The following is a 57,671-nucleotide window of genomic DNA, read 5'->3' on the forward strand; positions in this document are numbered from 1 at the left end:
TCGTTTTCCCCACCCCGCCCACACCCCCGGGGGTGGGGGGGGGGGCGGCCCCCGCGCGGGGGGCCCTACCCGGGGGGGGTCGGGCCCCACGGCGTTGGTCGGGCGGTCGAACTGCTCAGCGCACAAGAAGCTCGAAAGGCACCGCGGACTCGAGTCCGGCACGGGCACCGGTCGCGGTGAGATATCCGGTGAGCGGCCCCCGTACGTCGGCGAACCGCGGTCCCAGCGCCGCCAGATAGGCGGCGTGCGCCTCCACCGAGGCCACCGCGCTGTCGAGATGGCCACCGACATCCGCCGCGTGGGTCGGAACGGGCGACGAGGCGATGGCCACATAACGGACCCCCGCCCACGGTTCGAGGTCGAGGTCCGGGAAGATCCAGCGGTTCCCCGCGTCCCCCACGGCATCCAGAACCGCTCGCCCGGTGTTGCGGTGATCGGCCATGTTCCAGCCACCGCCGATGGCCCGGTCGTGGTGGTTGCAGGTGATCACCAGGTCCGGCCGGTGACGACGGATCGCGGCGGCGATGTCGCGGCGCAGTGGCAGCCCGTGCTCGACGGACCCGTCGGGGTGGTCGAGGAACTCCACCGGTGCCGCGCCGACGATCCGCGCACTGGCCAGTTGTTCGTCGGACCGCACCTTCGCGGACTCGGCGGGGCTCATGCTGTCGATGCCGGCCTCTCCGTGGGTGACGAGTACATACGCCACGCTCTTTCCGGAGGCGGTCCAGGCAGCGACGGCGCCCGAGGAGCCGAACTCCATGTCGTCCGGGTGGGCGACCACCGCGAGCGCCCTGCTCCAGTCGTCGGGCATCGGTTCGAGAGTGTCGGCCATGGTGTTCTCCATCCCTGGGTGTGGGTGGTGCGACGGTCCATGTAATCGACCCGCCGGTCGCGCTCTCTGCTCAGATTTGGGCAGGCGGTACGGATCGCCGTCGTTACTGTCGGGCCCTGGAGGTGGCCGATGAAGCCGACGGAACTGACCACCCTGGTCCGTGACCGGCTCGCCGATGTGATCGGAGTGCCGGCGGGGGACATCGCCGATGGCGCGCCGTTCGACGACCTCGGTGTCGATTCCATCCTGCGGATGGAGCTGGTCCGCTCGCTCAGCCAGGACCTCGGGGTCGAGTTGCAGGCGGCCGAGGCGTACGACCACGACACCGTCACGCTGCTGGCGAAGCTGTTCGCGGAAACGGTGGCGGCGCGGGATGCCGTGACCGGTGGGCCGAGCGCACCGGAGACCGGCCCGCCGGACCCGTCGCCGGACGCATCGCCGGACGGACCGGTGGCGGCAACGGTGGCCGAGCCCGGGCCCCGCCCCGGCCATCGCGCCGAGGAGCCGACCGATGCCGGATCCGGCGCCGCGGACGGGGATCTCGCGGAGGAACTGGCGGCGTTGGCCGCCGAGGTCACCGGCCGGGCGTTCGACCGGGACGCCGCCTTCGCCGACAACGGATTCACCTCGTTCGACATGCTCCGGATGATCAGCGTCCTGGAGAAACGCCTCGGCTCGCTGCCCAAGACGCTGCTGTTCGATCAGCCGTCGGTGGGCGGGCTCGCGGATCACCTGGCCGACGGGTACGGTCTGGTCACCCTCGGCGCGGCCGACGGCGCCGGTGGCGGACCGGCGGGCAGGTCACCGCAGCCGCTGGACGAGGTCCGACCGGCGGCCGACGGCGAGCCGGCCGTCCTCGTCAAACGCGAACTCGGGGACCAGCCCGCCCTGGCCGCCGTCCTGGAGGATCTCCACACACGGCATGCGGTGGAGAGCGGTCTCGCCGGACGGGACATCGCCCCCCTGGCCTTCCTCGGCTCCCGCAGGTCGGCCTACTTCAACTTCTCCGAACGGGACGGAAACCTCTTCGCCTGGAGCTACGTCGGCAGCGACGAGAACTTCGCCCCGCTCGCGGCCGAATATGTGGCCTACGCGCGGAAGAACGGGCTGAAGGCCAACTTCCTCGCGCTGATTCCGCTCGCCGAAGCGGGCGGTGTCCCGCTCACCGCCACGCCGTTCGGAGCGGTCCAACGGCTGGAGAACCTCGGTTCGTTCAGCCTGGACGGCGGGCCCATGTCCCGCCTGCGCTATCTCGTCCGGCGCGCCGAACGGCTGGGGGAGTGGCGCACGGTCGAATACCGCAGCGGCAGCGATCCCGCCACCGACGGCCGGATCGCATCGATGATCGACTCCTGGACCGGCAACAAACAGATGACCAATCCGTATGTCTCCGTGGTCAAGGAGGAGATCCGGTCCGGACAACTGGCGCCGCGCTACCGCCCGTTCCTGACCTATCTCGATGACGAGCTGGTCAATGTCGTGATCGTCACCGATCTGCCCGCCGCCAACGGATACCTGCTCGACCTGGAGTTCTATCCGCCCGGGATGCCGCTCGGCGGACTCGACCTGGCGATCGTACGGATCATCGGGCAGCTGGTCGAGGAGGGCTGCGACACCTTCAGCTTCGGTGCCAGCTTCGGAGTGAGCATCACCGATTCGGCGACCAGCGAGCCGGAGGTCGAGCAGGGCCTCAGCGAGCTCCGGTCCGCCGGGATCTTCGGTGAGGGGAACTTCCAGTTCAAGAACAAGTTCCGGCCGCTCAACACGCCCATCTACCTGTGCCGTCCGGCCGATGAGGAACCCACATCCGTGTCGGATGTGATCCTGATGATCGCCGACCCCCGGCTCACTCCCGCCGCCACCGGGACCACGGCCCCCGCCCAGCGGACGGACCCGGATCCGCAGCGCCGTCCGCGGAGCATACCTGCCGAGGATCCCGTGCCCGGCCCGGTGGCCGAACGCGAACGACTGCTCGCCGCACACCATCACAACACCGCACTGCTCCCGGCGGGCTTCCCGGGCCTCGATCTCGCGGCCGGTGCCTGGTGGTACGACGGCGACGGCGGGGACGCTCAGCGGATGACCGAGCTCGCGGCGCGCGCCGTCGATGAGACGCCCCCGGACTGGATTCCGCAGCCCCACATCGCCCTGTTCGCCTCGCGCTCGGCCGCCCTCGCCGCGCTGGGCCGCTGCCTGCCCGGACCCCGGCCGTACATACGCGTGTCGCCCGCACCCGGGGACGGCCCGGAACAGCTGCGGGCCGCGCTCGCCGCGGCGCCGCCGGACAGGGTGGCGGTGCTCGACGCCACCCGGCTGCTGGAGTGCTCCGCCGGAGCCGAGGACGTGCCCGCGAGCCTCACCGCTCTGGTCGGCACCGCCGATGTCGTCGTGCTGTCCCTGCCCGCGGAACACGGAGTTCCCTACGGTGCCCTGCTGGCCTGCCGCGACGCCGCCCTGGCCGGACGGATCGACGAACAGGTCCTGTTGTACGGCGAAGGGCTGAGCCTCGGCGCCCGCCGGATCGTGTGCGCGGCGCTCGCGGACCTCGGGGCGTCCGCCGCGCGGGTGGCACGGCGGACCGCTGCGGTGGCCCGGCTCGGCGCTCGGCTGTCCGACGCCGGGCTGCCCGTCCTCGACCCGGGCCACGGCCACCAAGTCCTTCTCGACCTGGGGAAACTGGCCCAGCTGAGCAACCATGGCAACCGGGTCGTCTCCGCTCTCGTCTGGATCTACCGGGAGGCGGGCGTCAGGGCCGGACCCGTACCCGGCGACGACGGTGACCGGTTCGTGCGTTTGGCGGTGCCCCCGGAGCTGCCGGCGGACCGGCTCGACGCCGCTGCCGACGCCCTCGTCGCCCTGGCCACCTCGACCACGCCTGTGCCGGAGCTGATGGCGGTGGACGGCGAGGGCGGCTTCCACCCGCGCGAAGCCGTTCCCGAGGACATCCAGCAGGAGCTGGAAGAGGGGTACGCGCCCGGGGACGACAACGGCGCCGTGCTCCGTGAGCGGCAGCCGCACGTCCGACGTGAGCTGCTGCGGATCGGGGACGCCGATGTCGAGGTGTTCATCGCCGGCTCGGGCCCCGCACTCCTGCTGATGACACCGTTCAACATCGGTGCCGGGGTGTTCGCGGAACAGTTCGCCGCGCTGGCCGACCGGTACACCGTGATATGCGTCCACCACCCCGGTGTCGGGGCGTCGACCGTGGGCTCCGAACTGAGCCTGCCCGGCATGGCCAGGGCGGACCTGTCCGCCGTCCGCCGGCTCGGTGTCACCGGACCGGTGCACGTGGCCGGGTCCTCGTTCGGCGGGCTGGTGGCCCTCACCTTCGCACTCGAACTCCCCGACGACACCGCGTCACTGACCCTGATCGGCAGCTCGGCCACCCTCAACAACCGCGAGGGCGAGATCAACCGGCTCGACGTGGTCGCCGACCGGGACCTCTCGTACGCGGCCGAGGGCAGTGGTTCACGCCGGCTGCGCCGCGAACGCGAGGCGCACCGCGCCCACCTGTTGCGCTCCGAGAGCATGGACCCCTACAGCGGGCTGCGCTACCTCGACGTGTTCGCGGCAACGCCCGACCTCGGGCCCCGACTGGCCGACATCGCCGCGCCGGTCCAGATCGTGCACGGACACTGGGACACCGTCGTCCCGATCGCGACCGGCCGCCGGCTCCATGCGGCGATCCCCGGCTCCCGCTTCCACGAAATCCGTGACGCGGGCCACTTCCCGGCGGTGACCTGTGCCGCGGCACTCAACGCCGTACTGCACGGGTTCCTCACCGTCGCCGGACGCAAAGGCAGCGCAGATGAAGGATGAGACGGGCACGCCGGGACTTCCGGGCTGGGCGTCGCCGCGCATTCTGGACCGCAGCACGGTCAGCCGGGATGTCACCGTGGCCCCGGGCATGTGCGGCACCGGTCTGTTCGTGGGGCAACTGGGGGACTGGACCTGGGAGGCGGTGAGCGCCCTGTGCGGAGTCGATGTGTTCGCCGCCAGGAACCGGCAGGGTGAGCCCGCCTATCTGTCGTTCTACTACTTCCGGATCCGGGCCGGGCGCCGCTTCCATGTGGGCGCCCTGAACTTCGGCGACCGGCTGCGGGTGACCTCCGGCCTGTTCAACTACGGAAGTGAATCGGTGCTCGCCCTGCACACCGTGCGCAGGCAGGACAGCGACACCCCGGTGGACGAGGGCCCGTTCGACCCCGAGGCGTTCTACGCCGGCAAGGACGAGGACTGCCTGTACGTCGAGAACTTCAACCGCTGGATCAGCCGGGGGCGCACCGGCAGCAACGAGGACCTGGTGCGCTCCTCGCCCCCCGACTTCCACTACGCCGAACTGCCCCGGCTGCCCGCCCCCCACTCACCGCGAGCCGACTACCGCAACGCCCGGACGAACCGGACCTTCCTCGACGGAGAGCCCCCCGGGCGGCTGCCGACCGGGCCCACCCGGCTGACGTACGCCGTCGACGCCACCCGTGACATCAACGGAGTCGGGCTGCTGTACTTCGCCTCCTATTTCTCCATCACCGACTGGGCCCTGCTGCGCCACTGGCGCGGGCTCGGCCGGGACGTCCACGACTTCATGGGGCGCACGGTCCTGGACCAGCGGATGTGCTACCTCGGCAACGCGGACCCCGAGGCCGAACTGACCATCGAGGTCACCGGCTGGGTCCGGCCGGGCACACCCCACGACGAGATCGTGACCGTGGTGCTGGAGAACACGGGGACCGGCCAGGTCATCGCCGTCAGCACCCTGCATGTCACGGCGGAGGGAACACAGTGACCAGGGACGAGATGCGGAGCCTCGTCCATGAGGCGATCACGGACATCCTGCCGAGCGTCGCCCCCGAGCGGATCACCGACGCGGCGCATCTGCGGGACCTGGGGGCCGACTCGGTCGACCGTGTGGAGATCATCATCTCCCTCCAGGACCGGCTGGGCATCGACCGGCCGATGGCGGAGTTCAGTGACATCCCGGACATCGGCGCGCTCGTCGGATTTCTCTGGAAGGTGAGGCAGCAGTGATCGGCATCGAGGCACTCAATGTGTACTGCGGACCCGCCCGGATCCCGGTCCCCGTCCTGTTCGAGGGGCGGGGTCTCGACCCCAAGCGGCTCGGGAACCTGCTGATGGACGAACGGGCGGTGAACCTGCCGATCGAGGACACGGTGACCAATGCGGTCAACGCCGCCGCGCCGCTGGTGAGGGCCCTCGGCGACGAGGCGAGATCACGCATCGAGATACTGATCGTCTCCACCGAATCGGGCGTGGACTACAGCAAGTCGGTGAGCTCCTATGTGCACGAGCAACTGGGGCTCAGCCGCAACTGCCGCATGGTGGAGGTCAAGCAGGCCTGCTACGCGGCCACCGCCGCGCTCCAGCTCTGCGCCGGCTATCTCGCCTCCGCCGCCTCGCCCGGCGGCAAGGCTCTCGTCATCGGCAGCGACGTGGCACTGGTGGACGCCCGCGCGGAGTACGCCGAACCCGCCACCGGCGCGGGCGCGGCCGCTGTACTGATCAGTGACGAACCGCGAATACTCCGGCTGGACCTCGGCGCCTTCGGGACCTACGGCTACGAGACGCTCGACTCGGCCCGTCCCGGGCCGGAGTTCGACATCGCCGACTCCGACCGCTCCCTGTTCGCCTATCTCGACTGTCTGACGAACTCCTACCGCGATTACACCGCCAAGGTGGAGTCGGTCGATCTGCGCAAGACCTTCGGTCAGCTTGCCATGCACACCCCGTTCGCCGGCATGGTCAGGGCCGCCCACCGCAAGCTGATGCGTGACAACACCGACGCGGCGCAGCCCGAGATCGCCGAGGACTTCGAGCGCCGGGTGATCCCGTCGCTCGTCTACCCTCGCCAGGTCGGCAACCTCTGCTCCGCCTCGGTCTATCTGGCCCTGTGCAGCCTCATCGACTGTGCCGTGGACACGGCGGACATGCGGGTCGGGCTGTTCTCGTACGGCTCGGGCTGCGCCTCGGAATTCTTCAGCGGAGTCCTCGCACCGGGCGCCGCGGCCGAACTGGCCGCGCTGCACATCGGTCAACGGCTTTCCGAACGCGTGGAGTTGACCTTCGGGGAGTACGAGGCGCTGCTCGCCGAGAACTCCCGGTGCCTGACACCCGTCGCCCACCGCACCACGGACCTGGACCGTTACGGCCCGCTGGCCCGCAGGGCGATGGGTGACCGGAACATGCTCGTCCTCACGGGTGTCGAGGACTACCACCGCACCTACGCCTGGCTGCCGGACGACTGAGACCGAGGCCCGTCGGCCCCATCCGTTCCGTCCTGCCCGGCCGTCTCGTCCAGATCGATGGCACGGGCGGGGCACATCGTGACGGCCTCGTAGACCCGGTCAGCCAGTTCCGTCGGCGGGCCGGGGTCGAGGAGTACCACGAAGCCGTCCTCGTCCTGGTCGAACACTTCCGGGGCCGCCCATGCGCAGCGGCCTGCTCCGACGCAGCTCTCCTGATCCACCTGTATACGCATGCGGCCAGGCTAGGCATCCTGTCGAGCCTCCGCTGAACAGGATTGAGCAGGTTTTCGAGACCCGAACAAAGTGCTCAATCTTGAGTGGCTGCCGGGTTTCCACCCGGGTCAGGCTGCGCACTGTCTCAGATACGCCTGGGAGAGGTGACAACGGTCGTGCCGGATTCCTACCCGATGAACCGAACGTGCCCCTTCGACCCCGCACCAGAGCTCGCCGAACTACGCCGCCGGCCGTCCATCTCGCGGGTGCGGCTGGACTTCGACGACAGCATGGTCTGGCTGATCACCAAGTACGAAGATGCCTGCACCGTACTGCGCGACACCCGGTTCAGCTCCGACTTCACCCGGCCGGGATTCCCGGCCCGGCTGACGTCCCGCCCGCCGGGGCCCGGGACGTTCATCAGGATGGACCCGCCGGACCAGACCAGGCTGCGCGGCCTGCTGGTGCCGGAGTTCAGGCTGAAGCGGGTCCAGGAGCTGCGCCCGATGATCCAGCGGATCGTCGACCGGCTGCTCGACGAGATGATCGCCAAGGGCTCGCCGGCCGACCTGATCGAATCCTTCGCGCTGCCGCTGCCGTTCGTGATCATCACGGAACTGCTCGGCGTCCCCGACGAGCACCGGGAGTTCTTCTACGAGACCACCAACATGATCGGCGACCAGAGCATCAGCACAGCCGAGCGGATGACGGTGCGCACCAAGCTCAGGTCGTTCCTGGAAGAGCTCGTCAGCAGCAAGGAGGCACACCCCACGGGCGATCTGCTCAGCCGGATCCTGGAACGCCGCGAGGGGGCCGAGGTCAGCCGCGAGGAGGTCATCGGCATCGCCACCCTGCTGATGGTCGCCGGGTACGAGACGGTGGCCAGCCAGATCGGTGTGAGCACGCTGGTGCTGCTCCAGCACCCGGAGCAGCTCGCCGAGTTGAAGGCCGACCCGTCCCTGATGGACGACGCCATCGAGGAGCTCGTACGCCACCAGACCGTCACCGATTACGGTGCCCGGCGGGTGGCGACCGAGGACGTGCGGGTAGGTGGAGAACTGATCAGGGCGGGCGAGGGTGTGCTGGTGGTCCTCGGCTCGGCCAACCGTGACGAGTCGGTGTTCGCCGACCCCGACCGGTGGGACATGCACCGAGGGGCGAGGGAGCACCTCGGCTTCGGTTTCGGGCCGCATCAGTGCCCGGGGCAACTGCTCGCACGCGCACAACTGGAGATCGCGCTCAACACCTTGTTCCGGAGGCTGCCCGATCTGAAGGTGGCCACATCGATCGAGGAGGTTCCGTTCCGTGGAGACATGTTCGTCTACGGCGTCCACCGCCTGCCCGTTACCTGGTAACGGGCAGGCCGGTCCGGTTCGTGCCGCATCTGTCCCGCAGTACAACGACGTACGGAAGGAGTCGGAAAAGTGTCGATAGCCCCGAACACCCAGGACTCGGGCGACCGCACCGCCCTGCACCAGGCGGCTGCCGCAGGCGATGACGTACTTCAGTCCGCGAACGCCGGAGTCGTCGTCGAGCGCACCGCGGTGATCGCTGCCGGGCTCGCCACCGAAGCCCACCTGTTCGCCCGCCAGCTCACGGAGGCGATCAACAAGGGCAACCCCGGGACGGCGACCGCGTTCGTGTACGACGAGACGTTCGGTGTGCAGGGGCGCCTGCACTGGATGATCCACCTCCGTTCGATGGGCGATTACGAGCGGATCATGCGGACCGCGGCGACCGGACCCGAGCCGTGGAGCCGTCTCTTCGTGCCCGGCAGTGTCAAGGACCGCGTCATGCTGCCCCAGTTCTGGGGCATGTACAACACCAGCGCGGAAGGCGACCTGGCCAAGCAGACCGCCGTCTTCCAGGGCACCGAGCGCATCACCGGTCTGCCCCCCGCCTACCAGCAGACCACGATCCCGCTCGACCGGCTGCTGAACTCCGCCAACTGCGGTGTACTGATCCACCGCACCGGAGTGCTCGACTACGACCTGCGCTCCGAGGGAAGGCAGTTCGCCCGCGAGGTCGCCGAATCGATCAACAGTCATGTCGGTGACGACGTGTCGGTATTCGTGTACGAGGGTGCTTTCGGGCCCGCCGACCACCTGCACTGGCTGATTCACATGCGGTCCATGGACTCGTACTTCCGACTGCTGGAAATGCACGTACGGAACGAGGACGTGCGTGATCTGTACTTCCGTGAACTGATTTCCGCCGAAAAGGGTGGTGGCACCTGGGCTCGGATGTTCCTCCCGGGCACTCTCGTGGACACCGCGATGACGCCACAGCAGTGGCATCCTGAATTCTGACCCGTGTCGGCCGATGGATGGGGGAGTACGGGGGAGTAATGGCCCTGAGCGTCGCGGAACACAAGTGTCTTACCGACCAGATCGGCGCGATCTGTCGCCGTGAATGCATTGGTGCCACGCCGATCAGGGTGCGGCGTAGATCGAACATCTACAACAGCGGGCAGGCCGATTCCCATGTGTACTTCGTGGAAAGCGGCCGGGTGAACCAGATGATGTTCTCCCCGGACGGAAAGGTCTGCCTGCTGTCCGTGCACGGCCCCGACGAGATATTCGGTGAGGGCTGCCTGCTCGAACCGGAGCAGCAGGCCACCGCGAGCGCGATGAAGGACACGGTGCTCCGAAGAGTGCCGGCCGGCAGATTCCTCGCCGCCCTGGGCGAGGAGGGACTTCTGGAGGCCTTCATCCGATACCTGGTCAATCAGATGGCCGAACAGCAGCAGGTGATCCTCGGTTTCGCGACCATGGACAGCAAGCTGCGACTGGCTACCGCACTGCTGCAGCTCGGCCGCAAGTTCGGCAGGCGGCACCCGCAGGGCCTGTGCATCTCCGAACGGCTCACCCAGGAAGAACTGTCCGAGATGGTGGGGACGACCCGGTCCAGGGTCGGATTCTTCCTGAAGGGATTCGGCGCGGTCGGCTTACTCAACTTCGACCGCAATGGATTCATCGTCGTCGACGAGAAGCGACTGGCGAACTATGTGGGCATCTCGGCCTGATGAAGGGAAATTCGGTGCCACACGTACGGATATCCGCCGGTGAGGAAACGTCGGCCGGAACAACGGCCGGAATCATCGGAATGCTGGAGGAGCTGACGGGCCGGTCCGGGATCGAGGAGACCGATGTGCTGGAGAGCATCGGCCTGAGTTCCATCATGGCCGCCCGGCTGCTTCTGGAGATCCATGACCGGTACGGGGTCGATCTGCCCCTCGACCGGCTCGACCGGTCATCCACCGTGGCCGCGCTGGCCGGGGCGGTCGCCGGCGGGCCGGGGGCACCACCGGGCCGCGCCGGCGGGATCAGACAGCTGGACGTCCCGGTCCGCCCACCGGGCAGACCGGGCGGGGCCGAGGAGTTCCCGCTCACCTCGGTCCAGCAGTCGTACGTGGTCGGCAAGCACCCGCAGCTGAGCCCCGACACCGTCGGCTGCCACCACTACCGCGAGTTCGCGCTCGCGGACACCGATGTGGACCGGCTGCGGAACGCTTGGCGCAGGGTCCTCGGCCATCACGCAATGCTGCGTGTCGTGGTGGCCGGGACCCGTCAGCGCATCGGTGACGGCGGGACATGGGACATCACGGCGCACGACCGGCGCTCCGGCTCCCGCGCGGACTTCGACGCCCATGTGGCGTCGGTGCGGAACCGGATGTCCCACCACTGCTACCCGCCCGACAGAGCGCCCCTGTTCGCGATCGAGGTGTCCCACGGACCGGATGGCCTGGATGTCGTCCACCTGAGCATCGACGGTCTGGTGACCGACGGCTACGGCCTGGAACTCCTGCTCGATCACTGGGGGCAGTGCTACCACGACCCCGGCACGGAACTGCCCGTTGCCGGGATCAGCGCCCAGGACTGTGCATGGGCCCTGGAGGAACACCGCGGGACAGCGGAGTTCGCCGCAGATGTCGACTACTGGACCACCCGGCTGCGCGAGATCCCCGCGGCCCCGGACGTACTGGCGGCGGACCGGCCGCCCTCCGGCGGGGAACTGTCCTGCCACCGCCGCGAACCGCTCGGGGCCACCCTCGCCCCCGAGCAGTGGCAGGCCCTGCGCAAAAAGGCAGCGGCCTGGGAGGTGTCGCCCACCTCGCTGGTCCTCACCGTCTTCGCCGAGGCGCTGCAACGGGCGGGCGGCGGGCCGGAGTTCCTGCTCGTACTGACCACCAGCGACCGGGTCCGTCTCCCCGCGGCCACCGCGGAGCTGGTGGCACCGCTCACCTCGACCATGCTCCTGCCGGTGCGGCCCGACCCCGCCCGGCCGCTCGCGGAGTCGGCGGCAGCGACGCACCGCGGCCTCTGGGAGGGGTTCGGGCACTCGTCCGCCTCGGGCATCGAGGTGATCAGGGCGGTCGGGACCGGCCGTGGCGGCAGCGCGGCCCCGCGGCTCCCGGTCGTTTTCACCAGCATGCTCGATCTGCGGCCGAAGCGGCACGACGAGGGATTCGGCCGGCAGGTGTCGTACGCGGTCGGCCAGACCTCCGGCGTCGCCCTCGACCACCAGATGTGGGAGGAGGACGGCTCGCTCCGAGTGCGCTGGGACCTGGTGCCCGAGCTGTTCGCGCCCGGCGCGGGCCGGACACTGTTCGCGGACTTCATCGGCGCGCTGATGGCGCTGGCCGATCCCGAGGAGGCCGAGGAGCGAGCCCTCAACGAGCTGCAACAGGGCTATCTCGTCGACCGGCTCGCGGGAGCCCGGGAGGGCTGCCAGGTCTACCAGAGCTTCCGCCTCGACAGCTTCGACCCGGAACGGCTGGAGACGGCCTGGTCACGGCTGGTGGCTTCCACGGATGTGCTCCGTACGGACGTGACACCCGGCGGGAAGCTGCGCATACGCGCCCACACCCCCCGGAGCCTGCACATCCCCGTGCTGCCGGCCGAAGCGGCACAGCGGCTGCCGCACGAGATGACCGCCCGTCCCTTCCAGCCCGGCCGGTGGCCGCTGTGGGACCTGCGGATCACCGGTGGGGAGGACGGCGGCCCCGCCGTGCTGCACCTCGCCGTCGACCTGCTCACCGCCGACGGGCTGAGTATCCAGCTCATCGGACGCCGGCTGATGCGTCTGCTGCACGGCGTGGAACCTCCGGATCCCGGCACACCCGCTGCCCCGCCGCCGCCCCCGACCCGCGACACCCGGGCCGAGGAGCACTGGCGGGCCCGCGCCGCCGCACTCCCGCCGGGACCCGCACCGCGGGACACCAGTGGGCCTCGGACCCGTCTGGAAGGGGTCCGTACCGGCTGGCGCGCCGCCACGGCGACCCTGCGGGGCGAAGGGCTACGGGGCGACCCGGTCCTGCTCGGCGCGCTCACCGAGGCGCTCACCGGAATCCTCCCCGACCCGTACCCGCTGGAAGTGGTCCGCTGGCCGCAGGCACCGAGGCCCGCCGAACACACGGCCCTGAGCCTGCTGACGGCCGAACCGCGCCTCCCGTCGCACGAGCGGGCCGCGCACTACCAGCGGATCCTCGACGAGGACACCGCGTCGGACACCGCCTCTGCGCTGACCGGCCTGCGCGGCGTCCGTACCCGGCCCGCGCCCACCCTCCCCGTCGTCCTCACCAGCGCCTACGACGTGACCGGAACGCCCCTGCCCGCGGGTGTCACCCCCGGTCCCGGACTGACCAGCACTCCCGGGGTGGCACTCGACTGCATCGTGACCGTGGACGGCGACCGGCTGCACTACTGCTGGGACGTGGCCCCCTCGGCCTTCGACCCGCAGGCGCTCGCCGAGGCCTTCGCCGCCTTCGGTGACCTGGTCGCCCGCATCGGTGACGTCCCGGACCGCACACAGGCGCTCCACCCCGTCGTACGCGAGGCGAACGACACCGCCGTCGACTTCCCCGCCGCGCACCCGGTCCACCGCCTCTTCGAGGACCAGGCCCGCAGGCGGCCCGACGCGGAAGCGGTCCGCCGGCGCACGGGGCCACCCATGACGTACGGGGAGCTGAATCGGCGGGCGAACCGGATCGCCTGGCGGCTGCGGGACCTCGGAGTCGGCCCGGGGACGGCCGTGGGCATCGCCCTGCCCAGAACCCCCGACCTGGTGGCCGCGGTGTTCGGCGTACTCAAAGCAGGCGGCACCTACGTGCCGATCGAGCCCCAACTGCCGCCCGAACGGGCCGAATCCATACGGGCCGACGCCGCCGTCGCGATCGTGCTCGTGGCCGGCCCGGAACAGCGCCGGTGGCCCGCGGAGAGCGCGGTCACCACCGTCGACGTGACCGCGCTCGCCGAGGACATCCGCGAACGCACCGACCCACCGGCCCACGCCACACCGTCCGACACGGCCTATGTCATCTTCACCTCGGGCAGCAGCGGCCGCCCCAAAGGTGTCGCGGTGACCCACCGGGCCGTGCTCAACCTCCTCAACTGGTGCTACCGGACCTGGGAGTTCACCCCCGGCGACCTCGGCATGTGCGTGACCTCGCTCGGCTTCGACCTGTCCGTCTTCGACATCCTCGGACTGCTCGGCCGGGGCGCCGCGCTCTACCTCGCCGACGAGGCACAGCAGCACGACCCCGATCTGCTGCTCCGCGCCCTGGTCGAGGAACCCGTGACCTTCTGGAACTCGGCGCCCACCACCCTGGCCCAACTCGCGCCGAGAATGGCCGCCCACGCGGACCACCCCGGCACCGGCACGCTCAGGCTGGTCTTCCTCAGCGGCGACTACACCCCGCTGTCCCTGCCCGACGAGGTGCGCGCGGTGTTCCCCGGTGCGCGGATCGTGAGCCTGGGCGGGGCGACCGAGGCGACCGTCTGGTCGAACTTCTTCCCGGTCGACGAGGTCGACCCCCAGTGGCGGAGCATCCCCTACGGCAAACCCATCGACAACGCCCGCTACTACGTCCTCGACGAGGAGCTGCGGCCCTGCGAACCGGGCACCGAAGGAGATCTGTTCATCGCCGGGGAGTGCCTGAGCCAGGGCTACTACCGGCGGCCCGAGCTGACCGCCGAGCGATTCGTCGACGACCCGTTCGCCGCCCGTGCGGGAGAGCGGATGTACCGGACGGGCGACCGCGCCCTGCACCGGCCGGACGGTCACCTGGTCTTCCTCGGACGCTCCGACGGACAGGTCAAGATCCGGGGCTTCCGGGTGGAACTGGAGGAGATCGAGCACCGGCTCCGGCTGCACCCGGACGTACGCGACGCGGTCGTCGTCGTACGCAGCCAGAACGGCGACAGCAAGCTGGTCGCGCATGTGATCCCCGCGAACGGCACGATGCCCGCGGTGCGGGACCTGCGCGCCTTCGCCGCACGCACACTGCCGGACTACATGGTGCCCAACTACGTGGAGCAGCTCACCGAGTTCCCGGCGACCGCCAACGGCAAGCTCGACCGCGCGGCGCTCGCCCGGCCGCCCGCCGCGCCACAGACAACGCCGACGGTCCCCGCCGCCGCGGCAGGGGTGCGCGCCGAGGACATCGCCGAGGTCTTCGCCGGACTCCTCGGGCTGGACACGCTGGACCCGGCCGCCGACCTGTGGGACAGCGGTGCCTCGTCGTTCACCATGGTGCAGGCATCCGCTCTCATCGAGGAGCGGTACGGCCGGCGGACCGAGGTCGCGGTGCTGCTCGCCGAGGCCACCTGCATATCGATCGCCCGGCATCTGTCCGCCACACCCGGGGCCGCCGACACCGTCGCGCCGCCGGCCGTGCAGGACGAACCGGCCCCGCCCCCTGCACCGAACGCACCGGACGAACCCGCCGTGGCTCGGGCGGAGCCCGGAACCGTACCGCAGGACATCCCCGAAGCCCTCGAGCGGCCCACCGCCGTGGACTTCTTCTCGCCCGAGGACCGGCAGCTCTTCAAATCCGCCGGTCATGCCACCCGGCACGCGCCCGCGCGCAGCGTGCTCCCCCTCGCCGACGTCGGATTCGCCGAGGAGGTCTACGCCGCGCGGTCCACCCAGCGCGACTTCGACTCCGCGCCCCTGCCCGCGGAATCGCTGGCCCGGTTGCTCGGACTGCTGCGCCGCACGACGACGGGCGGACGGCCCCGGTACCTCTACCCGTCGGCCGGCGAAACCTACGCCGTCCAGGCCTATGTGCGGGTGCGGCCCGGCCGTGTCACCGGCGTCGAAGCGGGCGTCCACTACTACCGGCCGGACCGGCACGAGCTGGAACTGATCACACCGGCACCGGACTTCGACCGCACCGCGCATGTCTTCTACAACCGGCCGGTCTTCGACAAGGCGGCCTTCGAGCTGTTCCTGATCGGCCAGCGGGACGGCATCACCCCCCTGTACGGGCAGGACGCGGACCTGTACCTGGCGTTGGAGGCCGGATACATCGGCCAGTTGCTCACCGGGGCCCAGGCCGCCTGCGGCATCGGGCTCTGCCCGGTCGGCTCGCTGAACTTCGGCGCCATCCGGGCCGAGTTCGGGCTCGACGAGGGGCACCGGCTGCTGCACACCTTCATCGGCGGCACCCGCATCGGCCACGAATCCCACGGCGTGGCGCCGCAGTACCCCGCCACGGTCCCGGACCGCGGGGCGGACCGGGCCACCCGGTCCGGGCGGGCCACCACGCGGTCGCGCACGGAACCCCTCCCCGCCGGCGTACCGCGCGCGGTGGACGACATCGCCGTGCTCGGAGCCGCCGGACGCTTTCCCGGCGCCGACGACCTCGACACCTACTGGCGCAACCTGGCCGCCGGGCACATCGCGATCGGGCCGCCGCCCGCGTCCCGCCGCGCGGCCCTGGGACAGCACGCACCCGACGCGGGCTATCTGCGGGACACCGAGGCCTTCGACAGCCTGCTGTTCCACATCTCGCCGACCGAGGCCCGCACACTCGACCCGCAGACCAGGCTCACCCTCCAGGCCGTATGGGAATGCCTGGAGGACGCGGGGCTGACCGCGGCGTCGCTGCGCGCCACGGCGCCCCGAATCGGTGTGTTCACCGGGGCGATGTGGCAGGACCACCAGCACATCGGCGCCGACGCGTGGCGGCGTGGCGAACAGGCGGAGATCTTCGGCGGCGCGTCCGAGATCCCGAACCGGATCTCGCACCACTTCGGTCTCACCGGGCCGAGCATCGCCGTCGACACCTCCTGCTCCTCCTCGCTGACCGCACTGCACCTCGCCGTACGCAGTCTGCGCTCGGGCGAGTGCGACGCGGCGGTCGTCACCGGCGCCAGCCTCGTCTCGCACCCCTACCACCTGGCACTGCTGGAGGACGGCGGCCTGCTCCGGTCCGCCGGAGTGCCGGGGGCGTTCTCGGCAGACTCCTCCGGGTGGATACCGGGCGAGGGCATCGGTGCGCTCCTGCTGCGGCCCCGGCCGGCCGACGGTGCCGAATCCGGCGGCGTTCCACTGCGCGGGATCATCGAGACCACCTGGACCGGGCACATCGGCGGGGCGGGCCGCTACGGCTCGGCGAACGCGGAGGCCCTGACCGCCTCGATCGGCCAGACCCTGCATGGAGCCGGACTCGAGCCCGGTGACATCGGCTACGTCGAGTGCGCCGCTGCGGGTGCGAGTATCGCCGACGCCGCCGAGATCACCGCACTCGGCGAGATCTTCCGCACCGGTGGCCGCCCGCTCGTCGGCACGGTCAAACCGGGCATCGGGCACCTGGAGGCCGCGGCAGGGCTCTCCCAGCTCATCAAGGTGCTGCTCCAGTTCGAGCACCGCCGGATCGCCCCGACGGTCCGGGCCGCCTCGCTCAGCCCGCTGATCGGCTTCGAACGAGTACAGCTCGCCGACACTCTGCGGGACTGGGAGCCGCCCGCCCCCGGCGCACCGCTGCGCGCCCTGGTCAATGTGACGGGAGCATCCGGCACCCTCGGTCATGCGGTGCTCAGGTCTGTTCCGGGGCAGTCATGAACGCCGGTGTCTGGGCGTCCACCGGCCCGGGTTTCGAGGAGGCGCCGATCCGGCTGCTGTGCTTCGCGCACGCAGGCGGCGGCCCGCTGTTCTACCGCCCCTGGCGGGCCCCCCTGCTCCCGGAGATCGGGGTGCTCGCCGCGGTCCTCCCCGGCAGGGAGACCCGGGTCAGGGAACGGCCCTGCGAACGGCTCGACGAGCTGCTGCCGCCCCTGTTCGACGCCCTGCGGCCCTACGCAGACCGGCCGTTCGCGCTGTTCGGGCACAGCCTCGGCGCGATAGTCGCCTACGAGATGGCGCGGCTGTTCAGCGAGAGCGGGACCGGCCCGCCGCTGCGCCTGTTCGTCTCCGGCCGCCGTGCACCGCACCTGCCCGCACGGCACGCCCCCCGCCACACCCTCACCGACGGCGACTTCCTCGGCCTCCTGACCCAGCTCGGCGGCACCCCGCCCGAAATCCTGCGACAACCAGGGATGGCCGAGCTGTTCCTGCCGTCGCTGCGGGCCGACTTCCGGATGAATGAGACCTACGATCCGGCGCCTGAGCGCCCGCCGTTGTTCTGCCCCGTCACGGCACTGACCGGCGACGCGGATCCCGAGGTCACCCGGGACGACATCGCCGCCTGGTCCGCCGTGACCTGCCGGGACTTCAGGATGCGCACCTTCGACGGGGACCACTTCTACCTCAAGTCGGCTCCGCCACCGGTGGTCTCGGCGATCCGCACCGATCTCGGACTGCTCGCCCCAGCCCCGGTGGGCGGCGCACCGTGATGGACGGGCTGCGGCTGCCGCCCCTGGTCGCCGCGCAACGCCAGCGCCGCCACATGCCACGGGGTCGGGCGCCACTGCTGGAACCGCCACGGCTGCGGGGCGTCGGGCAGCTCGGCGCGTAACGGGCCGGGCCCGAGCAGGAATCCGCAGGCGTCGAACGGCAGCCGCAGCCCGAGACCGCGCGCTTTGGCATACGCCTCCTTCAGCACCCAGTGCTGAAGGAAGCGGTGCGCCCTGACCCCGTCGGGCAGCCCGGCGAACCCGGCGTACTCCCCGGAGCTGAGCACCCGCCGGGCGAGCGCGTCGGTGTCGGTGCTCCGCCGGATCGTCTCCACATCGATCCCGCAGTCCGTACCGGCGGCCAGCACACAGGCCACCAGCCCTCCCGTGTGCGAGATGTTGAAGCGCAGCCAGCGGTACGCGCGAGGCTCGGCGATCTCCGGGCGCCCGAGCGGCGACCTGACGAACGCCCAGGCGTGCGGCGGAACCTGCGGCACCCACCAGCTCAGAGCCGTGCGCAGCAGCACATGGGCCGCCACGTACTCGGCGCGGTCGCCGACCCGGCGCTCAGCGACATCCAGCTCGTCGGCGGACAGCACCCGGAGGTATCCGTCCGGTGACCCGGCCACCGCACAGGTCCAGACATGCACGGGGTGCTCGGGCCACCCGCTCGGCGAAGTCACCGTCCCATCGTGACCACCGCGCTCCCGGCCGCCTGCTCAATGCTGCGCAGACCCGGGCCGGGCCGCCCGCTAGAAAAGTCGCGTGGGTACTGGCAGCGCAATCGGCATCGAAGCGATCCATTCGTACATCGGGCCGGCCTCCGTCGACGTACGGGAACTCTTCGTCGCCCGGGGCCTCGACCTGAGCAGATTCGACAACCTCATGATGCGGCGAAAATCCGTGAACCTGCCGTGCGAGGACCCGGTCACCAACGCGGTCAACGCGGCCCGGCCGCTCCTCGCCGAACTGGACGAGGACGCACGCGCACGGATCGAACTCCTGGTGGTGGCCACCGAATCCGGCCTCGACCTGGGCAAGCCCATCAGCACCTATGTGCATCACCACCTGGGGCTCGGCAACGCCTGCCGGTCCTTCGAGGTGAAACACGCCTGCTACGGGGGGACCGCCGCCCTGCAGACCGCCGCTGCGATGATCGCCGCCAGTCCGGTACCGGGCGCGCTGGCCCTGGTCATCGCCACCGACGCCCCGGGCACCGCCGCCCGCGGCACCACCTGGGAGCCCGCCGAGGGTGCCGGTGCGGTCGCGATGCTCGTCGGCGCACCGGGCCGGATCCTGCGGCTCGACCCGGGCGGCAGCGGCTTCCACACCTTCGAGGTCCTGGACACCGCCCGCCCGCGCGCCGATGTGGACGTGGTCAACGCGGACGCCTCCCTGCTCGCGTACATGACCTGTCTGGAGAAGAGCTTCGAGCACTACTGCCAACGGGTCGCGGGCGCCGATCTGCGCAAGACCTTCGGCCACCTCGTCATGCACACCCCATTTCCCGGCATGGTCAGGGGCGGACACCGGCTCCTGATGCGCAAGAAGGCGGCGGCGGGCGCGGCAGAGATCGACCGGGACTTCACCGAACGGGTCGCCCCCTCCCTGGAGTACTGCGCCGACACGGGCAATCTGTTCTCCGGCGCCCTCTATCTCGCCGTCTGCTCGCTCCTTGACCACACCCGTCTCGACGGCCCCGAACGGGTCGGGCTGTTCTCCTACGGCTCCGGCTGCGCCTCGGAGTTCTTCAGCGGAGTCGTGGGTCACGAACCGCCCGTCCGACGGGGCATCGACCGGCAGCTGGCCGACCGTCACCCGCTGACCGTGGCCGAGTACGACCGGATCACCGGCATGGCCGACGACCGCGGATTCGGCACCAGGGACGCCGTGTTCGACACCGGACCGTACGCGGCTGCCTACGAGCGCCGGATGGCGGGGCGCGGGCTGCTGGTCCTCGACCGGATCGACGCCTACCGCCGCACCTATCGGTGGAGCTGATGGAGCCGGCCATGGACCCGAGAATCACCGTTCGCGAGGACGGCGCACTGCTGCGGATCACCCTGGACCGTCCGGACCGCCGCAACGCCATGGACGCGGCTCTGGTCGACGCGCTGGACGCCGCGCTCGACCGGGCCGAGCGCAGCCCCGATTGCCGGATCGTGGTCCTGCAGGGCCGGGACGGCATCTTCTGCACCGGCATGGACATCGCGGGGGCGGCCCGGGACACTCCCGCGGACGACGAGCACACGGCCCGCCGATTCTTCGCCCTGATGACCAGACTGGCCACCGTCCCGCGGATCGTGGTCGCCCTGGTGGACGGACAGACCACGGGCGGCGGCGTCGGCCTCGCGGCGGCCTGCGACCTGATGTTCGCGGCCCCCCGCTCGTCGTTCGGCCTGCCGGAAGGACTGTGGGGACTGCTGCCCTGTTGCGTACTGCCTTTCCTGATCCGACGGGCCGGCCGGCAGACCGCGTACACCATGTCACTGACCACCCTGCCGCTGTCCGCGGCCGACGCGGAACGCCGCGGGCTCGTGGACGCCGTGGACGACGATCCCGAGACCCTGCTCCGGCGGGTGGCGTTCCGGGCGGGCAAGGTCGCGCCCGATGTGGTGGGCGACCTGAAGACCTATCTGACCCGGCTGCAGCCGATGCCCCGGGAGACGGAGGACATCGCCGTGGCCGAACTGATGCGGCTGACCTCGTCGGACCGGGTACGCCGGAACTTCGACGCCTTCGCCGCCGACGGCACCTTTCCGTGGCAGAGCAGCACCGCCCCGACCACGAGGAGTTCGGATTGACTACCGCATGGGTGTTCCCGGGCCAGGGTTCGCAGCGCAAGGGCATGGGAAAGGACGTCCTCGACCGCTATCCGGAACTGTGCGCGATCGCCGACGCGGTCATCGGACACCGGGTACGGGCGCTGTGCCTGGAGGACGACGAACTGCTGCACCATGTGCGCTACGCGCAGCCCGCGATGTTCGTCGTGAACGCACTGAGTTTCCTGGCCGCCCGTGACGACGGCGACCCGCTGCCCGATTTCGTCGCCGGGCACAGCCTCGGCGAGTACGCGGCACTGTTCGCCGCCGGGTGCTTCGACTTCGAGACCGGGCTCCGGCTGGTGCGCCGCCGGGGCGAGGTGATGGACGGTGTCACCGGCGGCGGCATGCTCGCCGTGCTGGGACTGGACTCGGAGCGGGTCGGCCGCACACTGGCGGCCCGCGGCTTCGACGACGTCGACCTCGTCAACCTCAACGGGCCCGAGCAGCTGGTGTTGTCCGGGCCCGCCGCGCGGGTGCGGGAACTGCGCCCCGTGCTGCGGGAGGCGGGGGCGACGAAGTGCGTCCTGCTCAATGTCGACGTGCCCGCCCACTCCCGGTACATGGAGGCGGCGGCCGACGAGTTCGCGACGGACCTGCACGCGGTACGGTTCGCGTCTCCCGCGCTCCCCGTCATCGCCAACCTGACGGCCGCGCCCTACCCGGCCGAGGGGATCGCCGACATGCTGCGGCGTCATCTGTACCGTCCGGTGCGCTGGCTGGACAGCATGAACCTTCTGCTGGACGAAGGAGTCGCCGAGATACGCGAGATCGGGCCCGGGCAGGTGCTGGGCAAGTTCTGGGCCGCGGCGAAGGCCGCGCGGACGGACGCAGGGACCGGGCCGGCCACGGACGGCGCTTCGCCCGCCGCCGCGGAGGCGGCCCCGCCACCCGCCGTCACCGTGCCGGGCGCCGACCGGCTGGTACTGATCTCGGCCGCGGGCGCCGAGCAGCTGCGCGAGGTCGCCCGCAGACTGCGCGACCATGTGCGCGAGCACCGCGGTCTGCGGACCGCCGATGTCGCGTACACCACCCAGACCGGCCGGACGGCGATGGCACACCGGGCGCTGATCGACGCGCCCACACCCGACGGACTCGTCGACGCCCTCACCTCGTTCATCGACGGGCACCCGGGGGCGGGCCTGCGGCACGCGGTCGTCGGGCCGCGGACCGTCGCCCGCACCGAGGCCGTACCGGCACCCCGCACGTTCGACGAGGCGCAGACCGCGTGGCTCGCCGGGGCGGAAGTCGACTGGGCCCCGTACTGGGACCGGCCGGGCACCCGGGTACGGCTGCCCGCCTATCCGTTCGCGACCCGCCTGCCGGACACACCGGCGCCGCCGCCCGTCGCCGACGACCCCATGGAGGCGTACCTCATCAAGCTCTACGCCGAGGTCTCCGGGATCCCGGGAACGGAACTGCACCCCCGGGTCCCGCTGGAGAGCTACGGGCTCAGCTCACTGATCGTCAACCGGCTCAACGCCCGCATCGAGGCGGACCTCGGATACACCTCCCGCACACTGTTCTTCACCCATACCGACCTGGCGGGCGTCGCGGCGGCGCTCACCGAGCACACCGGCACGCCGCGCGACACCGCACGCCCGCTGTCCGGAGTCGGCCCGCAGGACGCCGTGGACGACACCGCCCACGTCGTCGGCCCCGAGGACGTGGACGAGCGTGCCATCGCCATCGTCGGTCTGGCAGGCCGCTACCCGCAGGCGGCGGGTCTCGGGGAGTTCTGGGCCAATCTGGCGGCCGGACGCGACTGCGTGGGGCCGATCCCCGAGCCGCGTCGCCGCCCCGGCTGGCCGGTCGACATCATGTGGGGCGGCTTCCTGGACGGCGTCGACACCTTCGACCCACTGCTGTTCGGCATCACGCCCCGGGACGCGGCCCTGATGGACCCCCAGGAACGCCAGTTCCTGCAGACCACCTGGGAGGCGTTCGAGGATGCCGGCTACAGCCGGGAGCGGCTGCGCACCCGGCACGGCTCACGCGTCGCCGTCTACGCGGGCTCGATGTACAACGAGTACCCGTTCTTCGGGGTCGAGCGCTCCGCCGCGGGGGATCCGACCGACACGGGTTCGGCGATCGGAGGCATCGCCAACCGGGTCTCGTACTTCTACGACCTGCACGGGCCCAGCATGACCGTCGACACGATGTGCTCCTCCTCGCTCACCGCGATCAACCTCGCGATCCGCGATCTGCGCCAGGGCGACTGCGAGATGGCCGTGGCCGGAGGCGTCAATCTGTCGCTCCACCCGAACAAGTTCATCCAGCAGCGCCGGATGAAACTCACCGCCTCCGGCCTGCGCTCCCGCAGCTTCGGCGAGGGGGGCGACGGCTTCGTCCCCTCCGAGGGCGTCGGCGTCGTCGTCCTCAAACCCCTGCGAGCCGCACTCGCCGACGGTGACCGGGTACGCGCGGTCATCCGCGGCTCCGCGGTGGTGCACGCGGGCCGTACCAACGGCTACATCGTGCCGAGCCCGGTCGCGCAGGGTGATCTCGTACGACGGGCGCTCGACGACGCCCGCGTGGACCCGACGACCATCGGCTACGTCGAGGCGCACGGCGCGGGCACCGCGCTGGGCGATCCGGTGGAAATCGACGGGCTGGTACGCGGCTTCGCCGAGGCCGGGCCGGAACCCGGCAGTGTCCGCATCGGGGCGGTCAAGTCCAACATCGGGCATGTGGAGGCGGCGGCGGGCATTGCCGGGCTGACCAAGGTGGTTCTGCAGCTCGAACACCGCACGCTGGTGCCGTCGTTGCACGCCGAGCGGCTCAACCCGAACGTCGCCTGGGACGAGGTCCCCTTCGCCGTACAGCGGGAACGGGCCGACTGGCCGGCGCCGGCGGACGGCGGGCCGCGGCGTGCCGGGCTCAGTTCGTTCGGCGCGGGCGGCACCATCGCCCACGCGGTCCTGGAGGAGGCCCCCGCGCCCGTCCGGCGTCCGCACCGCCCGGGCCCGCGTCTGGTGGTGCTCTCCGGCTACGACGAGGACCGGCTGCGCGAAGTCGCCGGACGCCTCGCCGACTTCGTGGCCGCCGAGGGCCCGGAGCTGATGGACGTGGCGCACACCACCCAGACCGGCCGCGAGCATCTTCGCGAACGACTTGCCGTGGTCGCCCTCGACACGGCCGATCTGGCCGCACAGCTCCGCCGGTTCCTCGCCGGTGAGCCGGGCGACACCCTTCGTGGCCGGGCCCCGGCCGGGGCCCGAACGACCGGCCCCGTTCTGCCGGAGCCGGGCGACACCGCGCCCGATCCGCACCGCCTGGCACAGCACTGGGCACAGGGCGGCACGGTGGACTGGGCAGCCCTGTACGTGGCCGACCGGGCGGCGGGCGCCGCCCCGCGCACCGTCACCCTGCCGACCTACCCGTTCGCCCGGACCCGCTGCTGGGTCGCCGAACCGCCGGGTGTTCCCGGGTACGTCGCGGCGACCGGCAGTGCGTCGATCACCGCGAAGGACACGGCCCCGCAGGAGCCCGTTCGGACGGTCCCCCTCTGCACCAAGGTCTGGGAACCCGCCGTCACCGGCGGCCCCGCGACGGCCGCGGTGCCGCCGGACCCCGCGTCCGGCGGAATCGTCGTCTGCCTCACCGACCGGCGGTCGGGACGGACGGCCGAGGCGCTCGCCGCGACGCTGGGCGGCGACATCCGGATCGTGCACCCGGACGGGACCGGTACCCTCCCGGCAGCGGAGCGGGTGACCGGCTGGATCGACCTGTGCGATCTCGAAGCCGAAGCCGAAGCCGAAGCCGAAGCCGAAGCCGAAGCCGAAGCCGAAGCCGACGGGGACTGGCACACCCGCCTCGCCCTGCTGCAACAGCTCCTCGCCGGACGGGCGGGCCGGCCGCTGCGGATCGTGCATCTGACGCGGGGACTGGTCGACCTTCCCGGCGGCGCCCCGAGCCTCGCCGGAGCCCGTACAGCTGCCTTCGTACGCGTGCTCGGGGCGGAATACCGCTCGGTCATCGCCACCACGGTGGACGTCGGCGACGCGGCCCCCGACGACATCGCCCGGTATGTGGCCGACGAATGGCGCAGGCCCAAGGGCATCGGCGAAGTCAGCTACCGCAAGTCCGTGCGATATGAGCCGAAACTGCGTCCGGTCACCGTCCCGGGCACCCCGCTGCGGCCCGACCCCACCAGGACCTATCTCGTCACCGGCGGCACCCGGGGGATCGGGGCGCGCGTCGCCCGGCACCTCGTGGACCGCGGGGCCACCCACATCGCGCTGCTCGGCACCCGGCGGCACGCGGAGGCGGACGCCACCGTGCGCGAACTCGAACGTGCCGGGGCGCGGGTGTCGCTGCACACCGGAGCGCTCACGGACCGGGCCGCGCTGCGCGCGTTCCTCGACCGGGCGCGCGCCGCAGGCGGACCCCTGGGCGGCGTCGTGCACTGTGCCGGAACGGTCGGCGGGGGCAGGCCCGCGTTCGTCCACAGGACCCGGGACGAGATCTCGGCCGTGCTCGAACCGAAGACCGACGGCCTGCAGATGCTCGAGGAGCTGTGCCGCGACGAGCCGCTGGACTTCTTCGTCACCTTCTCCTCGATCTGCGCCTTTGTGCCCAGACTCGCCTCCGGGATGCTCGACTACGCGGCCGCCAACGGCTTCATGGACTATTACGCCGGCTACCGCCGGAGGCTGGGACCGACGCCCCTGCGTTCGGTCGGCTGGACCATGTGGCAGGACAGCGGTTCCGGACGCGGCGGACCGAACGTGTGCGCATCCGTCGGACTCGCCGCGCTCGACGACGAATCGGCTCTGCATGTGCTCGATCAGGTCCTCGCGCTTCCCGGCGGAACGGTCGCCGTCCCCTGCCCGCCGCTGCACGACACCGTCGACAGGGACGCCCTGTTGCGCGTCGACACCGAACTGGAACCGGCCGCCGGACCGGCGCCCGCTTCCATGCCCGTGCCGGGGCCCGCGCCTGCCGCTGGGGTGCCGCGCTGGCTGTCCGGACTGTTCTCGGCCACCCTCGGTGTCCCCCTCGACGACCTCGACCCGACGACGGAGTTCGGCGACCTGGGCGTGGAATCGGTGATGCTGGGGGAGCTCCTCGAAGGCATCGAGGAGCGGGCCGGCCGTCAGCTGGAACCGGCCATGCTGCTCGACCACCCCACCCTGGAACGCCTCTCCCGCCGGCTCGCGGAACTCGGCATCACCGGACCAACAGCCACGGAGCAGGAACCGGCGCCGGAGCAGGTCACCCCACCGGCACCGGTGTCGGCGCCCCTGCCGTCACCGGAACGGATCCCGACCGCGGTACAGCGCCCCGTACCGCAGGACTCACCGGTCGGTTCCGGCGGCGCCGGGTCTCCCGGACCCGATGAACGGGTCGCCGTCATCGGCATGGCATGCCGCTTCCCCGGGGCACCGGACGTGGGGGCGTTCTGGGAGAACCTCACCGCAGGACGCGACTCCATCACCGAAGTGCCCCGGTCCCGCTGGGACCCGGACCGCCATTACCGGGCGACGCCGCAACCGGGCACGAGTCTGAGCCGGTGGGGCGGATTCCTCGACGGAGTGGAGAATTTCGACGCCGGCTACTTCGGCATGAGCGACGCCGAGGGCGCCGCGCTCGATCCCGCCATCCGGCTCTTCCTGGAGGCGGTCGCCACCGGTCTGAGCGACGCCGGGTACGAACCGCACGAACTGCGGGGCGACGACATAGGGGTGTTCGTCGGCGGCCGTACCTCCGACTATGCGACACGTGCCGGTCTGCACCAGCAGATCCTCCAGTCCGACCAGCACTTCATCGCCGCCCATGTCGCCCACCATTTCGACTGGCACGGCCCCAACCTCGTGGTGGACAGCGCCTGTTCGTCCTCACTGGTCGCTGTGCGCCTGGCGATGCAGTCACTGCTGGCCGGCGACTGCACGACCGCGGTGGTCGGAGGGGTCGAGCTGCTGCTCGACGAGCGCCCGTACCTTGAGTTCAGCGCGGCCCGCGCGGTCTCCCCGACCGGCAGATGTCACGCCTTCGACGAGAGCGCGGACGGCTTCGTCCCCGGCGAGGGCTGTGGGGTCGTGGTACTCAAACCGCTGAGCGCCGCCCTGGCCGACGGCGACCGCATCCATGCGGTCATCGAGTCCACCGCGGTCAACAACGACGGTCAGACCATGGGCAGGACCACGCCCAACCCCGCAGCTCAGGCAGCCGTGGTCCGGCGCGCGCTGGCCAGGGCAGGGAGGACGGCCGGGGAGATCGGCCTGATCGAGGCGCACGGCACCGGCACCCTCATCGGTGACCCGCTGGAACTGCGCGCCCTCACCGATGTGTTCAGGGAGAGCACCGACGCCACCGGGTTCTGCGCGATCGGCAGCGTCAAGTCCAACCTGGGGCATCTGCTGGCCGCCGCGGGTCTGGCCGGGCTGCTGAAGGCGGTGCTCTCCGTCGAACACGGGGTCCTGCCGGCCACGCTGTTCTGCGAGAACCCCAACCCGCGCTTCGATTTCGCCCGTTCGCCGTTCTATCCGAACACATCGGCACGGGACTGGCCGGCCGGACGTCCACCGGTCGCGGGAGTGAGCTCCTTCGGGCTCGGCGGCACCAACGTACATCTGATCGTCGCCGCTCTGGACCCGGACCGGCACGGCACCTCGCCCGCCACCGTACGGGCGCCACTCCCACCCCCGCCGCTGCGCCCGAAGCGCCTGTGGCTGGACCGGCATCCGGTGGCCGAGGAGACGGGCCCCACGCCTGTCTCCGGATCGCTGACGCCGACGGCGCCGGACACCGACGCACCGCTCGTACCGTCGCTGCTCCAACTGGACTTCATATGAGCGGCAACGGCCGGCGCGCCTGGCTGTTCACCGGTCAGGGTTCCCAGCGCAAGGGCATGGGCGCCCCCTACGCCGACCTGCTGCCCGGCCACTGGGAACTGGCCGACCGGCTGCTGGGATTCTCGGTGCGGGAGGCCTGCGCGGCCGACTCCGCCGGGCGGCTGCGCGACACCCGCCATCTCCAGCCGGTCATGTTCGTCCTGAACGCTGTCGCCGGGCTGGTCCGGCTGGAGCGGGAGCCCGCGCCGGACTTCCTGGCCGGGCACAGCCTTGGCGAGCTCAACGCCCTGTTCGCCGCGGGCTGCTTCGACTTCGAGACCGGTGTACGGCTGGTGCGCCGCCGGGGCGAGCTGATGGCGCGGGCCTCGGGCGGCTCCATGGTGGCGGTGGTGGGTCTGGCACCGGAGCAGATCGACGCGCTGACCCGGGCCGACCCGGGCGACGCCGTGGAGGTGTCCAACTACAACTCGCTGGACCAGACCGTGCTGTCCTGCCCGCGCGCGGCCGTCGCCGGGCTGGTGGACCGGGTCGCCGAAGCCGGTGGCCGCGCGGTCCCGCTGAATGTGAGCGCGTCGTTCCACTCCCGCGACATGGCGGCCGCGGAGGAGGAGTTCCGCGAGTACCTCACCGGAGTCCCATTGGACGATCCACGGATTCCGGTGCTGTCCAACGTCACCGCGCGTCCGCATCGGCCCGGCACGGTCGCCGCACAGCTCAGCAGACAGATACGCCGACCGGTGCGGTGGCGCGAGTCGATGCTCCATCTGGCCGCCGAGGGCGTCCGGGAGATCACCGAGATCGGGCCCGGGAGGGTGCTGACCGGATTCTGGGAGTCCGCGCGCGCCGAACCGATCCAGGTGAAGCCGCAGAGCCCACCGGAGCCGGCCCCGCCACGCGTACCCGTACCGCCCCCACCGACCCCATCGGTCGCTTCCGCCTCAGCCGCTCCCGCCGCTTCCCCTGCGGCCGGCCCGGCACGCGCCCTCGATCTCGCCCCGCAGGACCTGGGTTCGGCAGAGTTCCGGGAGGACCACGGGGTCCGCTGGGCCTACGCGTCCGGATCGATGTTCCGTGCCATCGCCTCCACCGCCCTGGTCGCGAGGATGGCCAGAGCCGGGCTGCTCGGCTTTTACGGTGCCGGAGGTGTCACTCTGCCCGAACTCGCCGACGCGATCGGGACGATCCGCGCCGACGCCGGGCCCGACGCCCGGTTCGGAGTGAATCTGCTGCACGACCCGGAGGACCCCGCACACGAGGCCGCGACGGTGGATCTCTGTCTCCGGCACGACATCCGCAGCGTCGAGGCAGCCGCTTATCTGCGCGTCACCGAGCCCCTCGTGCACTTCCGGTTCAGCGGCGCACACCGGGACCCCGACGGCACGCCGGTGGCGGTACGGCACGTCGTTGCGAAGGTGTCACGCCCCGAGGTCGCCGAAGCGTTCGCCCGCCCCGCACCCGCCGCTCTGGTCGCCCGACTGGTCGCGGACGGCCGACTGACCCGCGAGGAGGCCGAGGTCGCCGCGCTGCTTCCGGTCGCCGGTGACATCTGTGCCGAGGCGGACTCGGCCGGTCATACCGACGGGGCCGCCGCCATGACCCTGATGCCTGCCATGACCCGGCTCCGGGACGATGCCATGCGGCAGCACCGCTATCCCCGGCGCATCCGCATCGGCGCGTCCGGCGGCCTCGGCACCCCCGAGGCGCTCGCCGCCGCGTTCGTGCTCGGCGCCGACTTCGTGGTCACCGGTTCGGTCAATCAGTGCACGGTGGAGGCCGGAACGTCCGACACGGTGAAGGACATGCTCGCCGGCCTCGATGTGCAGGACACCGCGTACGCACCGGCCGGCGACATGTTCGAGTACGGCTCCCGGGTACAGGTGGTGCGCAAGGGCACGCTGTTCGCGGCCCGCGGCAACAAGCTCTATCAGCTCTACCGTCAGCTCGACGGCCTCGAAGCGCTGGACGCGGGCACGCGCCGCTCCCTGGAGGAGACCTGCTTCCGGCGCCCGCTGGAAGAGGTGTGGAACCTCGTCAGGCAGCGTTACGTGACGACCGGCCGCACCGACCTGGCCGCCGCCGTCGAGCGCGATGCCAAACGGCGCATGAGTGCCGTGTTCCGCTGGTACTTCGGGTACTCCACCCGGGCGGCGATGGCCGGTGACCCGTCGGAGCGGGCGAACTTCCAGGTCCACTGCGGGCCCGCCATGGGCGCGTTCAACCGGTTCGTGGTGGGGAGCGCGCTGGAGGACTGGCGACGCCGCCACGTGGACGGCGTCGCCGAAGAGCTCATGACCGGGGCCGCCGGCGTGCTGGAACGCGCGTCGTGGCATCCAGCAGGAAGTCCCCGATCAGCTCGCTGACCTCCTGGGCCCGCTCGTGCAGCAGATAGTGGGTGGCGCCCGGCAGCCGCACATGCCGGGCGTCGGGGAAGGTCCGTACGGCGTCCCTCAACCGCTCCGGGGAGGCGATGTCGTCGTACTCGCCCCCCAACGACAGCACCGGCACCCGCAGTTCGGCGGCGCCGGCCAGTGGATCGTGCGACCACAGATCGAGGAGCTGAGAGGCGTACCGCAGCAGGGTGGAACCCGTCGCGAACGGCGCGCGCACCTCCCCGCGCAGAGCTGGGTCCACCTGGCGCAGCACGGTGTCCGGATCGATTCCGTCCTCGTCCGCCGGTGCCGCCCCGAACAGACTCATCAGCCTCTCCACCAGATAGGGCTGGGCGGCCAGCGTCGTGCACAGGAATTCGAGATCGCGTTCGTAGGGCGTGTCCAGGCCGTCATTGCGGCCCAGCTGTTTGAACGAACCATTGAGGAAGACCATCGCCCCGATCGCGCCCGGCCTGCGCCGGTACAGCTCCAGGGCGACCCGTGGACCCGTGCACCAGGCGGCGACATGACACGACTCGATCCCCTCGTGATCCATGATCGCTTCGGCGTCGTCGGCCTGGCCCGACACGGCGGACGGCACCGGACCGGTGTCGTGGACGCCCCGCGGATCCCAGGTGATCACCCGTCGGGGCGCGAGGTGGCCGATCAGGCGGTGCCACCAACGGGTGCGGTAGCCCAGGGCGTTGAGCAGCAGCAGCGGTGGGCCGACGGTTCCCGCGGTCAGATAGCTCAGCGGTGCGCCGTCCCGTGCGGTGATCACGGTGGGGGCCCGTTCGCGCAGCTCCTTGCCGCGGGCCCGCACGGTGTCCCCGCGCATCCGCCGGCCCGCCCGCACGGAGCCGATGAGACCGGTGAGCGCGGTTCCGTCCAGGGGCGCGCCGTCCACTGCCGACGCGAGCGGGTGATCCCGGCGCCGTTCGACGGCGGGCCCGCCGAGCTGGTCCATGGTCGCGCCGAGCCGGTCGGCGAGCTGCCGGTCCACCGGATTCAGCTGGGCGGGGTCGTCGACCGCGGTGACGGTGATGCCGTACCCCGTGCTCAGCCGCCGGCACAGCTCGGGCACCGGCACGGGTTCGGCGGCCACCAGATTGACGTACCGGCAGTCCGGCCCGGTCCGTTCCGGGAGGGAAACCAGGGCGTCGGCGACACGGTCCACGGGCAGCGCGCCGAACGCCGCCCCGGGGTGCGCGTGCAGGTGCAGCGGCCGGTCGCGCAGATATCCGGGTGCGCGCTCGTCGAGTTCTTCGCGCACCGCTTCCAGGGTCGTCAGCAGGTGCAGCAGACCGCCGTCGCGGTCGTCGGGCGGGGCGCCCGGCCGGTCGGCCGTCGGATCGGTACGCACGATGTGGGCGACTATCCCCAACTCGGCACACCGGGCGGCCACTTCGTCCTCCCTCGGTTGTCCCGGCCAAGGCCCCTCGGGCAGCGGCCGCGGATGGTTCCCGGCCGGTACCGGCCGGGCCGGACCGACATGGCCGAAGCTGCGGGCATCGAGGTCCGGCAGGAGCGACAGCAGCGTGCGGGTGAGCGCGGCGTCCTGCGCGTCCCCTCGCTCACGGTCGGGGTCGCAGCCGGTCGCCAGACACCAGACCTCGTCCGCGGACACATCCGTGCCGCCGTCGTGCGGCTCCGGCACGAGCATTCCGTCCGGGTCCTTCACCAGCGGCACATGGATCAACCGGGGCCTTGCGTCCCTCCGTTCGTGCGGCGGAAGCCGGGCCAGCACCCGGTCGACCAGATGGCATTCGGCGCTGAGCAGAATCACCTTCGCCGTGGTCGCCGAGAGATAGCGGGCGGCGAGAGCAGTGGCCAGCGACCGCGGGCGGCCGGCGATGAGAACAGGTCCGCGCATAGGCGTCTCACTTGTCGTCCGGGCGGGTGGGACGCCCATCGTGCGCGGCGGTCTCCGCAGCGCACCGCACACATTTGAGCACCGTACGTACCGGCGGTCCGCTTAGCATCGCCCCACTCGCAGGGCGACCACGGGAGAGCGACGTGTGGGACGTGACATTCGAGAAGGTGCTCAGGGCCTCGCTGCGCGGACTGCCCGATCAGGTGGACCTGGAGGCGGACGCGCTGCTGACGCGATTCGGACTCGACTCCCTCGCGACGGTCGGGCTGATCGCCGCACTGGAGGAGGCGTACGCCGTGGTCATCCCCGACGAGGCGGTGAACCCGATGAACTTCCGCACGCCGAGAACGATCTGGACGGTGCTCTCGGCCGCCCGCGGCGAACCGACGGAGGCTGCCGGATGAGCCCCGGCGGTCTGCACACCTGGTTTCTCGACGGCCTGGCGCGCAACCCGCACGGGCCCGCCCTGGCCATCCACGGCCGCGAGTGGACCTACACCGAACTGCACGTGCTGGCCGGGCGGTACGCCGACCGGCTCATCGCGGACGCCGGACGGCCCCCGCGCCGGGTCGGGATACTCGCGGCCAAGAGCATCGAGGCGTACGCCGGTCTGTTGGGCGCGCTCTACGTGGGCGCCGCCTACGTCCCGCTGGGCCCCGAGGTGCCGCTCGCCCGCAATGTCGCCGTCGCGCGGTCCGCGGGCGTCGACGCCCTGATCGCCGACGCGTCGGGCGCCGAGCAGGCCGCATGCCTGCAGGAGGTCGTACGCGACGCACGCGAGCGGGCCGGTGACGACGGGGGAGAGGCGGGCGCGGAGAGCCGCGCGGAGGACGACGACGGGCTGGCGTACGTCCTGTTCACCTCGGGATCCACCGGTACACCGAAGGGCGTACCCGTCTCGCACGCCAATGTCGGCGCCTTTCTGCGGGCCGCCGCGCGGCGCTACGACTTCGACGAACGGGACCGGTTCAGCCAGATTTACGAACTCACCTTCGACCTCGCCGTGTTCGACCTCTTCATGGCGTGGTCGGTCGGCGCCTGCGTCTGTTCGATGACCCGGCTGCACGCCCTCGACCCGGTCCGCGCGGCCCGTCGGAACGGGCTGACCGTCTGGCACACCACCCCCAGCCTGGTCGGCGCCGTCCAGTCCAGGAACGGTCTGCCCGCGGGTGGCCTCGACGGGCTGCGGCACAGCATCTTCTGCGGCGAGGCGCTGCCCGCCGCAACCGCACGCGCCTGGCACCGCGCGGCTCCCGCCTCGACGATCCACAACATCTACGGGCCGACGGAGCTGACCATCGCCTGCACCGCCCACACCTGGGATCCGGAACGTGACCCCACCGACACCGGCACGGTGCCGATCGGCGTGCCGCACGAGGGCCTGGACGTGCTGCTGCTCGGCGAGGACGGCGAGATCCGTCAGGACGTCGGGGAGCTGTGCGTGACCGGCGACCAGATGTTCGCGGGCTATCTCGACCCGGCCGCCGACACGGGCCGGTTCCTGGAGCACGACGGGCGCCGCTGGTACCGCACCGGCGACCGGGTCAGGTACGAGCGCGACGTCGGGCTCGTCCATCTGGGCCGCACCGACCAGCAGGTCAAGATCCGTGGCTACCGGGTCGAGCTCGGCGAGATCGAGAGCGCCGTACGAAGGATCACCGGACAGGACGCCGCGGCGCTCCTTCTCGGTGAACCTGCCGCGGAAATAGCGGTGTTCGTCTTCGGTGACACGCCCGTCGACCTCCCGGCGCTGGCGAAACGACTGGCCGGCGATCTGCCCGGCTACATGGTGCCCGGCCACCTCTGGCCGTTGCCGAAGGCCCCCCTGAACAGGCACGGAAAGATCGACCGCGGAAGCCTGCGGGCCGCAGCGGCACAGCGGCTGGACCGCCCGGCCGGTGAGTGAACCACCTAGGGAAGGACTGGCGGACATGGCTCAGCGGACGATCAACTGCGACCTTCACCTCGCGCCGGACGACTTCATCATGCGCGACCACCGGGTGCACGGGGTGTCCGTACTGCCGGGTGCGGCATTCCTCGACATCGTCCACCGGATCATCGAGGCCCAGGGCTTCGACGGCGCCGGCTGCGAACTGCGCGACATCGTCTTCGCCGAGGCCGTGGCCACGGACCCGGGGACCGGCCGGGACATCCGGGTGACCCTGACCGAGCGGACCAACGGCGACTGGGACGTCACGGCCCGCAGCCGGGCGGCCGTGCCGGACGACCCGCCGCCCTGGCGGGACAACTTCTCCGGCCGCCTCACCTGGACCACCGCGGAACCGGCTCCCGCAGTGGACCTCGATGCCCTGCGGGCGGGGGCCGTGAAACAGCGTGATCTTGCCGAACTGTACGCCCAGGCACGGGCCGAGCAGATCCAGCACGGTCCGGCGATGACCTGCTCGGGCGCCATGTGGGAAGGGCGCGGCTATCTGCTGGCTGAGCTCAACCTGTCGCTGCGCTCGCAGGAGCTGGAGGACGGTTTCCACCTTCATCCGGCCAAGCTGGACGCCGCCACACTCGTCGCGTTCGGGATGACCGGTTCCACGGGTGATCCGTTCATCCCGATGTTCATCGAGCGGTTCCGGGCGAACCGTCGGCTGCGCGGTCGGTGTTACGCGTATCTGCCCGCCCCCGAAACGGCTGCCGCATCCGGCCAGCTGGTCAGCAGCGACTGTCTGATCTTTGACGAACAGGGCTACCCCGTGGCCGAGTTCACCGGACTCACCTGCAAGCGGATCAGGTTTCCGGAACAGGTGACGGCGCTCGTCGCCGCTCCTGCTCCCGCTTCCGTGCCCGCGGCTGCGGGGCATCGGGCCGACGCTCCCGCCACGGAGCAGAACGACCCGGCGGGGGCCGAACCGCCGGCTGCCCCTGCCGAGGACGGCCATGTCGTGCTGTTGCGGGGGCTGGTGGCCGGTGCGCTCGGTGTGACGGCCGACGAGGTCGACACACGCACCGGCTTCTACACACTGGGCCTCGACTCGGTCGCGCTGCTGAAGCTCGGCCAGGATCTGGAACAGCTCATCGGGGAACGGCTCTACCCCACCCTGCTGTTCGAGTACGGGACGGTCGACGAACTCGCCCGTCATCTGGCGCAGACCCACCCGCAGCTCCCGGCCGCCACAGCACCCGCAGGCCCGGCACCCGTCCCTGCCGCCGCGTCGCCCGCAACACCCACCGCCACAGCGACCGCCGAACCGGCCGGGACCGCTCCCGGCACGCCGCGGCCCGCAGTCGTGGCCTGTCGCCCCGTCTGGCACCCGATGGTTCCCGGCCCGGTTCCGGACCGGGAACCGGCCGGCGACGTACTGCTGCTGGGGGCAGCTCCCGAACTCGCCGCCGGACTGCGGGCCCGGATGCCCGCCGGGCGACGGCTGATCGTCGCCGGGACAGGCCCCGGCTTCGCGGCGGACGGCCCGGACTCCTACCGCCTCGACCCGCGCAGCAGCGACCAGTGGACGACCCTCCTGGACCGGCTGGCCGACGAAGGCACGGACACCGCTGCGTTCATTCAGATGCTGCCGGACGACCCGGCGCGCGGGGACCGCGACGCGTTCGACACCGTGCGCGCGCTCGCCGCCGCCCTCGCCTCGCGGCCGCTGCCCGCCCCGGTCGGGGTGCACCAGATCTACCGTTCGGGACACGGCACCCCGCCGCCGCAGTACGCGGCCCTGGCCGCTCTGTGCCGCACACTCACCGCCGAGGTCCCCCGAGTACGCTGCCGCGCCGTCGAACTGGACGTGCCCGCAGGGGCGGAGGACCTGCTCACGGTCGCGGCGGGCGGCATCTCAGGACTGCACGAGCCGCACCTGCGCTACGCGGCGGGCAGCCCGTACGTGCTGCGTCACACCCGCGTCGCGCTCCCCACGCACGCGGATCCGCCGGACCCGTCGTCATCCGTCTATCTGATCACCGGCGCGGGCGGGGGGATTGCCACGCTTCTGGCCGAGCGGCTGGCCCGCGAACCCGGCGTCGGGCTGCTCCTCCTCGGCCGCCGCCCCGCGGACCCCGCTCTGCGCCACCGGATCGACGGCTGGGAGCGACTGGGCGCCCGCGTCCACCACGTCCGGGCCGATCTGGAACGGGAGGACGAGGTGCGTGCCGCGGTCGCCGAGGGCATCGCGCGGTTCGGCCGTATCGACCGGGTCCTGCACTGTGCCGGGGCTACCGATGACGGGGTGTTCTTCCGTGAGGAAGCGGGACGCACCGACCGGGTGCTCACCCCCAAGACCGCCGGGCTGCTGGCCCTGGACGCGGCCACGGAGGACCTCGAACTGGACTGGTTCGTCACGTTCTCCTCCCTCGCGTCCGTGGTGCCGAGCCCGGGGCAGAGCACCTATGCGTACGCCAACTCCTTCATGGACCACTTCGCGAACCGACGCACCGGCCGGACCCTGTCCGTGGCCTGGCCGCACTGGGCAGACGGCGGGATGAGCGTGCCCCCGGGGTCCATCGAGAGCGCCCGGGAGGAATTCGGTCTGTCCCCGATGCCGGCGGCCGACGGACTGCGGACACTGTGGTCGGCACTCGCCACCGGCGAACGCAGGATCGTGATCGGCCACGGCGAAGCGGAACGCATCGACACGGCGCTGCACCTCGTGGAGCACACGGAGCCCGGCGACCGCGCACGGCCGGAGGCCCGTCCGACCACCCGTGACCGGGCGGAGCCCATGGACACCGGCCGGCCCGTCGAGGGCGCGGACGCGGCGACGGACGACATCGCCGTCATCGGCGTCGCCGGGCGCTACCCGCAGGCCGACAGCCTCGACGCCTTCTGGGACAACCTCCGCTCCGGACGTGACTCCGTCACAGAGATCCCCGTCGACCGCTGGGACAACGAGGTCCTCTACGACCCGGAGAAGGGACGCCCCGGGCGCACCTACGGACGCTGGGGCGGCTTCCTCAGCAGCGTCGATCGTTTCGATCCGGCGTTCTTCGGCATCTCGCGCAAGGAAGCCGAATGGATGGATCCGCAGGAACGGCTGTTCCTCACCACCGCGTGGCACACGCTGGAGGACGCCGGATACCCGCCCGACGCCCTGCGCGAAGAGACCGTCGGTGTCTTCCTCGGCATCATGTGGAACCACTACCAACTGGTCACCGGCGGCGCCGGCGATGTCGCACCGACCGCGCTGCACTCCTCCGCCGCCAATCGGGTCTCCTTCGCCCTCGACCTGAGCGGGCCGAGCATCGCGCTCGACACCGCGTGTTCGTCCTCGCTGACCGCTCTGCACCTCGCGGTCGAGAGCATCCGGCGAGGCGAGTCGACCCTGGCACTCGCCGGCGGCGTCAACGTCATGGTCCATCCGCAGAAGTACCTCCAACTCGCCCAGGGGCGCTGGCTCTCCGAGGACGGCCGCTGCCGCAGCTTCGGTGAGGGCGGCACCGGGTACGTCCCGGGCGAAGGCGTCGGCGCGGTGCTGCTGAAACCGCTGTCCCGAGCCCGTGCCGACGGCGACCACATCCACGCCGTCATCAAGGGAACCGGTGTCAACCACAGCGGCCGTACAAGTGGTTTCACCGTGCCCAGCCCGGCGGGCCAGGCGGAGCTGATCCGTCACTCCCTCGCGTCCAGCGGCATCGACCCGGCCACGGTCGGCTATGTGGAGGCACACGGCACCGGGACCTCGCTCGGGGACCCGATCGAGATCGAGGGGCTGGGCCGGGGATTCGGCGACCGGGCGCCCGCGGACTGCCCGATCGGTTCGGTGAAGTCGAACATCGGGCATCTGGAGAGCGCGGCGGGAATCGCCGCACTCACCAAGGTCCTCCTCCAGCTCAAACACCGCACTCTGGTGCCTTCGCTGCACGCCGGAACGCTCAACCCGCAGATCGACTTCGACCGTTCACCCTTCCGTGTCCAGCGCACCACCACCGACTGGCCGGCGCCCGACGGCACCCCCCGCCGGGCCGTGATCAGCGCCTTCGGGGCCGGTGGAGCCAACGCCCATGCCGTCGTCGAGGAATATCTGCCGACCCCCCGCGCCGCCGTCCCGGCCGGCCCGCAGCGGGTGACACTGTCGGCCCGCACCGAGGAGGCGCTGCTCGACCAGGTGCGGGCGCTCGACAACCACCTCGCCTCCCTCGACCTCGCCGGCACCGGTCAAGGCCGCTATCTCGCCGATCTCGCCCACACCCTTCGCGTCGGCAGGGCATCGATGGTGTGCCGCGCGTCGGTCGTGGTGGACAGCCTCGCGGAACTCCGCCGCGCCCTGGCCAGGATCCTGGACGGGGAGGACCGGGAGGCTCGGGAGACCGCAGAGGCCCCCGGAACGCCGGGGGAGCGCGGCGACGCACGGAGGATCCCGCTGCCCGGCTATCCGTTCCAGGAGGAACGCTGCTGGCTCGGCGCCTGGGAACGCGCACACGACCCGTCCCGGCCGGACGCCGCGGCGGCCGTCGCACCGCCGGCGGCGGCCGCGCCCCGCACGGCCCCCGCCCGGCCGGCCGGGGACGGCGGTGTGGAACTGCGGGTGCTCGACCACGGTGTCGGCCTGGTCGTGCTCGGCGCGCCGATGTTCACCGACCGGTTACTGCGTGAACTGACCGACGCCTTCGCGGAGATCGACACCCGCGACGACATCCGCGCTGTCGTGATCACCGGCAGCAACACCATCTTCAGCATGGGCGCCACCCCCGAGGCCCTGGAGGAACTGGCCCGGGGCGAGGGCAGCTTCACCGACGAGCCCGTGGTCTACGGGGCTCTCACCGGCTGTCGCAAGCCGGTCGTCGCCGCACTCCAAGGACACGCGTCGGGTGGCGGCTTCACCTTCGGCATGTACGGCGACGTCGTCCTGCTGAGCGCGGACAGCTCCTACAGCGCCAACTTCCTCAAGTACGGCTTCACGCCCGGCATGGGCGCCACCTACATCCTGGAACACCGGCTCGGCCGGACGCTCGCCCACGAAATGCTGCTGACCGGGCGCTCCTACCCCGGCGCCGAACTGAGCAGACGCGGTGCGGGAGTCACCGTGCTGCCCTCCGCGCAGGTGCTGCCCGCCGCGCTCGACCTGGCCCGCTCCATCGCCGGGCATCCGGCGGTCGCGTCCGGTGCGCTCAAGGCGGAGTTCGCCGGTCGCGTACGGGCGGAGCTGCCCGGGATCATCGACCGTGAGGTACGCATGCACCGGGACGTACTCGGCGAGGAGTCCCTGGACCGAATCCACGCCCGGCACCACACCCGTGAGGAATCCGGCGCAGCACCCGTGGCCCCCGAACCGCGTCGCGCCGACCCGCCGGCCGTCGGCCGCATTCCGCAGGCCCCGGAACCCGTCGACTCCGCCGAGGTGGAACAGGCGGTGCGCGAGGCGCTCGGCGCGCTGCTGTACCTCGAGCCGAAGGAGCTCGACAGCGCCCTGACGTTCAACGAGATGGGTCTGGACTCGGTCGGCGCGGTGGAAGTGGTCAGAGACCTCAACCAGCGCTACGGGCTCGACCTGGACTCCGTCGCCGTCTACGACCACCCCACCGTGCCCGACCTCACCGGTCTGGTGGCCACGGCGCTCGACGAGCAGCGTTCCCTGCATGCCGCGGCGACCGCTCCCACAGCCCCTCAGCAGCCCCCGACGGCCACGCCGGTGGCACCGGCCGCCGGCCCGTTGCCGCCACGCGAACTCCCCGGCCTCCCCGACCCGCGGCAGGATACCCGGCCCCCGGCGCCGCGCCGGGTGCCGCCGGAGGCGGACCTGCCCGCGCCGCCTCCGGCAGCGGGCCCGTCCGGCCCACTCGTCACCCTGGCGCCGCTCGGACGCGGCATCCGGGAACCCGAAGGCGACCCGCCCGCGCCCGCCGCAGCCTCGGCCGGCCCCGAAGCCCCCGAGCCCCCCGCACCCACCCCGGCCCCCGACAGCCCTGTCCCGCACGGCCCCGCTTCCGACGGCCGCACGGTCCCCGACCGCACGTCCGACGGCCGTACCGTCGCAGGCGGCGCCCCCGGCGTGCACACCCCCGCCGACCGTTCGGAGCCGACCGGATCCCCGGAGGCCACGGAGCCGACCGGGTCCTCCGACATCGCCGTCATCGGCATGTCCGGGCGCTTCCCCGGCGCCGACGACCTCGATGCCTTCTGGCACAACCTCGCCGGCGGCCGCAGTGACATCGGTGAGATTCCCGCCGAACGATTCGACTGCGAACCGGACTTCGACGCCCGCCGGGGCGTCGAGGGCAAGACCTACAGCCGGTGGGCCGCCATGCTCGCCCGGGTCGACGAGTTCGACCCTGCGTTCTTCCACCTGTCACCGCTCGAGGCTCGCGCCATGGACCCGCAGCAGCGGCTCTTCCTCCAGGAGTCCTACCGCGCCCTCGAAGACGCCGGGTATGCGGGCGACGGCGGCGAACGGGCCTTCGGCGTGTTCGCCGGGTGCGCGACGAACGACTACACCCAACTGCTCACCGACAGCGGGTCCAGGGACTCGGGACAGGCGTTCCTGGGCAATGCCCCGTCCATCCTCGCCGCCAGGATCGCGTACTTCCTGAACCTCACCGGCCCCACCCTGGCCGTCGACACCGCCTGCTCGTCCTCCCTGGTGGCGGTCCACCTCGCCTGCGAGAGCATCCGGCGCGGCGAGTGCACGGCGGCACTGGCCGGCGGGGTCGCCGTCATGGTCACCCCCGAACTGCTGATCCGTACCAGCCAGACCGGCATGCTCTCGCCGACCGGTCGCTCCGCGCCGTTCGATGCCGACGCCGACGGCATCGTCCTCGGCGAAGGGGTCGGGGTGGTCGTACTGAAACGCCTCGATGCGGCGCTCGCCGACGGCGACCAGGTGCATGCCGTGATCCGTGCCGGCGGCATCAACGGGGACGGCAAGACCAACGGCATCACCGCCCCCAGCGCCGCTTCGCAGGCAGCACTGATCCGCTCGGTGCTGCGTCGGGCCGGACTCGGCGCGGAGGACATCGGTTATGTCGAGGCGCACGGCACGGGTACACCGCTCGGCGACCCGATCGAGGTCAAAGCCCTGACGGAGGCGTTCCGGGCGGACACCGACCGGACCGGATTCTGCGGTCTGGGCTCGGTGAAGGCGAACATCGGACACACCACGACGGCGGCCGGCATCGCCTCGCTGTTGAAGGTGCTGCTGTCCCTGCGGCACCGTCGGCTCGCCCCCATGCCCGGCTTCGGCCGACCCAACGACAAGATCGACTTCGCGGGCAGTCCGTTCTTCCCGGTCACCGAGCCGACCGACTGGCAGCCTTCCGCCCGCGGCGAACGGATCGCCGCGATCAGCAGTTTCGGCTTCAGCGGCACCAACAGCCACCTCCTGGTCGCCGAAGCCCCGGCCCGGCCGCCGGCACCGAGGCCGGACACCGCGGAACGCGTCGTCATCCCCGTCTCGGCCCGCACCGACGCCGCTCTGGACGCGAGCCTGTCCCGCCTGGCCACGCACCTCGACACCGCCCCCGAGGTCGCACTGCCCGACCTCGCCCGCACCCTGTCCACCGGACGCAGACATCTGCGGGCGCGGGCGGTGTTCACCGTCGACAGCGTGGACCGGCTGCGCCAGGCGCTGCGCCTCGCGGCCTCGGGCGCAACCGGTCCCGACCATCTGCGCGGCATGGCTCCGGCCGACCCCGCAGAGCCTTCCGGCACGCTGCCCGGCGACTCCTCGCCCGACCGGATCGCCGCCTCGTACCTGCGGGGCGAGCGGATCGACTGGGAGGCACTGCACGCCCGGCCCGGAACCCGCATCGTCGCTCTGCCGACCTACCCGTTCGCCCGTGAACGCCACTGGCCGGACCGTCCGCACACCGACCCGCGGGACACCCGCACGCCCTCCTGGAGCATCGGCCCCGACGACCCCCTGGTCGACGGCCACCGGGTGTCCGGACACCCGGTCCTGCCGGGGGCAGCGGCCATCGCCATGGCCGTCGAGGCAGCGGACCCCGGACCGCTGAGGCTGAGCTCCGTACGATGGCTGCGGCCCTGCCGGATTTCCGCCCCGCGCGTACTCCACGTCTCCCTCGCCCCGGCGGGTCCGCCGACGCGCCGGTTCACCCTCCACGACGGATCGGGTACGGAGTACGCCACCTGCCTGGCCGCGCCCGTGCCCGCCGGCACCCCTGCGGAACACCTCGACATCGACGCGGCGGCGCGCCGCTGCGACCGCTCGGTGGACGCCGCCCGGCTGTACGCGGACTTCGCCGCAGCCGGCGTCGGCTACGGCCCGCGATACCGCCTGCTCGACGGCGTCCGTTTCGGGACGGACGAGGCGGTCGCCACCCTCGACCCGGCACCCGCCGGCCCGGCGGGCCCCTATCCGCTGCACCCCGCCGTGCTGGACGCCGCCCTGCAGACGGCCGCCGTGCTGCTGCCGGGAGACCGGCCCGCGGTGCCCTTCTCCGCGCAGGAGGTGTGGGTCAACGGCCCCCTTCCCGCCGGGCCGCTGACGGTGCATGCCCAGCGGGAGCGGCACGGGTTCACCGTACGGCTGGCGGATGCCCGGGGAACCGTACACCTGAAGGTGACGGGCTTCTCCCTCCGGCCCGTCGCAGCGCCGGCCGTCGGCCCGCTGGACGGCATGATCCACATCCCGCGATGGCAGCCCGAACCGCTCCCGGACAGCGTGACGCCGACCGGTGCGGACCGCACCGCCGTGCTCCACCTGGGCGGACCGGACGAACTCTCCCGCGCGCTGGTGGCGCGCTGCCCCGGCCGGGACACCGTGCTGCTGAGGGCCGACGCGGACGGTGTCCCCTCCCTCCCCGGGCCGGAGGAGTGCGACGCCCTGTATGTGGTGGCCTGTCAGGAACCCGACGAGGGCATGGCTCCGACCGTACTGGACGCCCTCACCGCCCTCACCGCCTCCCGGCAGGCACACCGCCCCCTCCGGCTCACCCTGGTGGTGGCGGGGGAGGACGACACGGACCCGGCGGCCCGGCTCCCGCACGCCGCCGAGGCCCAGGGCCTCTGCCGGGCGGTGGCCGCCGAGTACCCGCACTGGTCGGTGCGTTGCCTGGACATCGGCACCTGCGCGGGCGACCCGTCCGAACTGGCCCGGCGGATCCTCGCCGAACCGGGCGAGGACCGGCTCGTCGCCCTGCGGGGCACCGAGCGCTATGTGCAGCGACTCGTCCCGGCCGACCTGACGGCCGAGACCACCGACCCCTACCGGGACGGCGGCGTGTACGTCGTCGCGGGAGGCACCGGTGGCATCGGCCGCCAACTGTGCCGCCATCTCGCGGCGACCCGCCGGGCCCGCCTGGCGGTGGTCGGCAGACGCCCGGCCGATGACCCGGCGGTCCGCTCACTCCTGGACGAGGTGACCGCACTCGGCGGCCGGGCCCGCTACTTCAGTGCCGACCTGGCCGACGCGGCGGCACTGAGGTCCGCCGTGGCGGCGGTGCGCGCGGAATGGGGCCCGGTCCACGGCGCCTTCCACAGCGCGCTGGTCCTCCGCGACCGCACGGTGGCCAACCTGGACCGGCCCACCCTCGACGAGGTCCGTCGCCCCAAGACCGACGGTGCCCGCAATCTGTACGAGGCGCTGAGCGACCAGCCCCTCGACTTCCTTCTCTACTTCTCCTCCGCGGTCTCCTTCACCGACAGCGCCGGCCAGGCCAACTACGCGGCGGCGAGCATGTTCGAGGACGCCTACGCCACCCGGTTGCGCCGCCTCGGGCACCCCGTCTCCGTCATCAACTGGGGTTACTGGGGCGGCGTCGGAGTGGTCGCCGACGAACGCTACGCCCGCCGCCTCGCCACGCTCGGAATCGGATCCATCGAGCCCTCCGAAGGGCTCGCCGCCGTGTCCCGGATTCTGTCGTCCGGACTGCCCCAGGCCCTGGTCCTGCGGGCGGAACCACAGGGGCTCGCCCAGTTCGGCATCGGCACCCCCGTGCCCGCCGCCCGCCCCGCCACGGCCACACGCCCCCCGGCCGGACCAGGCGGCGGCACCGACCCACGACTGGACAGCGCACGGGCCGCCTTCACCGCTCTGGACGCCCTGGCCCGCGATCTGGTCCGCCAGGCCATGGCGGGCTTCGGCGGCCTGGACCGGGCGGGCCGGCGGATACCCATGGCCGACCTGATGGCCCTCACCACCGGCACACCGCACCACCGGCGGCTGCTGCGCGCCGTCCTGGAGATGCTGGCCCGCTCAGGCGCCCTGCTCATCGACAACGACGATGTCGTGCCGCTGCGCACCGAGGAACCAGTTGTCCCCGACGTGACCGGTCTGCTGACCGCACACCCGGAGATGGCCCCGCACGTCAAGCTGCTGCGGACCTGCGCCGACGCCCTCACCGACGTACTCACCGGCAGCCGCGCGCACATCGAGGTGCTCTTCCCGCACGGCAGCCTCTCCCTGGTCGAGGACGTCTACCGGGGCCAGCCGATCGCGGACCATGTCAACGGGCTGCTCGCGGCCCGGGTCGCGGACGCCGTGCTGACCGGAGCGGGCCGCCCGGTGCGGGTCCTGGAGATCGGTGCGGGTACCGGCGGCAGCAGCGCGGCGGTGCTGGCCGCGTGCGCGTCGACCGGTGAGGACTACGCGTACTGCTACACCGACATCTCCCCGGCCTTCCTGCGCCACGGCGAAGCGGAGTTCGGCACCCGGGACGACCATGTCACCTTCCGGCCGCTCGACATCGGCCGGGACCCGGCGGAACAGGGATTCGAACCGGGTGGCCAGGACGTCGTCCTCGCCACCAACGTCCTGCACGCCACCGCCGACATCGCCACCACCCTGCGGCACGCCGCGTCCCTGCTGCGCCCCGGCGGACTGCTGCTGATCAACGAGGTGACCCGCGCCTCCGACTACCTGACCGTCACCTTCGGTCTCACCCCGGACTGGTGGGCGGCCGAGGACGAGCAGCGCCGACTGCCCGGTGCACCGCTGCTCAGCCCCGGCCGGTGGCGCGACGCCCTGACGGAGGCCGGTCTGCGCCAGGTGCGGGTCGAGGGCGCCCCCGGCGTCCCGGCCGCTGACCTGGAGCAGTGCCTGATCATCGCCGAACGGCCGCCCACGACCTCCGCTCCCGTGACGCCCGAGATCCTGGCGCCAGAGGCCTCGGCACCCGAGATCCTGACGCCCGAAGTCCAGGCCCCCGGGCTCGCGGACCGAGCGGTCACCACCGCGACCACGCCCGACTACGTACGAAAGGTCTTCGCCGAGGTGCTCGGCTCCCGGCCGGAGGACCTCGATGACCGGGCCACGTTCGAGACCTTCGGGATCGACTCGCTGGTCACCCTGCGGATCGTCGACCGGTTCGCGCAGGACCTCGGCGAACTTCCCGCGACCCTGCTGTTCGAGAACCTCACCATCGAGCAGCTCGCCACCCACCTGGAACGCGAACACGCGGACCGTCTCGGAGTGGTTCTCCGGGCCGCGGCACCGCAGCGGCCGGCACCGGCGCCACTGCCCGCACCCCCGCCCGGAGGCACCGCCGCCCGCGACGGCGACATCGCCGTGATCGGCGTCTGCGGACGCTACCCCGGCGCCCCCGACCTGCCGAGCTTCTGGCAGAACCTGGCCTCGGGAACCACCAGCGTCACCGATGTGCCGGCGGACCGCTGGGACTGGCGCACCCACTTCGACGCGCGGCGCGGCACCCCGCAGCACACCTACGGCCGCTGGGGCGGCTTCCTGGAGGACGTCGACCGCTTCGACCCCGCCTTCTTCGGCATCCTTGCCCGGGACGCCGCGGCGATCGACCCGCAGGAGCGGCTCTTCCTGGAGACTGTCTGGAATCTGCTGGAAGAGACCGGCCACCTGGGCACCCACACCCGGGTACCCCGTACCGGGGTGTTCGCCGGGCTGATGTACGGCACCTACGGGCAGCTCGGCGCCACCCTCTGGAACGAGGGCCGGCTCAGCGGCGCCCACTCCTCCTACTGGTCGGTGGCCAACCGGGTCTCGTACTTCTTCGACTTCACCGGACCCAGCATGGCGGTCGACTCCGCCTGCTCCTCCTCCCTCACCGCCGTCCACCTGGCATGCGAAAGCCTGCGGCGCGGCGAATGCGAGACCGCGATCGCCGGTGGGGTCAACCTGATCCTGCACCCGTCCCACCATGTGTCGCTGTCGGGACTGAACATGCTGTCCGCCGACGGCGCCACGAAGGTCTTCGACGAACGGGCGGACGGATTCGTACCGGGCGAGGGCGTCGGTGCCGTCCTGCTCAAGCCCCTGCACCGAGCCATGGCGGACGGTGACGACATCTGGGCGGTGATCAAGGGAGGGTCCGTCAACGCGGGTGGAAAGACGGGCGGTTACACCGTCCCGAACCCGAACGCCCAGGCGGCGCTGATCACCGACGCGCTGCGCCGGGCCGACGTCGAGCCGGGGACCGTCTCGTACATCGAGGCGCACGGCACCGGCACCGAACTCGGGGACCCGATCGAATTCGCCGCCCTCGCCCGTGCCTTCGCGGAGTCGGGTGCCGAGCCCGGACGCTGCGGCGTCAGCTCGGTCAAGGCCAACATCGGCCATCTGGAGGGGGCCGCGGGCATCGCGGGCCTGACGAAGACGCTGCTGCAACTGCGGCACCGCAAACTTGCACCGTGCGCGTCCCTGGACATCGTCAATCCGAAGATCGGCTTGGCGGGCACCCCGTTCTTCCTGCCCCGCGCGCTGACCGACTGGGAGCCGACCGAACCGGGGACGCCTCTCCGCGCCGGGATCAGCTCGTTCGGCGCCGGGGGCGCCAATGTGCACCTGGTGCTCGAGGAACCTCCGGCACCCGCTTCCCTGCCGGCCCCGACCGCCCCCGTCGGCGAACAGCTCTTCCTGCTGTCGGCCCGTACGCCGGGGCAGCTGGCCACCCACGCGGCCCGGATCGCGGATTTCCTGACCGGGCCAGGCACGGACGTGCGACTCGACGCCCTGTGCTGGACCAGCCAGACCGGACGCCGGGACATGGCCGAACGCGTCGCCGTACTGGCGGCGGACGTGCCGGAACTCGCCGCACGGCTGGCCGCGTTCGCCCACGGTGGGGACGCTCCGGGTCTGGTCCGCGCGTCCGCGGGCCCGTCGGCCGCGCCGCCGGCCGGCACCCGCGATCTCACCGTGCTGGCCGGACACTGGGCGTCCGGCGGCCGACCGGACTGGCGCGAACTGTGGCCCGAACCGCCGGGCCGGATCCCGTACCCGACCTACCCGTTCGAACGCTCCCGGCACTGGACGGACACCCGGACGACCTCCCCGACCCTCACTCCCGCTCCGGCCCCCAGGCCGTCCGACGCGGCCACGACCGAACAGGTCGAGATGCCCTCCGCCGGAACCCCGTCGGGTACGACGCAGTACCTGGTGCCCGAGTGGCGCCCGGAGCGCCTGACCGGCACCCCCCGCGCGCCCGGCCGGGTACTCGTGCTCGGCGCCGGCTCCGGAGCGTCGGAGACCGTGGCAGCGGTGGAGGCAGCGATCCGCGACGCCGGTGGCACGAGCCCGATCACCGGCCCGGGGGAGAGCACCGAGGAACGGAGTGCCTGGGCGCGGGCCCTCGCCGCCGAGGGGCAACTGCCCGACGGCCTGGTGTATGTGGCCGGCCCCGGAACTCTGCCCGAGCAACTCGACGCCGGACTGCACACCGTCCTGTCCCTGACCGCTGCGGTACTGGCGGCCGGTTCGGGCCGGCGGCTGCGGGTCGTGTTCGGCCACATGCAGCCCACGCCCGCCTACGCGGCGGTGTCCGGCGCACTGGCCGCGCTGACCCTGGAACACGGCGGGCTGCGGGCGACCCGGCTGTGCGCGGGCGACGAGCCCGCCACGGCGTCCGACCGTATCGTCGCGGAACTCCTCCGTGAACCCGCCGGGTCCGCCGACACGGTCTCCTACGAGCACGGCGAGCGGCGTCGGCTGCACATGGCGGAGCGGGTCCCCGCCGACGGCCCGGACCTGCACCCGGCCGGAACGTATCTGATCACCGGCGGCGCGGGCGAACTCGGTCTGCGCTTCGCCGCATACCTGGCACAGTGGCCGGTCACCGTCGTGCTGGCCGGCCGAAGCGCGCTCGACCCGGAACGGACCGCCCGGCTCGCCGCACTCGCGGGACCGGGAGCGCGGATCCACTACCACCGCGCGGACGTGACATCCCGCCATGAGGTCGACGAGCTGATCGGCACGGTCACGAGGCTGTACGGTCCCCTGCGCGGCGTCCTGCACGCCGCCGGGATCACCAGGGACCGCAGGGCCGCAGAGAAGTCGCGGGCGGAGATCGCGGAGGTCGTCGCGCCCAAGGTGTACGGAGCCGTGCATCTCGACGAGGCCACCCGGGACGAACCCCTCGACCATTTCGTCCTGTTCTCCTCGGTGGCCGGTGTGTCCGGCAATCTGGGGCAGGCGGACTACGCGTTCGCCAACGCCTATCTCGACGCCTTCGCGGAGGAACGCGAGGGGCGCCGCAGGGCGGGTGAGCGGCCGGGTCGGACCCTGGCGATCGGCTGGCCGCTCTGGGACGGCGGCGGCATGAGCGTGGACGCCGCGACCCGACGCCTCTTCGAGCGTCTGTGGGGGATGGTCCCGATGCCTCCGGAGGCCGGACTGCGCGCGTTCAACCGCGCGCTGACACTGCCCGACAGCCGGGTCATGGTCGTCGAGCGTGCGGCACCGGCGGCGGACTCCGCTCCGCGGCGGGACACCGGGACGGTGACCGGAGCGCTGCCGGATGTGGAACGGACGGTACGGACACTGGCCGCCGCGTTCCTGCTGGTGGACGAGCGTGAGGTGGACACCGACGCCGACCTGATGGAGCTGGGCTTCGACTCCCTGTCCCTGACGGAGCTGGTCATCCAGGTCAACGAGGCGTACGGGCTCGATCTGCTGCCGACCGTGCTGTTCGAGAATCCCACGCTGGGGCTGTTCGCCCGGTACCTGGTGGAGGAACACGGGGCCGGCCCGGACACCACTTCCCTCACCGGCTCCGACACCGCTCGGGAAGACACCCGCCCCGAGACCGCAAGTGAGGGCATCGAAGGCGCAGGTCTCGCCGATACGGAGGCCAAGGAGGCGGACGCCGCAGACACGGGCATCACGGACAGGGGCATCGCCGTGACGGACCTCACCGACACGGCTGTCACCGATACGGACGTCACCGATACGGACGTCACCGATACGGACGTCACCGACTCGGACATCGCCGTCATCGGGATGGCGGGCCGGATGCCCGGAGCCGACGATCCCGATGCCTTCTTCCGGCGCCTGATCGCCGGTGACGATCTCACGGGCCCCGTCCCCGAGGACCGCGCCGATCTGCGGGGCGACCCCGAAATCGCCGATCAGCGCGGCGGGTTCCTGGTCGGCATCGATCGGTTCGACGCCGCCCGATTCCGAATTTCGCCGCGCGAGGCGGCGCTGATGGACCCGCAGCAGAGACTGTTCCTGGAGACCGTCTGGAGCGTATTCGAGGACGCCGGCTACCGCCCCGACCAGCTGGCGGGTACCGACACCGGACTCTTCGTGGGGGTAGCCACCTCGGACTACGACGACCTGATGACCAGTCATGACATTCCCGTTCAGGCGCATATGGCGACCGGCATCGCGCACTCGGTGCTCGCCAACCGGGTGTCCCACCGGTTCGATCTGCGTGGCCCCAGCGAGGCCGTGGACACGGCCTGTTCGAGTTCCCTGGTGGCGCTGCACCGCGCCGTCCGCGCTCTCACGGACGGCGAATGCACCATGGCCGTCGCCGGCGGTGTCAACGCCGTGCTCAGCCCCTCGCTGTTCAAGGCATTCGTCCGCGCGGAGATGCTCAGCCCCGACGGCCGCTGCAAGACCTTCGACGCCGCCGCCGACGGATATGTCCGGGGCGAGGGCGTGGGCGCCGTGCTGCTGAAGCCGCTGCGGCAGGCGGTGGAGGACGGCGACCACATCCACGCGGTGATCAAGGGAAGCGCCGTCAACCACTGCGGTCGTACCGCCTCGCTCACCGCCCCCGACCCGGAGGCACAGGCCCGGGTCCTGGTGAGCGCGTACCGCCGTGCGGGCGTCGACCCGCGCACCGTCACCTATCTGGAGAGTCATGGCACCGGTACCCGGCTGGGCGACCCGATCGAGATCGAGGGGATGAAGAAGGCGTTCACCGAGCTGTACGAGGAACACGCACTGCCCGTGCCCGCCACCCCCCATGTGGCAGTGGGCGCGGTCAAGACCAACATCGGCCATCTGGAAGCCGCTTCGGGCATGGCTGGGCTCCTGAAGGTGCTGCTGTGCCTGCGGCACGGATGGCTGCCGGGCAATCTGCACCTGGACACCGTCAACCCCTACCTGCGACTTGACGGCTCGCCGCTGCGGCTGCTGGAGCGGGCCGAGCGCTGGGAAGGCGTGCCGGACGGAGACCGTGCGCTGCGCAGGGCGGGGGTGAGTTCCTTCGGCTTCGGCGGCAGCAACGCGCATGTCGTCGTGCAGGGGTACGACGACGCGCGCCCCGCCGAACAGGACCGGCGCCCCCGGGTGTTCCCGCTGGCCGCACCGGACGGCGAAACGCTGCGTGCCTACGCAGCCCGGCTGGCGGACAGCATCGGGCGTGAACCGTCCGCGCCGCTCTCCCGGGTGGCGTACACCCTTCAGACGGGCCGTACGGTGTTCCGCGTCCGCCACGCAGTGGTGGCCGCCGATCGGGGCGAGCTCCTACGCGCCCTTGCGGAGCTGGCCACCGGCCCGGTGCCCGAACCGTCCGACATCCCGGTGCCGGAAGCCGTTCCGGGGCCCGGTGATCCGCACGCCGTGGCGGCAGCCTGGACGGCCGGGGCGCAGATTGCCTGGGAGGAGCTGTGGACCGCGGTTCCGGGCCGTACACCGCTGCCCGGAGTCCCGTTCACCCGTACCGCACACTGGTTCACCGTGCCCGAACCGGACGCTTCGCCCACACCGCCCCCGGTGACCACGGCGGCCGCGATCACGGAGCCGCGACGGGTAGGGGGCCGAGTGGTCCTCACCCCGGCGTACACACCGCCACACGCCCCGACAGGCACCAAGGGCCCGAAACGGGCCCCGAGCAGGACGCGGATCATGGCCCCGAGCGAGACCCCGGTCGAGGACCAGAGCAAGTCTCCCGTCGACGACCAGGACAAGCCCCCGGTCGAGGTACCGAGCACCCCATCGAGCCCGGCCCCGGTGACCGTCCGGACGCCCCGGACGGAATCCGTGCCCCTGGCCGTCGACACCGTCGCGGGCCGCGCACAGCAGCTGGTGGCCTGCGGATACAACCCCGTGCTACTGCCGGCCGCCCAGGTCCCCTTCGATCTGATCACCGATTCGTGGGCGGAGCGCGACCACCCCTCGGTCACCCGCCGGATGGCCGACATCACCGCCAGGTCGTTCAGCCGGCGCCAGGACATCGAGCAATGCGGCGCACCGTGGTTGCCCTTCAAACGGATCGTCGCCACACCCTCCGGACGGGCAGCCGAAGCCCTGCTCTGCAGGCTGTGGCCCGGCGAGCGCGGGACCGTTCTGCATGACGGGGTCTTCCCGACCTGGCTGTACAGCCTGGCCGGGAACGGATTCCGGCCGGTGGAACTGGCCCGGCCGGACACACCGCGGCAGCCCTTCCGCTCCGATGTGGATCTCACCGCGCTGCGCGCGGCGCTCGCCACGTCCCCGACGCCCGTGTCCTTCGTCTGCCTGGAGGCGGGCAACAACGCGGGCGGCGGCCACCCGATCTCCTGGGGCAATCTCACCGAGGTCCGCCGGACCCTCGGCGGTGACATTCCCCTCGTCATCGACGCGACGCGGATCGTGGAGAACGCGTTCCGGGTCCGCTCCGACGAAGCGGACGGTCCGGACGGTGATGTGTGGGACGCGGTACGCGACTTGCTGGCCACCGCGGACGTGGTCACCCTCAGCATGCCGAAGGACTTCGGCATCGACTCCGGCGGTCTCCTCGCCACGAACCTCTCCGAACTCACCGACCGGCTGGACGGCGAGCGGGCCGACCACGGGCCGCAACTGCACGCATGGGGCCGCCGTGCCCTGGCGGTCGCCGCGAACGATCTCGACTGGGCGGCCGACCGGGTCCTCGAGCGGATGCGGCACACCGCCACGTTGTGGGAACACCTCCACGACGCCGATGCCCCGCTGGGCGGACCCGCAGCCGGACACTGCGTCGTCCTCGACGTCAGCCGACTGGCGCCGTACGCGGAACTCCCCGAGCCCGTACCGTCGTTCCTGGCCACGCTCTACCGCGAGACGGGTGTGCGCGGCGGCCCGCACCTGGGCGGCGGCCCCGAGGCCCAGCTGGTGCGGCTCGCCGTTCCGGTCGGTCTCACCGACGCCGAGACGGACACCGTCGCGGACCGGGTCGCCACGTTCCTGACCGGCCCCGCCGAGCCGATCGTCCTGGCCGCGGCCGGCGGCACCGCCGATCAGGTACGCGCCCCCCAGGCCCGCTACCGCCTCGGCACCCGGGATTCCGCGGAAGCCCGCCCCGTCCCCCACGCCCACCCCTCCCGCCCGGCGCCGGATGCCGGGACCGTGAACAACCCCAACCTCCAGGTGCTGCGCGAGGCGGCCCCCGACGTGGAGGTACACATGGTCCCCGTGCCGGGCGGCGAGGCCGAGGTGTTCGTGAGGGGCCGAGGACCCGCCGTCCTTCTGATGCCACCGTTCAATATCGGCGCAGGGCTGTTCGTGGAGCAGTTCCGTGGGCTGAGCGACCGCCACCGGGTGGTGGCGGTGCACCGTCCCGGAGTGGGCCGTACCCGGGTGACCGGCGGACTCGGCCTGGAAGAGGTGTCGGCCCTGCACCGGCACGTCCTGGACGAGCTGGGCATCACCGGCCCGGTGCACGTCGTCGGCGCCTCGTTCGGCGGCCTCCAGGCGCAGAGCTTCGTACTCGCCCATCCCGAGCGCGCGGCCGGCCTCACTCTGATCTCCAGCTCCCACCGGTTCGCCAACCGTCCCGGCGGCGTCGCGAAGCTGGCAAGGGTCGCGGCGGAGGACCTGGACGCCGCAATCGCGGGCAGCGGCTCACACCGACTGGCGGACGCCCGCGACGACCTGCTGGACATGCTGCTGCGCAGCGAGAGCATGGACCCGCACACCGGCATGCGCTATCTCGACGCCTTCGCCGAACACGCCGGCACGCAGGACAGGTTGGCGGACATCAGCACGCCCACGCTGCTCATCCACGGTCGCTACGACACGGTCGTCCCGGTCGACACCGTTCAGCTCCTGCACCGGCTGATCAGAGACAGCGAACTCGTGGAGATTCCCGACGCCGGACACTTCCCCGGACTCACCAGCCCCGGCCGGGTCAACGAGATCCTCACCGAATTCTTCGCCACCCACCGAGCCGTACAGCACATCGGAGAACCGACCGACGGGAGCAGACCATGACCGACCTGTCCCAGACCGACGACGAGCACATCCTCACCATCATCCGGCGGCGCGCCGCAGAGGTGGTGCCGACCACCGCCGACGGCGCACCGCTGTCCGCCGACAGCAGCCTCGCCGCGGCGGGCTGCAACAGCATCGACAGGGCGGAGATACTCGCCCTGGTCATGGAGGACCTCGGCGTCGTCGTGCCGCTCGACGAGTTCGAACGCTCCCTGACGCTCGGTCAGGTCGCCGCACTGATGCGGAAACACCGGTGAGCCCCGCCTCGTCACGGACCTGGGTGACCGGCCTCGGCGTGCTCTGCGCCGCGGGCCGGGACCCGGCCGGGTTCACCGGTGCCCTGCGCGCTGGCCGTACCGGCATCACCCGCCGCGAGACCGGTGCCTCGGACGAAGCCGGGTGGCCCGACCGGAGCGCCGTGATCGACGGATTCGCACTGGCGGACGCACTGGCCGGCTGCGAGGGACTGTCCGCCGTGCTGCTCGACTCCGCTCGGCGCAGCGTGGCACGCTCCCCGTACAACATTCAGGTCGCCACGGTCGCGGCGCTGCAGGGCTGGCTCTCCGCGGCCCTCGACGAGTCGCCCGCGCCCCCGGCGCGTACCGGAGTCGTGGTGGCCGGATCCAATCTCAACGGCGGCTACGCATGGCGCCAGCGGCAGCGCTTCGAACGCGACCCGGCGTATCTGCCACCGACCTTCGCCCTGCACTACCAGGACACCGACCACGTCGGGACGCTGAGCCAGCTCCTGGGCATCCGTGGTGAAGGGTTCACCGTCGGCGGGGCTTCGGCCAGCGGCAACGTGGCGATCATTCAGGGCGCCCGGCTGATCGAGTGCGGGGCGTTGGACGTCTGTCTCGTCGTCGGGGCTCTGACCGAGCTGTCGCCCATGGAGCTGCGCAGCTACTGCAATCTGCGCGCCGCCGCCGCCGGGGACGCGGCCACGACGGGATTCGGGGCACCGTTCGACACCGGGCACCGAGGGTTCGTACCCGGCGAGGGGTGCGCGGTGCTCGTGCTGGAATCGGAGGCATCGGCGCGTCGACGGGGTGCGCCACCGCTCGCCGAGCTGAGCGGATACGCCCAGCGTCTCGATGCCAACAGGCTGGCGGATCCCTCGGCGGACGGTGAGGCGGACGCGATGGAGGCGGCCGTCGAACGGGCCGGTCTGTCGCCTGCGGACATCGACTACGTGAACGCGCACGGGACCGGAGCGCCGCTCGGGGACGCGGCCGAACTCAAGGCGCTGCGAAAGGTGTTCGGGTCTCGGGGCCCCTGGGTGAACGCGACGAAGGCGTTGACCGGACACTGCCTGTCGGCGGCCGGTGTGGTGGAGGCCGTGGCCACCGTGATCCAGCTGCGGGACTCCTTCGTCCACCCCACGGTGGGCCTGACGAGTCCGGTGGACGCCTCGCACCGCTTCGTCGGCCCCACGGCGAAGGGCGTGCCGTTGCGGCACGCCCTGTCCAACAGTTTCGGCTTCGGCGGGATCAGTACCAGCGTCGTGTTCGGCGCAGCTCCCGCTTGAGCACCTTGCCGATCGGCCCGTGCGGCAGCTCGTCCACGGCGACGATCCGGTCGGGCAGCTCGCCCGCCGGCAGCCGCTGTGCGAGGAAGTCCCGCAGAGCGTCGGCGGACCCGTCGGGCCCTCCGGACCGCAGCCGCACGGCGGCCACCATCAGCGTCCGCCCGTCCGGACCCGGCGCGCCGAACACGGCGGCCTCCACCACATCGGGATGCCAGTACAACTCGTTCTCGGCACGCAGCGAGGAGACGGTGCGTCCCTCGCGGGTGACGACGTCGGCGGCCCGGTCGTGAAGGGTCAGTATCCCGTCCGCGTCGAGGGAGCCGACGTCGCCCATGTGTGTCCACCCGTCCCGGAACACCCGGGCGGAAGCTTCGGGATCGCGGTAGTAGGAACGGGGCGGCGCGGGGGACGACAGACAGATCTCGCCGACCTGCCCGGGTGGCAGGGGGGAGCCCTCCGCATCCACGATCTTCACCCCGGTCTCCCGCCGGGGCTCACCGACCGTGGCCAGTTCCGGCCGGCGGAAGTACTCCGGGTCCTTGTGCTCGTTCCAGGGGTCCGTGATCAGGGAGGTGAGCGCGGGGGAGACTTCGGTGGATCCGTAACCGATGATCATCCGGGTGTCGGGGAGCGCCTGCGACAGCTTGTCCACCATGCCGAGAGGCACGCTGGCCGAGCCGAACATCAGCATCGTCAGACAGGTCAGATCATGGGTGTCCAGCACACCGTCGGCCAGCAGTTGGATGGCGACGGAGGGCGGCAGCACCGCCAGTTCCAGCCTCGGTCCGGCGATGGCGGCGGCGATGCTCTCCGGATCCGAACGGCCCAGCACATGGATGGTCGAGTCCGTGGTCAGGGCCAGAACGAGCGCATTGTGGCCCGCGTTGGTGCCCAGCGGAACGGCGCACAGAATGCTGCCGACGTCCTGGAAGAGATGTCCCCAGGCGAACGTCGGGTACGTCAGGTTCGCGTGGCTGACGGCGACCGGTTTGGCGTCACCCGTCGTGCCCGAGGTGTAGAGGATGTCCGACAGTTCGTCGCTCGTCACCGCGGGCGGCAGGATCTCGGCCTGGCCCGAGAACTCCGCCCGGTCCGAGAACTGCGACGACGTCGAGCGTTCCGACGGCTCCGACAACTCAGCAGCGGCAGGCGCACCGTGTTCGAACCCCGGCTCGGCCCACCACGCACCGTCCGGTGGCTCACTCCCGGCCCCGTGCAGTACTCCGGAGGCGCCGCAGTACGTCAGCCGGCGCCGGATCTCCGCGGCCCCGAGCCGCGCGGTCAGCGCGATCGCCGTGCCGCCCGCAAGATACACGGCGACATGACCGACGGCGTACCCGATCCAGTCGTTTTCCGCGTAGTACAGACCGATCCGGTCACCCGGCCGTACTCCGACGGTTTTCAGTCGATGGGCAAGTGCACCTGAGGCGCGTATCCATTCCCCGTATGCCAGGGAGTCGGTTCCGTCGACGACCAGGGCGATATGGTCCGGTTTCTCCTTCGCGCGCTCGAGGATGAGCTGCGGGACCGTCGGCGGCACTGCGGAGATTTCGGTCATGAAGTGAACGTAGGGCGCATGTTTGTGCGCCTGCTGCTCACTTTTGAGTGGTAGCAGCACTCAACTCGGGATTGACACAGTTCAGTTGGACCGACATCCTCACCAACGCGAATCAGAGTGAGATAATCGAGGAGGTACGGACGGTGGTTGTCCCTCAGCCTGAAGGACCCGAGGCAGTATTACCGCGAAATAGAGTGATCGCGACCGTCGGCGTATTGCTTGCGCTGGCACTGACATCAATTGACCTGTCCGTGGTCGGCGCGGCCATGCCCAAGATCACCGAAGACTTGGGTGGGCTCCGGCTCTACTCCTGGGTGGGAGTCGGCTATTCGGTGGCGGCGGCGGTGATCCTGCCCATCGCCGGTAAGCTCGGTGACCTCTTCGGTCGCAAACCCTTCCTGCTCACCGGCCTGGTCGGGTTCCTGGTCACGTCCTTTCTGTGTGGCGCCGCGCAGTCCATGACCCAGCTGGTGATCTACCGGGGTGCGCAGGGCCTGTTCGCGGGCATCCTGATGGCCAACATCTACACCGTGGTTGCCGACATCTACACGCCGGAGCGGCGGGCGCAGACGCAGGGGATCTTCTTCAGCGTGGCCGGGCTGAGCATGGTGATCGGACCGCCCATCGGCGGTGTCATCACCGACAACCTGGACTGGCGCTGGGTCTTCTACATCAATGTTCCGATCCTGCTGCTCTCCGTGCTCGCGATCATGGCCGGCGTGCCGTACGTGAAGTCCCGGTTCAGCTGGCGCGACATCGACTTCCTCGGAGTGGCGCTGCTGATCGTCGGCCTGGTGCCGATCCTGATCGGTCTGAGCCTGGCGGGTGACGGTCATGCGTGGACGTCGGCCGAGGTGCTGATCCTGCTCATCGGCGGAGCCGTCATGCTGGTGGGCTTCTTCCTGGCCGAAAACCGCGCGGAGCACGCGATCGTGCCGCTCTCGCTCTTCCGCGGCAACCAGTTCTCGGTGCTGGCGGTCATGTCGTTCTTCACCGCGTTCGCGATGATGGGAGCGATCTTCTACGTACCGCTGCTGATGCAGGGCGTACTCGGATCCAGCGCCACGTTCGCGGGCAGCCTGCTGAGCCCGATGATGTTCGCCCTGATGATCGTCCCGCCGATTGCGAGCAAGGCGATCACGGCCGTCCCCCGCTACCGGATCCTCGGCGCCCTCGCGATGGCTCTGGTCGCGGGCGGTCTGTTCCTGCTCTCGACCGTCGACACGGGCAGCGGACGCGGATCCACGGTGGTCGCGATGATCCTTCTGGGCATCGGCATCGGCATCTCGTTCCCGATGGCGACGATCGTGGTGCAGAGCGCCGTCGCGAAGGAGATGATCGGAGTCGGCACCAGCCAGATGCAGTTCTGGCGGATGATCGCCGGCCCGGTGTCCCTCGCGCTGATGGGCTCGATCCTCTCCCTGCAGCTGGGCAGGGACGCCACCGCCGCCGACTCGGTGCCGCCCGCACAGCTCGCCGACGCGTTGCACACGGTGTTCCTGACGGCGACGTTCATCGTGCT

At 71.5% G+C, this 57,671-nt stretch carries 24 protein-coding genes (1 of these 24 running past the window's edge); 19 read left to right on the forward strand and 5 right to left on the reverse strand.

Annotated elements, in window-relative coordinates:
* Positions 1-115: 115 nt before the first annotated feature.
* Positions 116-832, reverse strand: a complete 717-nt coding sequence (locus ACFU6I_RS25145; RefSeq protein ID WP_384370748.1) for a PIG-L deacetylase family protein — start codon at positions 830-832, stop codon at positions 116-118.
* A gap of 129 nt (positions 833-961) precedes the next feature.
* Between ACFU6I_RS25145 and ACFU6I_RS25150 the strand changes: the two genes are divergently transcribed.
* The 4 genes from ACFU6I_RS25150 to ACFU6I_RS25165 are packed head-to-tail and all read left to right on the forward strand — an operon-like array spanning position 962 to position 7,095.
* Positions 962-4,651, forward strand: a complete 3,690-nt coding sequence (locus tag ACFU6I_RS25150; protein WP_384370750.1) for an alpha/beta fold hydrolase — start codon at positions 962-964, stop codon at positions 4,649-4,651.
* Positions 4,641-5,618 carry an LnmK family bifunctional acyltransferase/decarboxylase gene (locus tag ACFU6I_RS25155; RefSeq protein WP_384370751.1) on the forward strand — a complete coding sequence of 326 codons (978 nt, stop codon included), beginning with the start codon at positions 4,641-4,643 and terminating at the stop codon, positions 5,616-5,618. Before ACFU6I_RS25150 ends, ACFU6I_RS25155 begins: the two co-directional genes overlap by 11 nt.
* On the forward strand, positions 5,615-5,860 hold the full coding sequence (locus ACFU6I_RS25160; protein WP_266978198.1) for an acyl carrier protein: 246 nt from the start codon (positions 5,615-5,617) through the stop codon (positions 5,858-5,860). The genes ACFU6I_RS25155 and ACFU6I_RS25160 overlap by 4 nt, the downstream gene beginning before the upstream one ends.
* Positions 5,857-7,095 carry a hydroxymethylglutaryl-CoA synthase family protein gene (locus ACFU6I_RS25165; RefSeq protein ID WP_384370753.1) on the forward strand — a complete coding sequence of 413 codons (1,239 nt, stop codon included), beginning with the start codon at positions 5,857-5,859 and terminating at the stop codon, positions 7,093-7,095. The genes ACFU6I_RS25160 and ACFU6I_RS25165 overlap by 4 nt, the downstream gene beginning before the upstream one ends.
* Here the strand turns inward: ACFU6I_RS25165 and ACFU6I_RS25170 are convergent.
* Positions 7,071-7,328: a ferredoxin gene (locus ACFU6I_RS25170; protein WP_345519333.1), complete on the reverse strand. Its 258-nt coding sequence runs from the start codon at positions 7,326-7,328 to the stop codon at positions 7,071-7,073. The genes ACFU6I_RS25165 and ACFU6I_RS25170 overlap by 25 nt on opposite strands.
* A 156-nt stretch (positions 7,329-7,484) precedes the next feature.
* On the opposite strand from ACFU6I_RS25170, the gene ACFU6I_RS25175 reads away from it, so the two are divergent.
* The 5 genes from ACFU6I_RS25175 (at position 7,485) to ACFU6I_RS25195 (ending at position 17,927) form a co-directional block, all read left to right on the forward strand.
* Entirely contained in the window at positions 7,485-8,663 is a 1,179-nt protein-coding gene (locus tag ACFU6I_RS25175) for a cytochrome P450 (protein WP_266978195.1), read from the forward strand.
* 69 nt (positions 8,664-8,732) lie between these two features.
* The gene (locus tag ACFU6I_RS25180; RefSeq protein ID WP_384370755.1) at positions 8,733-9,617 is read left to right on the forward strand and encodes a DUF6039 family protein; all 885 of its coding nucleotides are present in this window, start codon (positions 8,733-8,735) and stop codon (positions 9,615-9,617) included.
* A 38-nt stretch (positions 9,618-9,655) separates the two neighbouring features.
* Positions 9,656-10,333, forward strand: a complete 678-nt coding sequence (locus ACFU6I_RS25185) for a Crp/Fnr family transcriptional regulator (protein WP_384370757.1) — start codon at positions 9,656-9,658, stop codon at positions 10,331-10,333.
* Positions 10,334-10,347: 14 nt separating this feature from the next.
* The gene (locus tag ACFU6I_RS25190) at positions 10,348-17,157 is read left to right on the forward strand and encodes an amino acid adenylation domain-containing protein (protein ID WP_384370759.1); all 6,810 of its coding nucleotides are present in this window, start codon (positions 10,348-10,350) and stop codon (positions 17,155-17,157) included.
* Positions 17,154-17,927: a thioesterase II family protein gene (locus ACFU6I_RS25195; RefSeq protein ID WP_384370761.1), complete on the forward strand. Its 774-nt coding sequence runs from the start codon at positions 17,154-17,156 to the stop codon at positions 17,925-17,927. The genes ACFU6I_RS25190 and ACFU6I_RS25195 overlap by 4 nt, the downstream gene beginning before the upstream one ends.
* Here the strand turns inward: ACFU6I_RS25195 and ACFU6I_RS25200 are convergent.
* Complete coding sequence (locus tag ACFU6I_RS25200) at positions 17,837-18,610, reverse strand: 4'-phosphopantetheinyl transferase family protein (RefSeq protein WP_384370763.1); 774 nt, start codon at positions 18,608-18,610, stop codon at positions 17,837-17,839. The two genes, ACFU6I_RS25195 and ACFU6I_RS25200, sit on opposite strands and share 91 nt — an antisense overlap.
* A gap of 82 nt (positions 18,611-18,692) precedes the next feature.
* Here ACFU6I_RS25200 and ACFU6I_RS25205 point away from each other — a divergent pair, with 82 nt between their 5' ends.
* From ACFU6I_RS25205 to ACFU6I_RS25220, 4 genes are read left to right on the forward strand one after another with little or no spacing between them, the layout of a single operon-like run.
* Positions 18,693-19,928, forward strand: a complete 1,236-nt coding sequence (locus tag ACFU6I_RS25205) for a hydroxymethylglutaryl-CoA synthase family protein (protein ID WP_384370765.1) — start codon at positions 18,693-18,695, stop codon at positions 19,926-19,928.
* Positions 19,929-19,939: 11 nt separating this feature from the next.
* Entirely contained in the window at positions 19,940-20,731 is a 792-nt protein-coding gene (locus ACFU6I_RS25210) for an enoyl-CoA hydratase-related protein (protein ID WP_384370767.1), read from the forward strand.
* Positions 20,728-27,546 (forward strand): ACP S-malonyltransferase, encoded by a 6,819-nt coding sequence (gene fabD / locus ACFU6I_RS25215; protein ID WP_384370769.1) that lies wholly within the window; start codon positions 20,728-20,730, stop codon positions 27,544-27,546. The genes ACFU6I_RS25210 and fabD overlap by 4 nt, the downstream gene beginning before the upstream one ends.
* Complete coding sequence (locus ACFU6I_RS25220; protein ID WP_384370771.1) at positions 27,543-29,906, forward strand: PfaD family polyunsaturated fatty acid/polyketide biosynthesis protein; 2,364 nt, start codon at positions 27,543-27,545, stop codon at positions 29,904-29,906. The genes fabD and ACFU6I_RS25220 overlap by 4 nt, the downstream gene beginning before the upstream one ends.
* On the opposite strand, the gene ACFU6I_RS25225 is transcribed toward ACFU6I_RS25220, so the two are convergent.
* The gene (locus ACFU6I_RS25225; protein WP_384370773.1) at positions 29,833-31,788 is read right to left on the reverse strand and encodes an alpha/beta fold hydrolase; all 1,956 of its coding nucleotides are present in this window, start codon (positions 31,786-31,788) and stop codon (positions 29,833-29,835) included. The two genes, ACFU6I_RS25220 and ACFU6I_RS25225, sit on opposite strands and share 74 nt — an antisense overlap.
* A 143-nt stretch (positions 31,789-31,931) precedes the next feature.
* On the opposite strand from ACFU6I_RS25225, the gene ACFU6I_RS25230 reads away from it, so the two are divergent.
* The 5 genes from ACFU6I_RS25230 to ACFU6I_RS25250 are packed head-to-tail and all read left to right on the forward strand — an operon-like array spanning position 31,932 to position 54,591.
* On the forward strand, positions 31,932-32,192 hold the full coding sequence (locus tag ACFU6I_RS25230) for an acyl carrier protein (RefSeq protein WP_266978184.1): 261 nt from the start codon (positions 31,932-31,934) through the stop codon (positions 32,190-32,192).
* Positions 32,189-33,694 carry an amino acid adenylation domain-containing protein gene (locus ACFU6I_RS25235; RefSeq protein ID WP_384370775.1) on the forward strand — a complete coding sequence of 502 codons (1,506 nt, stop codon included), beginning with the start codon at positions 32,189-32,191 and terminating at the stop codon, positions 33,692-33,694. Before ACFU6I_RS25230 ends, ACFU6I_RS25235 begins: the two co-directional genes overlap by 4 nt.
* Positions 33,695-33,719: 25 nt before the next feature.
* Positions 33,720-53,063: an SDR family NAD(P)-dependent oxidoreductase gene (locus ACFU6I_RS25240; protein WP_384370777.1), complete on the forward strand. Its 19,344-nt coding sequence runs from the start codon at positions 33,720-33,722 to the stop codon at positions 53,061-53,063.
* Entirely contained in the window at positions 53,060-53,320 is a 261-nt protein-coding gene (locus tag ACFU6I_RS25245; RefSeq protein ID WP_384370779.1) for a phosphopantetheine-binding protein, read from the forward strand. Before ACFU6I_RS25240 ends, ACFU6I_RS25245 begins: the two co-directional genes overlap by 4 nt.
* Positions 53,317-54,591 (forward strand): beta-ketoacyl synthase N-terminal-like domain-containing protein, encoded by a 1,275-nt coding sequence (locus ACFU6I_RS25250; RefSeq protein WP_384370781.1) that lies wholly within the window; start codon positions 53,317-53,319, stop codon positions 54,589-54,591. The genes ACFU6I_RS25245 and ACFU6I_RS25250 overlap by 4 nt, the downstream gene beginning before the upstream one ends.
* Here the strand turns inward: ACFU6I_RS25250 and ACFU6I_RS25255 are convergent.
* Entirely contained in the window at positions 54,554-56,149 is a 1,596-nt protein-coding gene (locus ACFU6I_RS25255) for a class I adenylate-forming enzyme family protein (RefSeq protein ID WP_384370783.1), read from the reverse strand. The two genes, ACFU6I_RS25250 and ACFU6I_RS25255, sit on opposite strands and share 38 nt — an antisense overlap.
* Before the next feature lie 143 nt (positions 56,150-56,292).
* On the opposite strand from ACFU6I_RS25255, the gene ACFU6I_RS25260 reads away from it, so the two are divergent.
* Positions 56,293-57,671, forward strand: the 5' portion of a protein-coding gene (locus ACFU6I_RS25260) for an MFS transporter (RefSeq protein WP_384370785.1). 187 nt of this gene lie beyond the right edge of the window; only the first 1,379 of its 1,566 coding nucleotides appear in the window; the start codon lies at positions 56,293-56,295; its stop codon lies beyond the right edge, outside the window.

The sequence above is a fragment of the Streptomyces sp. NPDC057486 genome (assembly GCF_042802415.1).
GTDB lineage: Bacteria > Actinomycetota > Actinomycetes > Streptomycetales > Streptomycetaceae > Streptomyces > Streptomyces yanii.

Coding starts and splice junctions, on each gene's coding strand:
- ACFU6I_RS25240 (WP_384370777.1), top strand. CDS start 33,720: ATGGCTCAGCGGACGATCAACTGCGACCTTCACCTCGCGCCGGACGAC.
- ACFU6I_RS25220 (WP_384370771.1), top strand. CDS start 27,543: ATGAGCGGCAACGGCCGGCGCGCCTGGCTGTTCACCGGTCAGGGTTCC.
- ACFU6I_RS25195 (WP_384370761.1), top strand. CDS start 17,154: ATGAACGCCGGTGTCTGGGCGTCCACCGGCCCGGGTTTCGAGGAGGCG.
- ACFU6I_RS25210 (WP_384370767.1), top strand. CDS start 19,940: ATGGACCCGAGAATCACCGTTCGCGAGGACGGCGCACTGCTGCGGATC.
- ACFU6I_RS25235 (WP_384370775.1), top strand. CDS start 32,189: ATGAGCCCCGGCGGTCTGCACACCTGGTTTCTCGACGGCCTGGCGCGC.
- ACFU6I_RS25145 (WP_384370748.1), bottom strand. CDS start 832: ATGGCCGACACTCTCGAACCGATGCCCGACGACTGGAGCAGGGCGCTC.
- ACFU6I_RS25170 (WP_345519333.1), bottom strand. CDS start 7,328: ATGCGTATACAGGTGGATCAGGAGAGCTGCGTCGGAGCAGGCCGCTGC.
- ACFU6I_RS25155 (WP_384370751.1), top strand. CDS start 4,641: ATGAAGGATGAGACGGGCACGCCGGGACTTCCGGGCTGGGCGTCGCCG.
- ACFU6I_RS25225 (WP_384370773.1), bottom strand. CDS start 31,788: ATGCGCGGACCTGTTCTCATCGCCGGCCGCCCGCGGTCGCTGGCCACT.
- ACFU6I_RS25255 (WP_384370783.1), bottom strand. CDS start 56,149: ATGACCGAAATCTCCGCAGTGCCGCCGACGGTCCCGCAGCTCATCCTC.
- ACFU6I_RS25245 (WP_384370779.1), top strand. CDS start 53,060: ATGACCGACCTGTCCCAGACCGACGACGAGCACATCCTCACCATCATC.
- ACFU6I_RS25185 (WP_384370757.1), top strand. CDS start 9,656: ATGGCCCTGAGCGTCGCGGAACACAAGTGTCTTACCGACCAGATCGGC.
- ACFU6I_RS25150 (WP_384370750.1), top strand. CDS start 962: ATGAAGCCGACGGAACTGACCACCCTGGTCCGTGACCGGCTCGCCGAT.